The organism is Shewanella sp. SR44-3 (assembly GCF_014163735.1).
Taxonomy (GTDB): Bacteria; Pseudomonadota; Gammaproteobacteria; order Enterobacterales; family Shewanellaceae; genus Shewanella.
Map to the genome: position 1 here is coordinate 1 of NZ_JACJDV010000028.1, position 48,887 is coordinate 48,887.

Here is a 48,887-nt window from a genome sequence, read left to right on the forward strand (position 1 = left end):
GCTGGGAGAGCACCTCCCTTACAAGGAGGGGGTCACTGGTTCGAGCCCAGTAGCGACCACCATAGCTTCATTGATGAAGTTATTTTTATGTTGATTACATCCCAGGTCGCTTAGCTCAGCTGGGAGAGCACCTCCCTTACAAGGAGGGGGTCACTGGTTCGAGCCCAGTAGCGACCACCATGTAATCCAGTAAGTATTGTGTAGAGTCCCAGGTCGCTTAGCTCAGCTGGGAGAGCACCTCCCTTACAAGGAGGGGGTCACTGGTTCGAGCCCAGTAGCGACCACCATTTTCTCATAGAATAGGTGGACTCGAAGGTAAAATATCCCAGGTCGCTTAGCTCAGCTGGGAGAGCACCTCCCTTACAAGGAGGGGGTCACTGGTTCGAGCCCAGTAGCGACCACCATATTTTACTAAGATTTTAAAATAGATTGATATCCCAGGTCGCTTAGCTCAGCTGGGAGAGCACCTCCCTTACAAGGAGGGGGTCACTGGTTCGAGCCCAGTAGCGACCACCATATCTCTGTATTCTGTTAGATTATTCTGCGTTATATCCCAGGTCGCTTAGCTCAGCTGGGAGAGCACCTCCCTTACAAGGAGGGGGTCACTGGTTCGAGCCCAGTAGCGACCACCATTTCTTTGCTTCAAACAATCCCAATCGTTTTTATTCCAGTTAATGTCTTCTTTTTATTATTCTCTGTGAATTATCCCTGTTAAAAACGTCATCATATCTATTCGTTTGAACACTATTTCTCATTGCTATTTTTTCAAACTTTATTGTTATTATTTTAAATAAAGTGGCAATAAAAAAGCCACTCAATGAGTGGCTTAGCTTTGGTGTTTTAGTTTAATGATCCAGTGCCTCTTACCTAAGTAAATAGTTAGTCAACACCGATAAAACCGCCAGTTTGATGAGCCCATAATTGCGCGTATATGCCTTTAGCGTCGATCAACTCTTGATGTGTGCCTTGTTCAACAATCTTACCTTGATCTAACACTATGAGCCTGTCCATTGCCGCTATGGTCGATAATCTGTGGGCGATGGCAATAACGGTTTTGCCTTCCATTAACTCGTAGAGCGACCCTTGGATTGCCGCTTCGACTTCAGAGTCCAGCGCAGAGGTGGCTTCATCAAGTAATAGAATCGGCGCATTTTTAAGTAACACACGGGCGATGGCGATACGCTGTCTTTGGCCACCAGAAAGCTTAACCCCGCGTTCACCCACTTGTGCATCTAAGCCAACATTGCCGTGGGGATCCGTTAAGTGTTCAATGAACTCATGCGCCTGAGCCTGAGTGATGGCGGCCATCAAGCGCGCTTCACTGGCATTGGGGTCGCCATAGAGCACATTCTCTCGAATGGATCTGTGCAGTAATGAGGTATCCTGAGTCACCATGCCGATGTTGGCCCGCAGCGAGTCTTGGGTAATGTCTGTAATGGGCTGTCCATCTATGCATATTTGCCCTTGCTCAACATCATGAAAACGCATCAACAGATTCACTAAGGTGGATTTACCCGCGCCAGAGCGGCCAACAAGCCCCACTTTTTCGCCAGCCTTGATATTAAGATTTAATTCATCAATAACGCCGCTTTGCTCGCCGTAATGAAAACTCACTCGGTTGAAATCTATTTTTCCTTGGCTGACCACTATGTCTTTCGCGTCTGGCTTATCTTCAATAGCGATAGGCTTAGATAAGGTATTCATGCCGTCTGTTACAGTGCCAATATTTTCGAATAATGAACTGATTTCCCACATGATCCACTGGGACATGCCATTCAAGCGCAAGGCCAAACTCACGGCAATGGCGATAGCGCCGACACTAATGGCATTGTCAGCCCACAGCCAGATGGACACAGCTGCGATAACAAAGGCCAGCACATAGTTGATGATTTGCACTGAGACGTTGATCACAGTCACTAAGCGCATCTGTCCATAAACGGTTTTTAGGAAAATCATCATGCTGTCACGGGCATAATCCGCTTCTTGCTTAGTATGGGAGAAGAGTTTTACCGTCGAGATATTGGTATAGCTGTCGACGATGCGTCCTGTCATGGTTGAGCGTGCATCGGCTTGCTCAGTGGAAATAGCCTTTAACTTAGGCACTAATTTCCACTGAATCGCCACATAAGCGGTGAGCCAGACAAGCATAGGTAGCATTAAGCGCAGATCGGCGCTGGCTATCATCACTAACATGGAGGTGAAATACACCAGCACATAGACCAGGACATCGAGTAATTTCATTACGGTTTCACGCACCGCAAGTGAGGTTTGCATCACTTTCGTGGCGATACGGCCGGCAAAATCATCTTGATAAAACGAAATGCTCTGTTTAAGCAGATACCTGTGAGTCTGCCAGCGAATAGCCATGGGATAATTGCCCAGCAAAGATTGGTAGGCAATCGAGGCGTGTAGCCACACCAGCAGTGGGATCACCAGCAAGACGATGACAGACATGGCGATCAAGGTAGTCTTCTCATCTTGCCACAAGGTTTGCGGATCTTTAGTGACAAGCCAATCCACCAGCTGACCCATAAAGCCGAATAAAGACACTTCGAGCATGGCTAAAATAGCGGTTAATACCGACATGGTGATCAGCAAGGCGCCAAAACCTTGAGTGTAATGGCGACAGAACGCATACACGCCAGAAGGGGGCTGGCTTGGTTCTTCTGGGGGCAAAGGTTGGGTTAATGATTCAAAAAATTTAAACATCGAATACTCAGCGCATCATTCAATAAAAACAGATAGCTAGGATAACCCAAAATGGATGGCTGTTAATGGGTAAATTTCATTTCCACTTGCCTAAACGAGTTATTTACCTTATCTGAACATTGAGTTCCGATTTCCGCTAGTGAGCAGCTGTTTATTTCAGTACAGTAGGGCATAGATATGAAATACAGTGGATAGAAGCCAATGGCAACTCGCAATGAAGTTCAAGGGCCACATGAAAATAACTGCGTGATAAGTCCAAGTGTATGCCTGCAAGCTAGACTCAGCCGCGATGCAAGGTTTGACGGTCAGTTTTTTACTGGAGTATTTTCGACGGGTATTTATTGCCGCTCTATTTGCCCAGCGCCGCCCCCACTGGAGAAAAACGTGCGCTATTTTGATTCTGCCATTCAGGCTGCCAATGCCGGGCTGAGGCCTTGCCTGCGTTGTCGCCCCGACAGTGCGCCGCATTCACATGCTTGGCTTGGTACTCAAACCAGCTTAAAACGTGCCATTAGTCTGATAGAACAAGGCTATTTACGTGGTGATAACTCAGGCTCTGTGGAGTCGTTAGCGCTTAAGTTGGGGATTTCGAGCCGTTACTTAGCCAAGCTCTTTAACCAAGGTCTGGGAACATCGCCCAAGCGCTTTGCCTTGTATCAACAGTTGATGTTTGCCAAGCAATTGTTACATCAAACTCAGCTACCCATAACACAAGTTGCAATGGCCGCAGGCTTTAATAGCTTGCGACGCTTTAATGAAGTGTTTCAGCAAGAGTTACAACTGACGCCAACGGCGCTACGCAAAGTGTCAGCCAAGGCCCAAACAAATACTCGAAACAATAAGGATGCAGAGGGGGCAATAACCCAAGAGATTTGCCTGTCGCTGGCATTTCGTCCGCCGCTCAATTGGCACAAAATGTGGGCGTTTTACCAATGTCGTCAAGTGATCAGCATGGAAATTTTAGATGAAGACCAAAGCTATAGCCGCAGCTTTTGCTTCGATGGGGTAAAAGGCGTGTTCAAGGTGCGTCTCAATGAAACTAAGTTGCAGTTCGACACCCAAATTTATTTACTGCACAGCCAAGATGTGAAGCAATTACACCCAGTGGTATTGAGGATAAGGCGTCTGCTCGATTTAGATACTGATATGGCATTGATAGCGCAGACCTTTAGTCCGCTTGTTGCCATGGGAGCAAAGCTTGATGCTGGGTTACGCATTCCTGCGACCGCGAGCGTGTTTGAGGCCGCGTGCCGCGCCATATTGGGTCAACAGGTTAGCGTGCAACAAGCCACTAAATTACTCAATACGCTGGTTGAACATTATGGCGAAACCTTTGATCTTAATGGTCAAGTTTGGCGCTTATTTCCAACGCCAGAAGCTGTGGCTAAAGCGAGCCTTAAAGAATTAAAAATGCCAGGTGCCCGCAAGCTTGCCCTCAATGCCCTTGGCGCTTATGTGCAAGAGCACCCACATTCCACCCCAGATGATTGGCTTGAGGTTAAAGGCATTGGCCCTTGGACTGTGGCCTACGCTAAGATGCGCGGCTTAAGTGAACCCAATGTGTTTTTAAGTTCAGACTTAGTGATTAAGCATAGAGTTTACGGGCTATACGCTAAGGCAGGGGAAATCATTGAAACCCCAAAAGCGTATTTAGCCTTGGCGGCTGACATAGCCAATAAGGTGTCACCTTGGGGCAGTTATCTCACCTTCGGCTTATGGGATGATGAAGCGCTAATGACGAGTAAGAAAGAGTCGAGCAAGAATGTGGTTAGCAAAAAAGTTATTAACAATAAACAACCTAGCCAGAAAGCGTCAAACAAGAAGGAAGCGCTCAAATGAAGCCAAAAAACCAGATTGATAGCAAGATGCCAGCGCCTGTGATTGAGTTCCTTGTGAGTAGCCCTGTGGGGCTGTTATCCCTAAAGGCCAGCGGGCTAGGTTTGACCCATTTGCAAGTAAGCTGTTTGGAGGCGGTAAGTCAAATCCTTGAAGTAAAATCGACCACAGTGTTAGATAGAGATTTAAATCCCCCGATTGATAAAGCATTGGTTGATCAAGGCAGGGCACACCTTGATCTCACCTTAGCTCAACTTACAGAGTATTTTGCCGGAAAGCGCCAACACTTTGAGCTCCCCTTAGCACCTAAAGGCACTGAGTTTCAGCGGCAAGTGTGGCAGGCACTAAGTGAGCTTAACTTTGGCCAAGTGTGCAGTTACTCTGATATTGCCAATCACATTGAACGTCCCAAAGCCGTACGTGCTGTAGGGGCGGCAAATGGCGCCAATCCCATAGCCATTATCGTGCCTTGTCATCGCGTCATAGGTAAAAGCGGCAAGCTTACTGGCTATGCCTACGGCCTAGACATGAAACAATATTTACTTGATTTAGAAGGTATTGTTTAACCTTGTCTTGTAGCGTCAGCATGTTAGATGACTTAACTTCTGTGCCATTAATGGGTTGAGAGTTAAACATTAATATGACTTGCCTAGGGAATGCGGTTAATTAATCTGACTCTCAGATTAAAGTGCGTTAAAATGCGCCCCTGAATTCATTTCTTGAGCGCCTTAAATCAATGACCCCAGCTTTCGCCGCCACATTTGCCGAATTTGGCTTACACAGTGCCTTATTGTCACGTCTTGTCGAATTAGACTATCAAGTGCCAACCCCTATTCAAGCCCAGACCATAGGCAATGTGTTAGCGGGTAAAGACTTGTTAGCTGGGGCGAATACTGGCTCAGGTAAAACCGCGGCGTTTGCTTTGCCCCTATTGCATGCTTTGCTTTCAAAGCCGCTAAAACCTCTTAAGGGTAACGGCGTTCGTGCGTTGGTGTTAGTGCCAACCAGAGAACTTGCTAAGCAAGTGGCGGACAGCTTTAAGTCTTATGCGGTGCACACTAATGGCGCCATTAAAGTTGTCGCAGCGTTTGGCGGTGTTTCTGTCAATACTCAGATGTTAGCCTTACGTGGCGGCGCCGATATTGTGGTGGCAACGCCTGGCCGTTTGCTCGATTTACTCTCTTCTAATGCACTCAAACTTGCCGATGTCAGCACCTTAGTGCTCGATGAAGCGGACAGAATGCTAAGCCTTGGTTTTACTGACGAAATCGGTCAGATCTTGGCGCTGCTGCCCAAAAAGAAGCAAACCTTGTTATTCTCGGCAACTTTTCCTGAAGAAGTGCGCCAGTTAACCCATGCGCTGTTGAATAATCCAATTGAAATCCAATTGCAAAACCCAGAGTCAAGCACGCTAGTGCAGCGTGTGATGACGGTAAACCGCGACAAGAAAACCGCCTTATTAGCTCATTTACTCAATGAACATCAATGGCGACAGGTACTGATTTTTGTTGGCGCTAAAAACAGCTGTAATCATCTGGCGCAAAAATTGGCTAAGCGCGGCATCACCGCTGAAGTGTTCCATGGTGATAAAGCCCAAGGTGCGCGCAGTCGTGTACTTGAAGGCTTTAAAGCCGGCGACATTCAAGTGTTGATCGCAACCGATATCGCAGCCCGTGGCTTAGACATTGAAAAACTGCCGGTAGTCATCAACTTTGATTTACCCAGAAGCCCCGCAGATTATATGCACAGAATTGGCCGCAGCGGCCGTGCGGGGGAAGTGGGCTTAGCATTAAGTTTATTGTCACATGATGAATATCATCATTTTTCAGTAATAGAAAAAAAGAACAAAATTCGGTTGGAGCGTGAGCAAGTGGCGGGTTTTGAAGCCGATGAGCAAATGCCAGAAGCGCTACTCGAGCAGGATAAGCCTATGGCTAAGCCTGAAGGCACGGGAAAGAAAAAGCGCAAAGCTTTGCCGCAAGCCAATGTGAGCATTTGGGCTAAAAAAGCTGACTAGTTTAGCCTGTTCAAGGTTAGTGTTTAGCCCACTGTGTTGTGATGTTAGGCGGCTAATATTACGATAAAAGTTCAACGCCAGAGTAGTAGATGAAATGAATGACATTTTTTGGTTAGTCGATGGAAAAATTGCAGGACGCAGTGGCCCAAATAAAACCCCGTGGGATCTTGCTGACATTAAAGCTGCCGGCATTAAAGCGATAGTGTCGTTGAATGATGCTGCAGAGTGTAATACCAATGCCATGGCTGCGGTGGGAATTGTTCACCGGGTATTTACCTTGCCAGATAGCATCCCGCCCACAGATGCAGATTTAGCCACTTGCACTGAAATATTGCCAAAGGCCTTAGCTTTTATTGACCAATGTGAAGCGGATCACTTGCCTGTGCTTATTCACTGCCGCTCAGGCAAAGACAGGACTGGGCTAATGATGGCCTATTATTTGATGCAGCATGGCGCGGCGCCGCTACATGCTGTTAGTCAGGTGCGTAATGTGCGCGATATTGCTTTTAGTGCCGAAGGCTGGGATCAATTTGTGTTTGATGTGCTCTACGCTTTACAAGATTAACCATAGACTCGAATTCAGATAATCATAAGCCATGAATGACTAAGCCAAATGGTTTAAACGAAATAATTTAAGTTTTGAGCGCCTAAGTCGCTTTGTTGTTTCTGGGTTGTAGGTCGTTTACTCTAGATTGTTGATAGTCCATTGGTTATTGATTTTAATGCCAATGCTGACTTTAATGTTAAGTGTGATTAACCTCAGGTTTTTGGCTCAAGTAGTACGAGTAAAATTACACGAGAGTGTGATTGTTTTTATATTGTTTAACACAAAGGATCAAGGGTATGAAAAGTAAGGCGGGTCAATCTCAAGGATTATTACTTTTTCGTTTGAATTACACTCAGCTTTTTGCTTTAGGTACCTTAAAAATTCGTGAGTTAGTGCCTTATGTGCCACTGGCTAAAATCCCCAAATCTCACCCTCATGTTCTCGGCGCCGCAACTGTTCGCGGTAGTACCATTCCCGTCATCGATATGGCAGCAGCCATAGGCTTTCGGCCAATTGCTGAAGAAGATAAAGCCAATAGCTATATTATTATTACTGATTGTCAGCGAATGTTGATAGGCTTTATGGTGCGCGAAATTGATAAAATCATGGAATGTAACTGGCGTGATATCGAAGCTCCTTCTGGCAATTTAGGCGCGAATGCTTTTTTAACTGGCGTCACGCGTTATGAAAATCAATTAGTGCAATTGATGGACGTTGAATTACTGCTTTCAAAAATATTTCCTGAAGATCCTAATACAAAACGGGCAGCATTGACCGATATACAGCGAGAGAAGCTAAAGCCGCTGAAAATCTTACTGGTTGATGACTCAAAAGTGGCCCGCAAACAATTATCAGATGCGCTCGACTCACTTAATATTAGCTATCAGGTGACGGCTAACGGACAGGAGGCTCTTGATATAATGCAGCAAGCGGCGGCGAATAATAAACCCATTGATTTATTAGTGAGTGATATCGAAATGCCAGGGCTTGATGGTTATGAACTTGCCTTTGCCGTGCGAGATAACCCTCTGCTCGAGCGTGCCTACATTATTTTACACACTTCGCTTTCAAGTGAGATAAGCGTGAGTCAGGCTAAGCAAGTGGGCGCTAATGAAGCATTAACTAAATTTGATGCTCATGAATTAGTCAATGCCATGCTTAGAGGCGCAAATCAAGTGACTGAACCCGCGTAACTCACATCAGACCTCTTTCTAAAAGCGCTGCTATCAATGGGTTGTGATTGATATGCAGGCTTATTTCGGTTAGCTTACTTTGTTCGTATGCTGTTATGGCAGTCGTTAATAAGTTGCTGGGCAACGCTTAGGGGAGTACCAATGGAATTGGTATTGCCCATCACAACAATAATAAAGGTTTTTACATGAGTTCAAATCCATCTATTTTTCAGCGCGTTATCCACGCAAGCTTAGTACTTCAAATTATTGCTGGTATTGTGTTAGCTATGGTGCTGGCGAGCGTGTCCACGTCTGCTGCGATGCAAGTGAGTTTTTTGGGGGACTTTTTCGTTGGTGCACTTAAGGCGATTGCTCCTGTGTTGGTATTTGTTTTGGTCGCATCATCCATTGCTAACCAGAAAAAGAACAGCCACACCAATATGCGACCTATCATAGCGCTGTATTTAATCGGCACCTTTGCCGCAGCACTCACTGCCGTGCTATTAAGTTTCGCTTTTCCCACAAGCTTAGTGTTAGTGACTGGCGTTGAGGGTTCAAACCCACCCCAAGGCATAGCCGAGGTATTAAGTACCTTATTATTTAAATTGGTGGATAATCCCGTCAATGCATTAATGACCGGTAATTATATTGGCATTTTGGCATGGGGTATTGGTTTAGGTGTTGCGCTGCATCACGGCACTGATGCAACCAAAGCAGTGCTTAATGATATCAGCCATGGGGTGTCACAAATTGTGCGCTTTGTTATTCGCTTAGCCCCTCTTGGTATTTTTGGTTTAGTGGCAGGCACTGTTGCCGCAACAGGTTTTGATGCTTTAGCCGGTTACGGGCAATTATTGATGGTGTTAGTGGGCGCTATGCTTATTATTGCTTTAGTGGTTAATCCGCTAATTGTTTACATTAAAATCAAACGCAACCCTTATCCTTTAGTGTTTAAATGCCTTCGTGGTAGCGGCGTAACAGCATTCTTTACTCGCTCAAGCGCGGCTAATATTCCAGTGAATATGGCCTTATGCGAAGAGCTTAAGCTCCATGAAGATACTTACTCAGTGTCCATCCCATTAGGCGCGACCATTAACATGGGCGGCGCTGCTATCACTATTACTGTGCTGACTTTAGCCGCGGCTCACACTTTAGGTGTGCAAGTGGACTTCATCACGGCGCTATTGCTTAGTGTTATGGCCTCGGTTGCGGCATGTGGTGCATCCGGCGTTGCTGGTGGCTCATTACTGCTTATTCCATTGGCGTGTAGCTTGTTTGGTATTTCAAATGACATCGCCATGCAAGTGGTGGCAGTGGGCTTTATTATTGGGGTAGTGCAAGATTCTGCAGAAACCGCCCTTAATAGCTCAACCGATGTATTGTTCACTGCTGCAGCCTGTGAAGCGGCAGAAGCGAAAGCAAATAGTTAAACCAAACTCTAACACGTATGTGAATGCCAAAAGGCAGCCACAAAAAAGCCCATGATGTTTTCATCATGGGCTTTTGCTTTTTAAGCCGATAAATTTAGGTTAACTAGATCAATGACTAGAACGGATGCTGACTAAAAAACTGCATTTCGACTTGCTTGAAAGGGTGTAGCACAGTGAGCGACTGAGCGTGCAGGTTTAGCCTGTGGCTGGCAGCAATGACGGCACTATCACCGTAAAACTCATCTCCAAGAATGGTGTGCCCTAGGGCCTGCATGTGCACCCTAAGTTGATGAGTACGGCCTGTGTGTGGCTTTAATTCGACCAAGCTTGATGATGCTCTGTGCTCAAGTAAATTGAAGTAAGTGAGTGCTGGCTTACCTGAATCACTTACTTGCTGAAATGGTGGCTGTTGCAGATTTGGCCCAAGGGGAAAATTAACTTTCCCTTCATCTTGGCTGAAATAGCCTGTCACTTCTGCGATGTAAACTTTTTTGGCTTGGCGGTTTTGAAACTGAGTTTTGAGATTGGATTCCGCTTTTTTATTGCGGGCAAAAATCATAATGCCCGAAGTATCGCAGTCGAGACGGTGAATTAAAATGGTTTCAGGATACAACCGCTGCAAGCGGGTGATGGCAGTATCATGCGTATCCGGAGAGCGGCCTGGGTTTGACAATAATCCCGAGGGTTTGTTGATGACTATGATGTCTCTATCAAGGTAGCGTATGTCTAGCCAAGGAATACTCGGCGGCTGATAATTAAAGACTTGCATCACGGGGCTATCGCTCATTGTGCTCTCTATCATGGTTACTGGGTGAAGCTATCAGTAGATATCTTCAGGGCGCTAATGATAACAAAGTTTTACTAGCCTGGAAAAGCTGTGGTTTGCGCCGCCAAAGTCTGCCTTGTATATAAGTGCAGGCCAATATAAAAGCCTAGCTTTGTATCTTCAGCCAGGTATAAAAATCTAGCCCTAGGTATATGGGTAACTTTGCTTAAAGGTTAGCCCACCAGAGCCTGAATCTTAAGCCCCATTCAGAACTCGCCCCAGAGGTGACGAAGACGATATTATTTTCACTGTCTAAGATATAAAACGCAGGCACAGCCTGCACACCCCAACTCTGGCTGATGGCGCCATTATCATCATTAATCACATCAAAGTTGTAGGCTTGGTGAGTCATAAATTCATTGATCTGCACATCGGTACCAGATGCCAAGGCAATGGCTATTGTGGGATGCTCGCTAGTGATGGCGTGCACGGCAGGGGAGGTAAAGCGGCACACTGGGCACCAAGTACCAAAAAAGTACACTAGCTTGGCCTTAGGCTCATTTACATGGCCTGACAATGCCATACTGCCCTGAGTGGTGATTAGATCAAGTGCTGGGGCTGTATCTTTAAGCATGTGACGTTGCTGATAGCTTGAAATTGCAAAACCTATGATCATCAGTAGGCTTAAGTCTCGCAGTAAATGAAGCCAAAAACGGCGTTGTTTGAGCTTTATTAAGGAGGTTAAAATACTCACACGCCAAGCCGATGACTTGTCTTTTAAACTCAGCTCTGACTCAGTTGATGGTAATTTTGCCAAGTTGTGTGCTCTCATGTTGGGGCAAGGGTCTTTGACTTCGCCCTGTTTCAATGTCTCAGAGTAAAGTAAACTGCGGCTCGAATAAAGCCAACCAACAGGACTTAAGGCGCGTTGAACAACAATTAAGCGCCGCGATATACCATGATGCAATCACCGCTTACTCGCTATTTAGGTCTTTGTCGCAATGACATTGTTGACGATCCCGCTCAGCACCAAGCCCTTGAGGCATTAGAGACACTTTATCAGCTCTGGGTAAGCCAGCAGGCGAGTCAAACCAGCATTTCCGCTCACTCTAGGACGAACAGGGCTGAGCAGATAAATATCATTAAAGGAGTATACCTTTGGGGGGACGTGGGCCGAGGTAAAACCTTGCTGATGGATATATTTTATCAAGCCGTGAGTGAGGAGCAAGATGCCCCCGTGCTCAGGCTGCATTTTCATCGTTTCATGGCGCTGGTACATAAAAAGCTCAATCAGACCTCAGGCAAGGGAGATCCACTGCTCTATGTTGCCAAAGAACTTGCCGCAGAATATCGATTAATTTGTTTCGATGAGTTTTTTGTCGCAGACATTGGTGATGCCATCTTGCTTGGCCGGCTGTTTGACGCATTGTTTAACGCAGGCGTGGTGCTAGTGGCAACCTCTAATATTCCCATTATTGAACTGTATAAAAATGGCCTGCAGCGAGATAGATTCTTACCTGCGATAACGCTATTACAAGGTTTTAATCATGAAATTCATTTAAGCGGTCAAGTGGATCACCGCCTAGCGCCCTGCAGCAATTTGTCTGCAGTCAGTGACGACACCCAGCGACTGGAATATTTATCTTTACCTTCAAAACATAGCCCTCAGATCCAATTTACCCAGCTTTGCGCGCAATTATCAGTACAAGCAGAAAAGCGACAGCTTTCCTCAATGCTGGATAGCACAGTGCGCATTTGTCAGCGAGATATCCCCATAAAAGCCCAGTGTAATTCTATCGCCTGGTTTGAGTTTCAAGCCTTGTGCCAAGGGCCGCGCTCGGCATTAGATTACATTGAAATTGCCGAGCAGTTTAGCCACATTTTACTCAGTGAAGTGCCGCGTCTTGGCGGTGAATTACGCAGCTGGATAAGAGCGCGGGGCACTGAAGATGGCGCTCTTGCCACCCCAACAGGAGAGCGGCAACTAGCCTACGCCATTGAGGATGATCCCGCGCGGCGCTTTATCAGTTTGGTGGATGAATTGTACGACCAAAAAGTGACGTTAGTGCTGAATAGCCAATGGCCATTGGATGAGCTTTATCAAGACGGGGCGCTCAAGTTTGAGTTTCGCCGTACCTACAGCCGCTTAGTTGAAATGCAGCGCTGGCTGTAACACTTCAGTATTAATAAAGGTTTTGCTGTGCGTCATCGCTGATGTCATTGTCATCGCCTTTTCGGCAACAAAAATATGCAGCTTGATACTGGTGCCCGTTGGGGAGTCAAATGCGCCAGAGCAATGCCGATCCATTGATGCGGTTGCTTATCTATAGGGGCAAAAAATAGCGATGAGCCGCAATCACAGCAAAATCCACGGCGCACTTTGTCTGATGAATGAAGCCATTTTAGGTGCTGTTCACCGTTAATGAACAGTGCCTCCCGTGATACTTCAACATTGGCAAACTGATGCCCAGTCCATTTACGATATTGAGTGCAATGGCACACATCCGTTGCCGCGAGTTTTTCTTTAACAGTAAAATTTACCTTGCCACAAAGGCAGTTTCCTTTGTGCATTTCAATTCCTTCACCTGTTATTTTTAATCGAGTTAATTCAGTTTACTGAATATTAAAAATCGCCGTGCTGAAATCCTAGACTCTTTTTCTGACCTCATCTTTTGTAACATAGGTTTTACATCATGAGTTGGGTTATTTTTTGTCAGCCCATTGGCTAAATCGTCAGTCCCTGTATGTTATGCAAAGATGAATTTAATTCATACTGAGCATTACCACACTAACAACACATAATATTTGTGGTCAGGAGATTGAAATGCAAGATAAATGGAAGTCAGCAACGGTTGCGATTCATGGTGGTCATCAAAGAGAAGCGTTTGGGGCGCTAGTCACTCCTTTGTACCAAAGTGCCACCTTTGCCTTTGAAACCGCTGAGCAAGGTGGTGCTCGGTTTGCAGGGGATGAGCCGGGTTATATTTATACGCGTCTTGGCAATCCCACCACGGCTGAGCTTGAGCGTAAAATGGCCTTGCTTGAAGGCGCTGATGATGCAGCAGCTACGGCATCTGGGATGGCGGCAGTGTCTGCGGCTTTGTTGACTCATCTGGAGCAGGGCGACCACCTTATCGCTTCAAAAGCTGTGTACGGTTGCACCTTTGCATTACTCACTACCCAGCTTGTCCGTTACGGTATTAGTACCAGCTTGGTGGATTTTAGTGATATGCAAGCGGTTGAAGCTGCGATTAAGCCTAATACTCGGGTGCTATTTTGTGAGACCCCCGTTAACCCACATTTACAAGTGTTTGACCTTGAAGCCATGGCGACAGTAGCCAAAAAACACGGGCTTATCAGCATAGTGGATAACACCTTTATGACCCCTTTGCTGCAAAAGCCGTTGGCAATGGGCATAGACATGGTGATCCACAGTGCCACCAAGTATTTAAACGGCCATGGTGATGTTATTGCAGGCATAGTCTGCGGTAAAAAAGATCACATGCATAAGCTTAAATACGAAATTTTAAAAGACTTTGGCGGCGTCATGTCTCCCCATGATGCATGGCTTATTCTGCGCGGGCTTAAAACCTTAGATGTGCGTTTAGCAAGACATTGTGACAACGCTGAAGTACTCGCGAATTACTTGGTTGAACATGACGCCTTTTCTAAGGTGTTTTATCCAGGCTTAACGAGTCATCAGGGGCATGCTTTTATCGGCAAGCAAATGAAGCGTGCAGGCGGGGTGATCGCCTTTGAACTTAAGGGTGATAAACAAGCGGCGATTGATTTTGTTAACCGTCTTAAGCTATTTACCATAGCGGTAAGCTTAGGGGATGCTGAGTCACTCATTCAGCATCCGGCTTCCATGACTCACTCGCCGTATACTTTAGAGGCCAGGATGGATGCTGGGATCACAGATAATTTATTACGGATCTCAGTGGGCCTTGAAGACGTGACTGATTTGATCGCTGATATTGAGCAAGCGTTAGCCTAAACGCGGATTTTTTAGAACTAAAAACGCCAGCAAATGCTGGCGTTTTTATTGGGTTTACTCATGAGTCAAGGTGAGCTGATTACTGAACGTTCTCAGCATCGTCAAATTCACCTTGGAAAAGCACTGAGGATAAATAGCGTTCAGCGGCAGAAGGCAGAATGACCACGATGGTTTTACCTTCAAATTCTGGTAATTCAGCAATACGATTAGCTGCAACCACGGCGGCACCTGAAGAAATGCCGACTAAGATGCCTTCCTCTTTCATCAGGCGTCTTGCCATCTCGATAGCATCTTCATTGCTGACAGCTTCAACTCTATCAATGAGAGATAAATCTAAGTTACCTGGGATAAAACCTGCGCCAATACCTTGAATTTTATGAGGTCCTGGTTGCAGTGGCAATCCTGCTAATGCTTGGGCAATAACCGGTGAGTCAACAGGTTCAACCGCCACAGACGTAATGGCTTTACCTTGTGCTTTAAGGTAACGGCTCACCCCCGTTAAGGTGCCACCGGTGCCGACACCAGCAACAAACACATCTACTTCACCGTCGGTGTCATTCCAAATTTCTGGACCTGTGGTTTTTTCATGTATAGCTGGGTTTGAAGGATTTTCAAACTGTTGCAAAATAAGGTACTTTTCTGGTGCTGATTGACGAATTTCTTCGGCTTTATCGATAGCGCCTTTCATGCCTTTAGCGCCTTCAGTAAGCACTAAATTTGCGCCTAAGGCTTTTAGCAATTTACGACGTTCAAGGCTCATGGAATTAGGCATGGTTAAGGTCAGTTTATAACCACGGGCAGCGGCAACATAGGCCAAGGCTATCCCAGTATTACCCGACGTTGGCTCTATGAGTTCAATATCTTTATTGAGCAAGCCTTTCTTTTCTGCATCCCAAATCATGTTCGCGCCGATACGGCACTTAATGCTGAAACTTGGGTTGCGGGATTCAACTTTAGCCAATACTTTGCCATTGCTGACCTTGTTGAGTCTAACTAAAGGGGTATTACCCATAGTGTATGAATTATCTTCGAAAATCTTGCTCATGATACTTATGCTCCTTTGAGTTCATGCCTTGATCATAATCTGCTTTATCAGTTTGAGAAGTGATTCTTTGTTCTTCGTTATGCTTTTTAGTTATTAATGGAACTATTTATATGCACATAATATTCGCTTTAGGCGATGAAAGCGAACCTAGGACTTAAAGTATCGCGCTCATATACGGCTTTATTTAACGAAGTCATGTTGAACTTAACTTTATTTTTGGTCATTAGTTGGTCTGACCATAGCCAAAATAGAAATTAGTATTAAGGTTATTCAAGTAGATAGTACTAGAATAAGCAACAACAATTTACGGTCAATCTTCATATAACGCCCATGAGATTTTTGTTTTTAGAGTGTCCTATGGTTTGACCGCCTATTCAATTATGTTTGGTAAGAGAATGATGAAAAAGGTAGTAATTTCAGGAACGGGTTTATTTACCCCACCTTATAGCGTGTCTAACCAAGAGTTGGTGACTAGCTATAACGCCTATGTCGATCAATTCAATTTAGCTAATCAAGCTGGAATCGCTGATGAAACCGTGGCTCCATTAGCACATTCATCGAGTGAGTTTATTGAAAAAGCCTCAGGGATCCAGAGCCGCTATGTGATGGTCAAAGACGGTATTTTAGATCCGAACGTGATGATGCCCTTGATTGCAGATGCGCCGTCAGATGCCTTGTCCATGCAGGCATCTATGGGGATTGAAGCGGCTAAGGAGGCGTTAGCTCAAGCTAACCTTAACGCTGAAGATATAGATTTAGTCATAGTGGCTTGTGCCTATACCCAAAGAGCTTACCCTGCTATTTCAATCGAAATTCAGCAAGCTCTTGGCACTAAGGGCTTTGCCTATGACATGCTGGTGGCTTGTTCATCGGCGACGTTTGCCATAGTGAATGCCTTAAATGCCATTCGCGGCGGCACAGCAACAAGAGTGTTGGTGATCAATCCTGAGCTGACATCGCCACAAATTAATTTTAAAGACAGAGACAGCCACTTCATCTTTGGTGATGTTGCGACCGCCTTAGTGGTAGAAGATGCGCAGTTCTGCAAAACAGACGATGCGTTTAGCATTTTGTCCAGCCGCTGCGTCACGGATTACTCTAATAACATTCGCAGTAATTTTGGTTTTGTGAATCGCTGCGATCCGGCTAATGCTCACAATGGCGATAAACTATTCCACCAACAAGGCCGCAAGGTATTCAAAGAATTGTTGCCAATGATTTATCAGCATTTGGACGCACAATTTAATGATGAGCAAATAAAACCTGAAGAATTTAAGCGTTTATGGCTACATCAAGCTAACATCAATATGAATATGTTTGTGGTTAAGAAATTACTGGGCGATGAAGTTGACCCGATCAAAGCGCCCATAGTACTTAATGAATTTGCTAACACAGCTTCTGCTGGCTCCGTTATAGCGTTTCATAAATACAAACAAGACTTTACCAGTGGCGATTTAGGCTTGTTATGCTCATTTGGCGCTGGATACTCCATCGGCAGCATAGTGCTGGAGAAAATCTAGCCACTAAAAAAGCACTGACAACAAAAGAGGTGAGTGGATTGCGAGTTTTGATAGTTGAAGACAGTAACACTGTATCTAAAATTCTGAAGCATTTAATTGTTCAGGAAACGGGTTGCGAAGTCGATATTGCTGAAGACCTCACCTCTGCCATTGCCCTTTTGGAGCAATACAAATATTTTGTGGTGGTCGCAGATCTTATTTTACCCGATGCCCCTAATGGCGAAATCGTTAAATTAGTGCGCTCAGCTTACACAACCCCATGTATTGTGATGACAGGGAGCTTTAATGAAGAGCTTCGTGATGAATTGTTAACCATGGGGATTGTTGACTATATTCTCAAGGAAAATCGCTATAGTTATCAGTATGTTGCTAAGTTGGTTGCTAGGATTAATAGTAATAAAGACGTCAAGGTGTTAATTGCTCAGCATTCAGTTATCAGTCGAAAATTCGTTAAATTGCTCTTAGAGCAGCATCTATTTCAAGTCATAGAGGTCGAAGATGGCGAGCAAGCACTGACCGTACTGGCTGAACAAGAAGATATTCGCTTACTTATTACTGATTATGAAATGCCAAACCTGAATGGCGCCGATCTGGTGATTAAGCTAAGAGAAGAGTTTGAGCGAGAAGATCTCGCCATCATAGGTCTTGCTGATGATGCCAGCTTATCGGCGCGTTTTATCAAGAATGGCGCCAACGACTTTCTGCAAATGCCGTTTGTTCATGAAGAGTTTCATTGCCGAATTAACAACACCTTAGATGCGCTCGATATGATGCAAAGTCTATGGGAAAAGGCTAATCGAGATTACCTCACCCAAGTTTTTACTCGGCGATACTTTTTTAGTGAATACGAAAATGAGCACGAAGAAGAAGGCTGCTTTAGTTTGGCACTCCTTGATATCGATTTTTTCAAAAAGGTGAATGACACCCACGGGCATGATGTGGGAGACGAAGTCTTGGTGACCTTTGCTAATCGTTTAGTGGAAGCATTTGGCCAGCGCTTTACCGTAGCCCGTTTTGGTGGTGAGGAGTTTGTGGTGGCCTTTAAGGGTTTAGATGCAGACAAAACTCTCACCTTGATGGAAGCGTTTAGAGTGAAGAATGAGCACAAAAGTATCAGCACTTCAGCTGGAGATCTCTTGGTGACCTTTAGCTGCGGCATAGCAACCTTTGGTGATGAACAAATCGATCAGGTACTCAACCGTGCTGATGAAGCGCTTTATGCGGCGAAAGAGCAAGGGAGAAATCTCATTCTAGTTCATTAGTTAATCACTATATTTAGTGGTCCACTGATGATTACAGACTGAGTGCGAGTATAGGATTAATAAAAAACGCCAAGGGAAACCTTGGCGTTTTTTATTATGTGTTAGCTAACTGAGCTGAGGTTAGCTAGTCAGCGGCAATCACAGGGTGCTTATAAGCTTCTCTGTACCTGTCGACCCACATAGCTGTTGCGCCGCAAATCGCTACAGGCATCACGATAAAGTTGATGATAGGGATCATGGCAAATAAGGTGACGGCGGCGCCAAAGCTATAACTTGTGCCTCGGGTTTGCCTCAGGGCAAATTTCATGTCCTCAAATGGCACCTTATGATTATCAAACGGGAAATCACAATACTGCACTGCCATCATCCAGGCTGTGAATAAAAACCACAGTACAGGTGCTAAGGTTTGGCCGACGACAGGAACCCAAAACAGAATTAAAAACCCAATAGCTCGCGGTAAATAATATTTAAGCTTTTGCCATTCACGGCCAAAAATTCTTGGCAAATCTTTCACCAAATCTATGGCGCCGCCAGAGTTTAGCGCTTTGCCGGTAAGGTGTTGCTCCACTTTTTCAGCCAACAAGCCGTTAAAAGGAGCTGCAAGCCAGTTCATCACTGAGCTGAAGATAAAAGACATAATAACCAGTAAGCTCAGCACAGCCAAAGGCCAAAGGAAAAACTTAAGCCAAGTTAGGTATTCTGGTAGTTGGCCATTAACCCAGTCAAACAACAGCGCTAATTCACCAATGGCTAGATACATTACAGTGCCAAAGAGCAGGATATTAATCATAAGCGGGATAAATACGAAGCTTCGTAACCCCGGTTGTTTAATTAAACTAAAACCTGCCATAAAGTAGTCAAAGCCACTCTTATTCGTTTTTTTTACATCGCTGGGCATTAAGGCTCTCCTTAAAAGTCTTTTCAGGATTGTGCTTATCTCAAGGTCATAAAACAAGGCGATATCGCTATTTCACTGATAAAAATCGTTACAAAATGCGACCTAATTGTTAAAGTGGGCGCCGTTGATACTTGTCTTAAGCCCAGGAAATGACTCTTTAGCAATATGAGATTAAAACAGATAAAACTTGCTGGATTTAAATCCTTTGTCGACGTGACTAAAATTCCCTTCGAACAGCAACTATCAGCAATTATTGGCCCTAACGGTTGCGGTAAGTCAAACATCATCGACGCGGTGCGCTGGGTGCTTGGAGAGAGCTCGGCCAAGAATCTTCGTGGCGACTCGATGGCTGATGTTATCTTCAATGGCTCAAGTGTACGTCGCCCTGTGTCAGTAGCAGGGGTTGAGCTGGTATTTGATAACAGCTTAGGTCGCCTTGCTGGTCAATATGCCAGTTATCAAGAAATTTCCGTTAAGCGTCAGGTGAGCCGTGATGGCGAGAGTTCGTATTTTCTGAATGGACAAAAATGCCGTCGTAAAGACATCACCGACCTATTCATGGGAACCGGTCTTGGCCCGCGCAGTTATGCCATTATTGAACAAGGGACTATTTCACGTTTAATTGAATCTAGGCCGCAAGATTTGCGGGTATTTATCGAAGAAGCTGCGGGCATTTCTCGTTATAAAGAACGTCGTAAAGAGACTGAAAATCGCATTCGCCATACCCGTGACAACTTAGCGCGCCTAAATGATATTCGTCTTGAGCTAGGCACTCAGCTCGATAAACTGGCGCAGCAGGCTAAATCGGCGTTAGCTTACCGCGAATTTAAGCATAGCGAGCGCCAGTTACAGGCGCAATTACTCGTGGTGCGTTATCAAGAGTTAGCCCTTAATACCCAAAAAATTGAACAAGAAGTTCAGCAGTTTGAACTTGAATTGGCGGCAATTAATTCTGCTGCACAAGCTGCGGAATTGACATTATTGCAATGGCAAACCAGCTTAGCCGAGTTAACGGAGCTTGAGCAGCAGCAAGTTGAGCACTTTTACCAAAGCCGCACTGATATTGCTAAATGTGAACAAGCCCTGCAGCATTGGCAAGCGCAGCACAGCCAGTGGCAGCAGCAAAAACAAGCGTTAACGGCCCAGCTTGAGCAAAATATCCATGGGCAAAACCAAGGGATGCTTGAGCTGCAAAGGTTAGAGGCCGAGCAAGCCCAGCAGCAAGCTGTGTGGCAGGCGAGCCAAGAGGCCCTTGAGATGCTCGAGGAGCAAATCAATGCCCTCGAAGACAGCAGCGATGAACTCAACCAAAAGTTAAGCCGCAGTCAAGAAGCTTTATCCAGCGCAAAAATGACCTATGCATTAGAAAATTCTAAGCTTGAGCATGTTCAACGGGACTTACTGCAAAGCGAGTCAAAACTTATCGAGCTTGCCAATGAGTACGATGGGTTGAAACACAGGGATAATCATGATGCCTGCGAGCAGCTGCGTCTTACATTAACGGATAACCAAGAGGCGCAATTACAACAGGCCCAGCTTAGCGCCGAGCTTGAACAGGCTTTGCATGCTCAAGAGCAGCAGCTTAATGACAGCACAACGCATTATCAGCAATTAATGTCCGCGCAAACGTCAGCCAAATCCCGCTATCAAGTAATAGAAGAGTGGTTAGCCGATGAACAAGGCACTGATGGCTCTGTGCTACTGTGGCAACACATTAAGGTGACTCCAGGTTGGGAACTTGCGGTTGAATTAGCTTTGCAACAAGTGCTGCAGGCAAAAATATTGCAACCTAACACTCTGACTCAAGCAGGCTTTGAGCAAGACTGTCAAAACATAGGGTTTATGCCTTCAGCAACTTCATTTAGCCATAAGGCATTTTCAGCCGAAGTGAATTTGGCCCCTTGGACAGAGCAACTTATTTGGGTTGAAGATTTAGCCTATGCTAAAGCTCATATTAATGAACTCAAGCCACAGCAGTGCTTTGTGAGCCGTGATGGTTATTTACTCGGGCAAGGTTTTTTATTGCAAGCCAAGAGCCAAAAACAGTCAAATCTATTATTGACCCAAGAGCTGAGTCAGCTTTCATTGCATATTGAGGGTTTGAATGTTGACACTGAGCTCGCCCATCAGCAGATGCTTGAGGCAAAGCAAGCGCTGACCCAGATAAAACAGTCAGTGCTTGATACCCAGAAACAAGGCCATGAGTTGCAACTTAAGCTGCAGACATTAACTTCTGAACTTGCTAGGTTACAGCACCAAGATGACACCCGTGCCAAGCATTTAGCAAAACTTGTGGCTGCCCAATCTCAACTTGAGCTGCAGCGGCAAGAAAGCCTGCTGCAACAAGCGGCCTTGCAGGAATGGCTAGACAATCAAGACGATGTATTACAAGGTTTATCCAACACTCAGCAAAAGGTTAATCAAGAGTGGTTGTCGGTTAGTGCTCAACTTAGGCAGGCTAAAGCTGCGCGCATTGAGCAAGAAAAAACCAAGGGACGCCATGAGCAAGTTCGCCAATCTTTGAGCACTCAATTGGCGCTGCAACAACAAGCATTGAAGCAAACGGCCCTTAAACACCAAGAGTTGAGCCATAGCTTAGCGCAACTTGAGCAAGCAAGCCGTCAGCAACAAAGTAGCCAAGAACAAGACCAACATAGCCAACACGAGCGTAAACTCGCCCTGTTGCTGGAGACTCAAGCAATACAGCAGACACAGCTAAATGATACCCGTAGTAAACAAGCTAAGGTTCAAACTGAGCTAGATAATGTACTATTAACGCAAAAACAACAGCTTGGTATCATTGAAGGCTTGACTCAAAAGATAGGCGCGTTAAAGTTACGTCGTGAGGGTTTTAAAGGTCAGGCTGATGCGCAGCAGCAATTGCTCGATGAGCATAAGGTGGATGTGGCTAATGTAATTGCTCAACTAAAGGCGGATGTCAAAACTGGGCAACTCAGCACTGAGCTAGATGCACTAAGGGCAGAAATCGTAAAGCTAGGCGCCATAAACCTTGCTGCCATTGAAGAATATGAAGTGCAACAGCAGCGTAAAAGCTATTTAGATGCGCAAGATGAAGATCTAAACAAAGGCTTATTGATCCTTGAAGATGCGATTCGTAAGATAGACAAGGAAACCCGCAGTCGCTTTAAGGCTACGTTTGAGGCGGTAAATAAAGATTTAGGTTTACTGTTTCCTAAAGTGTTTGGCGGTGGTCAGGCATATTTAGCGTTAACAGAAGATGATTTGCTTGAAACAGGCGTGACCATCATGGCGCAGCCACCAGGGAAAAAGAACAGTAGCATTCACTTATTAAGCGGTGGAGAAAAAGCGCTAACCGCATTATCATTGGTGTTTGCCATCTTTAGGCTGAATCCAGCACCTTTTTGTATGTTAGATGAAGTTGATGCGCCACTCGATGATGCCAACGTCGAACGTTTTTGCCGTTTATTACAAGAAATGTCCCAAAGCGTACAGTTTATATACATTAGCCATAATAAAATAACCATGGAAATGGCAGATCAATTAATTGGCGTTACTATGCATGAACCTGGGGTTTCACGTATAGTTGCTGTGGATATAGAACAAGCGGTCGCCATGGCGGACGCGCTATAAATAGGAATACAGGTAACCAATGGAAGATTTACAACTTGTTTTGTTTGTATTGGGTGCTATCGCTATTATTGCGGTATTGGCACATGGTTTTTGGTCTATTCGCAAACAGCAACCTAAGCCGATAAGAGAAAGAACACGGGCGCAAAATATTAGTGAAGCACAACGTCGTGATAGCCAAGGCTTTGATGCTGATGGCATTGGCGCTGTCCGTGTGCGCAAGCCCGGTGATAAAGAGCAAGCTGGGCATCATAATCACACCAGCGTTCCTGTGATGACGTTACAAAAAACGTCTCAAGCTCAAACTGAGACTACAGCTGCCCGTAGCCTTGAACCGGTAACCGCTGAGCGAGCATCAACAGTAAAAACTATGGCAGAGCCAGCTCAATTTGAGACAGGAAAGCATGAGCCTGAATTATTTTCTGAACCTGTTTCTAGCTCGCAGCCCTTAGCGGCGCAAGCCCAAGCAACTCCAGAGGTGTCGCCCCAGGAGCCAGAAGCGCTGGGTGAGCCTCAAGATGTATTAGTACTGCACGTGGTTGCGCAAGATGGACAAGAAATTCAAGGTGCAGAATTGCTGCCCTGTTTGTTATCTCTGAATTTTAAGTTTGGTGATATGAATATTTTCCATCGTCACAGCGATAATGCTGGTAACGGCAAGGTGTTGTTCTCTTTAGCTAACATGATGAAGCCGGGGGTGTTTGAGCCTGACAATATGGAACAGTTTTGCACCCAAGGGATAGTGATGTTTATGACATTACCTTGCTATGGTGATGCTCAATATAACTTCTCTATCATGCTTAATTCTGCTGAGCAGCTTGCTGATGATTTAGGTGCAGTGGTGTTAGATGAACAGCGTAAAACCTGGACAGAGCACAATAAACAAGATTATTTACGCCGTATAAAAGCCATAGTCTAAGTCTAAGTTTAATATAACAAATAAGGCCGCTTAGCGGCCTTATTTGTTATCTAGTAGGAAGATCAGATGTCAGAGAGTAAAAAGCAAATTGCCGATATAGTTCAAGAGCTTAATCAACACAATATTAAATACTATGTGGATGACGCCCCAAGCGTCACTGATGCCTACTATGACAGACTTATGCAACAGCTATTGGCTTTAGAGGCTGCCTATCCTGAATACATTCAAGCGGATTCACCGAGTCGGCGCGTAGGCGGACATGCATTAGACAAATTCTCCCAAGTGACTCACCTAAAGCCGATGCTCAGCTTAGATAATGCGTTCGAGCAAGCTGATTTTGAGGCGTTCAATAAACGTATTACTGATAAAGTGGCTAGTGTCGATTATGTCTGTGAGCCTAAACTTGACGGTTTAGCTGTGTCTATCACCTATCGTAACGGCCAGTTTGAGCGGGCAGCCACTCGCGGTGATGGCTCAGTGGGCGAAGATATCACACAAAATGTGCGCACCATTAAACCCATCCCCATGAGTCTTCGCGGTGAAGGTTATCCAGAGTTGGTTGAAGTGCGTGGCGAAGTCTTTATGCCCAAAGCGGCGTTTGATGCACTTAATGCTCGCCAGCAAGCCAAAGGCGACAAAGTCTTTGTGAACCCGCGTAATGCCGCAGCGGGCAGTTTACGACAATTGGATTCTAAAATTACCGCTTCACGGGCACTGGGCTTTTATGCCTATGCACTTGGCGTTGTTGAGGGTGAAGTTCAGCCCATGGAGCAAAGCCATTTTGGTCAGTTACAGCAGCTAAAACGCTGGGGCTTACCTGTCAGCCAAGAAGTGAAGCTGTGCGATAGCCTAGAAAAAGTGTATGCCTATTATGCTGACATTCTTAATCGACGCAGTCAGTTAAGCTATGAAATTGATGGGGTTGTGATTAAGGTTAATGCCATTGATAAGCAACTGAGTTTAGGCTTTGTGGCCAAAGCGCCGCGCTGGGCTATTGCTTATAAATTTCCAGCCCAAGAAGAGATGACTTTACTAGAATCCGTGGATTTTCAAGTGGGCCGCACCGGCGCTGTCACTCCTGTGGCCAGGCTTCAAGCGGTATTTGTCGGCGGGGTGACGGTATCAAATGCCACCTTACACAACGCCGATGAAATAGCGCGCCTTGGGGTAAAAGTGGGCGACACTGTGATTATTCGCCGTGCGGGCGATGTGATCCCACAAATTGTTGCCATAGTGCCTGAAAAACGTCCTAATAATGCCCAAGATATTGTCTTTCCAACGCATTGCCCAGTGTGCCAAAGCTTGGTTGAGCGCTTAGAAGGCGAAGCCGTGGCTCGCTGCAGTGGTGGCTTATTCTGTGAAGCCCAGCGAAAAGAGGCCATCAAGCATTTTGCTTCTCGTAAAGCGTTAAATATCGATGGTATGGGCGATAAAATTGTCGAGCAGCTGATTGATAAAGAGTTAGTACAATCACCCGCAGATCTTTTTAGTTTAACCGCATCCATGCTAACCATGTTAGAGCGAATGGCGATGAAGTCGGCTACTAAGTTAGTTGCTGCAATTGCAGCGGCTAAAACCACCACCTTAGCGCGCTTTATATACAGCTTAGGCATTCGTGAAGTCGGTGAAGCCACCGCAGCAAACCTTGCCAACCACTTTAAAACCTTAACCGCAGTGCGTGAGGCCAAGGTTGAACAGTTACTGGAGGTTGATGATGTAGGTGAAATTGTGGCTAAGCATATTGGGCATTTCTTTGCTCAACCTCATAACCTTGAAGTGGTGGATAAACTCTTGGCTGCGGGGATTAATTGGCCTGAAATTACGGTTGTTGCAGCAGCCGATTTGCCGTTAAAAGGCCAGACCTGGGTTCTTACCGGCACTTTAACTCAGCTTAATCGTAATGATGCGAAAGCTCAGCTACAAGCCCTTGGGGCCAAAGTGGCTGGCAGCGTGTCTAAAAATACCGATTGTCTGGTGGCGGGTGAAGCCGCTGGCTCTAAGCTTGCTAAAGCCCAGGAACTGGGTGTAAAAGTGATTGATGAAGCTGAGCTGCTGACCTTCTTAGCCACAGTAGGCTAAGCAGGGGGATGCGTCTTTTATCAAGCAACAGCCTGTCATTAATTGATTGTAATCGTGTCATCTGGAGTCAGTTTGAATTTTAGCAATATTACTTGGCTCGATGAAAAGGGCCAGATTAAACCGCCCATCTTCTTGTATTTGATATTGGTGTTTTTAGCTCGAGGCTGGTGTGTGTTTATTGCCTCTTTGACTCAATTTAGCGATCAAGCAGGCTTAGTGAAGCTGTTTTATCCAGAAAAAAGTGACTTCATTTTGGCACTGATATCAGGTATTGGTGCTGTGATGATTTACGGCTTAGTGATTAGTGAGCGCAAGCGCTCGCCTATTTGGATACAACCCGTGTTTAGGCACTTTATCAGCATGATGTGGCTGTTACTGGTACTGGATGCCATTATTTTAGGCCAGAGGTTAGTGCATGATTATTTCATCTTTAAAATTAGCTACGCCCTAGATGGGCTTATCTTATTCTGGTCAGCCCTCTATTTAGCTAATTCAAAACGGCTTAAGTACTATGCTAAAGATTGGCATAAGGAAGAAGTGCTTGAAACACACAGTGTGCCTGATGAAGTTTCAGTGGATCATGGCACTGACCAATCTTTAGCAAGTATTAGCCCCAAGATATCAAAGCGCACTGCTGCCAATGCACCTTCAGAGCTCGAACAGCTGCAAGCACACGATAAAGACAATAAGAAAAGGCAATAAACTCCTGTAATTAGCCAAGTCAATAAGACTTTTGCTGTAATAATGAGCGTTCGCGCTGATAAAATAAGCAAAAGCTAGCTTATAATCACTTTTTTTTAATAATAATCTATAGTTACTGTTACCTTTAACTCAACATAAATTATTAACGTCTACTTCAGAGGAGGGACAGGGTGGCCAAAGCTGAATTAACAAAAATCCCAGCCTCGCAAATGTTGGTGGGCTTGACGATAAAATTACCCTTGAAGTGGACTCAACATCCTTTTTTTATTAATCGAATTAAACTCAAAAGTCTTGCACAAATAGAGCTTATCCGTGGTTTGGATTTGAGCTTTGTTTATGTACTGTCAGGCCATGAACTTTTGCCTGAAACTATTGATGAAGTCGAAGATGCTTCTGAGGCAGAGGACGCTGCGAAACCTAAAACCAAAGGCAGTGCTCTTGATTCAAAATCAGCAGCCATCAAAGCCATGCGTATTGGGCAGCAGCGCTTTTTAAATAATATTAATGAAAGTCGTAGTGTATTTGCCAAAGTGGGGCTAGACCCAGAAGCGGCTTATCGTGATGCGGCGACATTAGTCGAAGGCTTGGTTGAGCATTTACAAGAGACTGATACACCATATCTGACATTAGTGGGTAGCGGTGAAATGGAAGTCAGTGTAACTCAGCACGGGATCTCAGTGGCTGTGTTGTCCTTGATGATAGGTCATGCATTAGATTTACCTAAGAGCGATATGCGCGATCTGGCTCTGGGTAGCTTGTTCCATGATTTTGGCAAATTAAAGATTCCTGAGAATATTCGCCGTAAGCGTAATGATCTCAGCGAGCCCGAACGTAACTATTTAAAAATGCACCCTAATTTAGGTTTTGATACGCTCAACGCTTGTAGCTTGTACCCTAAAAATGTACTGAATATTGTGCTTCATCATCATGAATACATAGATGGCAGTGGTTACCCTGATCATTTAACTGAAAAAGATATTCCTCAGCTGACTCAGATAGTGTCATTAGTGAATGATTATGAGGACTTATTAGCGCAATTTACCTTCTCGCCTCAATTAGCGCTTGGCACCCTATTTAAGTCTCATGCGAAGCAACATTCACAATCATTAATCGGTATTTTGGTTAAAGTGCTGGGTATTTTTCCCCCTGGGACTTTAGTTAGTTTGTCGGATGGCAGTATAGGGAAAGTGATGATGACCACCAGTGAAGTGAAGCAGCCCCATGTGTGGTCTTGTAATCATGCTGGTGGTGAACCTAATTTACGATTCTTGCTGGAAGAAGATGTGACGGTAAGTTCAGTGCTTAAATTAGAAGAACTCACCGAAGGTGCATTAAAAACCTTGCAGGCCGACAGTCCGATAAGTTTTTATTTCAGCGCCATGCCAGATAGCTAATCAGTGGTTTTAGTGGCTAAATTTATTACTGCCCAGACTCGCGTTCAGCCTTAATCAAATATCAGCCATAAAAAACATCAGGCATTAACTCGTAGACATCAAATAGCATTCCTCCCCGTGAATACGACACAGATGGATTTGACGCTATTAAATACACTCTTTATTTCCCAAAGGATCCTATACCCAAATGAAGCAAATTGGCATTATTGGCTGTGGTTGGTTTGGCTTACCATTAGCCCAAGCCTTCATAAAGCAAGGGCATCAAGTTATTGGCTCTAAACGTAGTCTTGAAGGCTGTAAGCAGCTGGCGAGCCTTGGTGTAACCGCTTATCCACTGGATTTAAATCAAGACTCTTTTGCTGATGAGATAAATGGGGTTCTTGATTGTGAGTTTTTGGTGATTAATATCCCTCCAGGACTCAGAAAAAAGGCTGGTAAACCTGAAAGCCGCTACCTTGAACAGTTGCAAAAACTACTCACACTGATAGGTCCGCGTTACTATCAAAAGCTAGTGTTCATCAGCACCACAGGTGTTTACCCCGCCAAGATGGACTGCAGTGAGCCATTAAGTGAAGCAGATGCCGCGCCCCACAGCGACTCCAGCGAGACCTTGCTTAAAGCAGAAGCTTTATTTGCTCAAATAACGAATAGTTGCATTGTTAGGTTTGCAGGTCTTGTCGGCCCTAATCGCCATCCAGGACGCTTTTTGGCGGGTAAAGCATCTTTAAGTGGCGCAAATGTGGCGGTTAATCTTGTGCATCTTGATGACTGTATCGCCGCTGTGATGCAGATAATTAATGCAGAACACCGCGCTAATAACTGTGTTAATAGCACTACTGAAATCTACAATGTTGTTGCACCAATACACCCAAACAAAGGGGAGTTTTACGCCTTTGCAAGCGCTCATCTAGGTCTTGCTGCGCCAGAGTTTAATCAGCAGCTGATGCCTACCAAAGTCATATCAGGAGCGCTTCTGTGTCAGCAGTTTGGCTTTGTATATCAATATCCTGATCCCTTTAAAATGCTGTATGCCTGTTAAGGGCACTTAGGGTATAATTCGCCACAGAAATGAGCCGCCTCGGTTTAGATTAGCGACCCAAAGGGCAAAAGCGTGAATAATATTCAAGAGTTTCCACTGTTAAGCGGTGATGAGTTTGTAGAACTGTATAAAGTGCTTAAAGTACAAGGTTTAGTTAATGGCGGCGGTGAAGCCAAACATGCGATTACCGAAGGCCAAGTTAACGTTAATGGCGAAGTTGATACTCGAAAACGCAAGAAGTGTGTTGTGGGTGATGTCATTGAATTCAATAATGTATCTATTAAAATAGTTGCCACTAAGTAAGGAATAAACATGCAATTTCCAGATGACGATAATGGTGAAATGCTTAAAGCGATGGCCGATGCAGGTATCGATCTTAGCAAAGCATTAGAAGTGGATTTCTTCTTAGTTTTTGATGAGCAGAGTGATGCAGAATCAGCCCTTGAAGCCTTAAGTCAATCAGACTTAGAAGGTGAGCTAGAGCTTGTTTTTGATGATGAAATTGCAAAGTGGGAGCTGATTGTCGCTATCACTATGGTGCCGGCTTATGATGCGCTTGTGGCTAAAGAAACGGAACTTAACACCTTTGCAGCTGAGTTTGATGGCATGACAGATGGCTGGGGCGTGATGCAGCATCAAGAAGGCGATGATGAGTTTGCCGATGATGGCCATGTCCATGGGCCGGATTGTAAACACTAATTGACGCGCTAACAGACAAGATAAAGCCAGCAAATTGCTGGCTTTATCTTAGATTTTTAATCTTGGTTTATTAATTGTTTTCTTCCAAGATTATGTTTAACAGTTTGCTTTAAAAGTATGATTGAGTCGTACAAGAATTAATTTTGCACAAGGATGGCAAAGCCATGGCACACCTTTTTATCATAGCCGCAAACCTCATCTGGGGCGGTTTACCGATTTTCTTCTTCTTTTTTACTGATACTTCGCCACTGTTTATGCTCACTATGCAGATAGTGTTTACTTGGCTTATTTTGCATCTGGTATTTAATCATACTCCAAGCACAGATAAAGGTTTAAAAAGTTGGCTTAAGTACATTCCCTCAACGTGTTTTATTGGTGCCAATTGGGGTGTTTATGCACTCACAGTTCAAAGCGGGCATGCTCTAGAGGCGAGTTACGCCTATTTAATTACCCCTATTTTATTTGCCATTGTAGATTATTTATTGCCTGCTAATCGGGGCAACCTTACCTTATTATGCCTCATGCTCGCAGCCCTTGGACTTATCGCTGTCGATGCCATGATTGAGCAAGTACTCCCCATTGCAGGTATTTTTATTGGTGCTTGTTTCACCGCTTATATTCTTTGGCATCGTAGCCAATCATTAGCGCCAATTACAGCACTGAAACGTGAGACCAGCTTATTATTACCTGTTGCAATTGTAGTGCTATTTACCCTGTTAGAGCCGGAGCAACATTGGCAAGCATTAAGCCACACTCAATTATGGCTATTGCCATTGATTGGCATATTAACGTGCTTGCCATTAGGGCTATTCATTTTGGGCAGTAAGAAAGTATCGTTTAGCCAGATCTCTTTATATCAATTCATTTCGCCCATCGCTGGGACACTAGTGGCAGTTGAGCTATTTGAAGAAAACTTTAGTCTCTCTAAAATGCTTATTTATGCAGGGCTTATTAGTATTTTATGTTTAAACTTATACTTAACACGCCGTCAATTAGTCGCCAAGAGTGAGTTAGCTCAAGCCGTTTTAGATAGCTAACCTCGCAGTAATACCTGTTGGTGAATTAATACGGCATTCTATTGCTGTAAGTTCCTTGCTAAGCGCTTTGAGTTTTAAGTAAAAACAGGGTCTAATATCAGGCTTAATCAGCTTAATATAAGTCAAAGCATGTTTGAATTAACAGTGGAAATGGCGGCAGTGCTGTTTAGCGTCGCCATCTTAGCGGGATTTATCGACTCTATCGCCGGTGGCGGTGGTTTACTGACCATTCCTGCGCTCTTGTGGGCAGGGCTCCCCCCCGCAGCAGCCCTTGGTACCAATAAGTTGCAATCCTGTGGCGGCAGTTTCTTCGCCAGTTGGTACTTTATTCGTAAAGGTATGGTGGATGTCCGCAAGATAAAATTATCCCTCGCATGTGCATTTGTTGGCGCGTCATTGGGCACTATAGGGGTGCAGATGATCGATGCCAGTGTACTGGAGACCTTGTTGCCCTTTCTTATTCTTGCTATCGGTGGCTACTTCCTATTTTCTAAGAAAATCTCAGAAAACGACCGTAACCAAGTCATCACTCCCACAGTTTTTGCCTTCACTGCAGCCTTAGGTATCGGTTTTTATGACGGTTTTTTTGGCCCAGGTACAGGTAGCTTTTTGGCGCTAGCTTTTGTCTCACTGGCAGGCTTTGGCTTAGCTAAGGCAACCGCCCATGCTAAACTATTGAATTTTTCAACCAATGTGGCCTCACTGATTTTCTTCGCTATTGGTGGTCAGGTGGTGTTGGTACTGGGATTAATTATGTTGGTAGGCCAGGCTATAGGTGCAACTTTAGGCTCTCGTCTTGTGGTGACTAAAGGCGTCGCTATCATTAAGCCTTTGGTGGTTTTTATGTCTTTATTAATGAGCATCAAGCTACTGTTTAGTCAATATTTTTAATCAATGTCTCCAGATGGTGTTTTTATCATCATTTTTAATCCGTTTTTTGTTATTAACATAAGAGCAAGTACATGCGCATTATCCACACATCTGACTGGCACCTTGGGCAAAACTTTTATGGCAAGAGCCGGGCAAGGGAACACAGGGCCTTTATGGACTGGCTGCTGGAGCAAATTGCACTGCATAAAGTAGATGCGCTTATTATTGCCGGTGATGTGTTCGATACGGGTACGCCGCCAAGTTATGCTCGCGCCCTTTATAATCAATTCATAGTGCAGATGCAGCAAAGTGAGTGTCAGCTGATTATTTTGGGCGGCAATCACGACTCAGTCTCCACTTTAAGTGAATCTAAAGAGTTATTAGCTTGTCTTAATGCGCGGGTAATACCAGGGGCTTTTGATAACATCAGTGAGCATGTGTTTGAACTTAACAATCGCCAAGGGGAGGTGGGCGCTATCGTTTGTGCGCTACCTTACTTGCGTCCCCGTGATATTGTGCTCAGCCAGGCAGGCCAATCAGCAGCGGATAAACAGCAACAGTTAGCTAATGCCATTGCCGCGCTTTATCAAGATAGTTTTGTTGTCGCCCAAGGTATTCAAGCTAAACAACAAGCGCCAGTGCCTATTATTGCCACTGGACATTTAACCACGGTGGGAGCATCAACGTCAGAGTCGGTGCGAGAAATTTATATTGGCAGCCTCGATGCCTTTAATGCTAATTTATTTCCTGCTGCCGATTATATTGCCCTTGGGCATATTCATCGGCCGCAGAAAATCGCCAAGACTGAGCACATCCGCTACAGCGGCTCGCCGATCCCGTTGAGTTTTGATGAACTCAATGGTGACAAAAGCGTATTTTTAGTGGAGTTTGATGGCACATCGCCAACCGTCACTGGACTCATCGTGCCAAAGTTTCAGCCCCTTGCCGTAATAAAGGGCGATTTAGCGCATATAGAGACGCAAATTAATCGACTCGCAGCAGAAGCCGCAGCAGATGAAGCCATTGAAGAGAGTGGCAATCAGTTAAACCACAACACTTGGTTAAGTGTGGAGGTGAGTGAGCAAGATTATTTGTCTGACTTACAGACTCGTATAGGCGAGCTTATTGACGGCAAACCCATAGAAGTGCTGCAATTAAAACGTGCTCGCACGGCAAGGAGCGCGCAAATTGAGCGTATCGATAATGAAATTCTTGCTGAATTATCCGTAACCGAAGTCTTTGAGCGGCGCCTTGCACAAGAAGAGTGGTCAACTGATCCACAGCTGCAAACCCGTGGCCGAATTAAAGCTCAGTTTCAGCAAGTATTAGCCAATGTGGAAGAATCGTTAATTCAAGGCGTGGAGGACAAAGCATGAAAATCCTTAGCCTGCGCTTCAAAAACATTAACTCCCTTAAAGATGAATGGAAAATCGATTTCACTCAATCGCCATTCAAAGAGAATGGCCTGTTTGCCATCACGGGCCCTACGGGCAGCGGTAAAACCACCATTTTAGATGCCATCTGTTTAGCCCTGTATCACAGAACGCCAAGACTGAGTGTGATCTCCAAATCCACCAATGAGTTGATGACCCGCGGTACGGGTAGCGCCTTAGCGGAAGTGGAGTTTGAAGTAAAAGGCAAAGCCTACCGCGCCTTTTGGAGTCAGCGTCGCTCGCGAGATCTCCCCGATGGCAATTTGCAAGATGCACAGGTCGAGCTTGCTGAACTTGAGTCTGGGGTGATTCTTGCCAGTCAAATCAAACAAAAAACAGAGTTAGTCGAGTCCATTACCGGGCTTGATTTTGCCCGCTTTACTCGTTCTATGCTGCTCTCTCAAGGGGATTTCGCCGCGTTTTTAAACGCCAACGCCAACGAGCGGGCTGAATTACTTGAAGAGCTCACAGGCACAGAAATTTACAGTTTGATTTCTGAGCGCGTACATCTTGAGTTTGGCGAACAAAAACATGCGCTTAATCTGCTAAAAATGCAGTTAGATAGCGTTAAGTTACTCAGCGCAGAGGCGCGTGATGAAAAGCTTGCCAATGCCTTGGCCTTAAAAGAGAGCCTGGCACAAAAACAGCAGCAGTTACTCGCCTTAGTTGATTGCCTTAAATGGTGCGATGCCATGCAGGCGAAAACGTTGGAAACTGAGCAAAGCCTGCTAAGGCTTCAAGACGCAGAACAGGCCATCAGGGATGAGCAATATCAGTTACAACGCTTAGCAGACAGTGAACCTGCGCAGCTGTTAGTGCCATTGTTTGAGCGTAAACAGCAACTGGAACAGCAGCATCAAATCCTTGATAAGCAAGTTGCTGAGCTTGGGCTGCAATTAGTGGGCGCGCAGCAAACCCTAAAAGAGCTGAGTGAGCAACAAAGCGCGGCCGCCGCTGCGCTTAATATTGAAAAACAGGCGCAGCAAGCGCTCAACCACTTAATCGACACTCAGGTTCAACCGTTAGATCAAAAACTAACCCAGAGCCGATTTCAATTAACTCAGTGTCAGCAAGCCTTGGATAAATCTCGCGTCATTGAGCATGAGTTAAATAATGAGCTATCTGCGATTCAAGTTCACAAGCAGGATTTAACCCTTGAAAACCAAGCACTTTCATCATTACTGAGTCAATATCCTCAAGGGCAGGCTCTCAGTGAGCAGTTAAGCGGTTGGAAGACACAAATTGCGCAGTTAATTGAATTTGAACAACAGCGAGGTGAATTTGAGATTCAACATAGGCAGTTGCAGCAATCCTCTGTGCGGTGCACACAAAACCTTGAGGTTAACCAGCAGCAATTGACCTTGGCGCAGCAGGTTAAAATAACGGCCAGTCATTTGCTGGCAGCAACGACTGCGCAGATAACTGAATTACTCAGTGGTCGTGAGAGACATCAGCTACAACAAGAGTATCAACAGGGCCTTGACAGCCAGAATGGTCGCAATGAGCTGCTAAAGACATTCGAACAATACCGTCAGCTGTATGAGATTTGGCATGAGCTAACCCAAAAAAAGGCTGATAATGCTGAGCAAACCATAGTGTTAGCCAATGAGCTTGCTAAGGTGCGGCTGCAATGGCGTGATAAAAATCAACAATTAAAAGATGTTACTGGGCTTTTGTCTCAGGAGAAGCACATTAGCTCTCTCGCCGCTGAGCGGACTAAGTTGCAACCCGGTGAACCTTGCGCCCTGTGTGGCTCAGTTGAACACCCTTTGGTCAGTGAATATCAAGGCATCAATGTTTCTGACACTGAGCTGCGCCAGCAAAAACTCCAACAAGAATTAGAGCAATTAAAACTTGCAGGAGAGGGGCTTAATTTAACGCTATCAAAGCTTGAGCTGTCAGAGCAGCACACGCAGCAGCAATTAACTCACAGCATAGGTGAGCAACATCAGTTACTCAGTCATTGGCAGTTTTTGTTAGAACAACTAGGGCTTTCTGCTACAGAGTTTGCCTTACCGGCAGCTTGGAATAGGGCAAATGATGGTAAATCAAGCATTGTGGTGGGGGGCAATGAAACGCCCTATTTAGATGCCCTTGATAGCCGGTTACGGATTTTTATTGCCAAAGCCGCAGGAGAGCAGCAAAGGCTCAGTGAATGCGTGACTCAGCTTTCAGGACTGCAAAATAAGGAAGCGACTGAGCTTAAAGCGCTGCAGCAAGCTGAGTCTCATGCTCAAGGGCTGGCCTCTGCGGGTGAAATATTAAGCGCAGAGCTGCGCAATATCACTCAGAGCATCGAGGAACAAACCCGCCGGATTAACCGGCTTGATGAGCAACAACAAGCGCTGAGTCAACACCTTATAAGCGAATGCGACCAGTTTGGCGTTAATTTACCGACTATAAAGAGCAGCGCATCTGAATATCTGCAGTGGTTAAGTGAGCTCAGTGCTAATTTACAGCAGTGGCGTTTGGCACAGCAACAATTAACCCAAAAGCTGCAGCAATTAGAAGTTTTACAGCAAAGTAGCAGTAATATTTCCCAGCAGTTAACTAAAAACCACACTCAAATTGAGGCTGACAAACAGCAGTTGATGGCGATAGAAGCGGAACTTAAGGCGCTTAATAAGACAAGGTTTGACTGCTTTGGTGACAAAGATATAGAGCATGAAAAAACCCAAGCAGAAATTAACAAACAGCAAGCCGAAAACGTAAATGCAGCGCTTGTCAGCAAGCAGCTGGAAGCCAGTACGTTAGAAAACACCATCAAGACGCGTTTAGATAGCTTAAATGAACAGTTCACTCACCTTGTGACAAGCTTAACTGAGCATCAACAACATTGGCATAATGCCTTAGATGCTAGCCCGTTTAGTGATGAAACAAGCTTTAGCGCCGCCTGTTTAACTCAGGCAGACAGGCAAGCTCTGCAGGCACTAAAAAGTGAGCTTGATACTCGCTTGCATCAACAGCAAGCGCTGGCACAACAAGCCAAGCTCGGGTTAGAAAAACTTCAACAACAGGGGCAACTTGCTGGATATCAGCTGCGATTGGCGCCAAAGCTTCGTATAGAGCACAGTGAGCTTGAGCAATTACAGCAGCAATTGACACAGGAGTTGTGGCAGATAGAGCGAGTATTAGCGGAGGACGGCGAGCAACAAGCGACCCAAGGCTCCTTGGTGAGTCAGCTTGAGGCTGCGAAACAGTCTTTCGATGATATGGCGTATTTGCATGCCCTTATTGGCTCGCAAAAGGGCGATAAATTCCGTAAATTTGCTCAAGGTTTAACCCTTGATCATCTTGTCGCGCTAGCTAATCGGCAATTAGGGCGTTTACATGGGCGCTATTTACTAGAACGTAAAGGCAGTGATGCCTTAGAGTTACAAGTGCTTGATACTTGGCAAGGAGATGCGGTGCGTGATACTCGCACGCTTTCCGGAGGGGAGAGCTTTTTGGTGAGTTTAGCCTTGGCCTTAGCGTTATCAGATCTGGTCAGTCATAAAACCAGTATTGACTCACTCTTTTTAGATGAAGGCTTTGGTACCTTAGATAGTGAGACCTTAGACACGGCCCTTGATGCCTTAGATAACCTCAATGCCTCAGGTAAGATGATTGGCGTGATAAGCCATATCGAAGCCATGAAAGAACGCATCAGTGTACAGATAAAAGTAAATAAAATGAATGGGCTAGGTGTCAGTCGATTACAAAGTCAATATCAATATCAAGGCTTGCCTGATTGATAATGACCTAAAAAGTAACAAAATGTGAACTAGCACAGGCTAGATTAAGATAAATTTAGTTTGTGTTAAGGCTTTTTTTTGATATAAAAGAGCAGGAAATTTTTTTATGTAGTGCAAATGTACTAACAATATCATCAATAAAAAAAATAATAGGTGGATTAGACATTGCTAACAGAGAGACTTATGGCGCTAAACTTGCCAAGAGCAAGTTTGCAAAACTTGCCGAATTTTCACAAAAAAGTATTAATGGCCAGCGTTTTCTTCATGGGTGCAGCCCTGCTATGGCCATCTGAACAAGCCTTTTCACCTGAACGTATTCCTGTTGCATTAGACATTGAATCTTTGTTGCCTGAACTCAGCAGCGGTCCAGTTATTAAAGCAACCGCTAATCGCCAGCCTTTATTTGAACACATCATTGAGCGCGGTGATACTTTAAGCAAATTGTTTGAACAAGCGGGCATAGATCAAAAAACCATGTATAAGGTATTAGAAGCGGATTACAGCGTACTTGCCTTTGATACTTTATTACCCGGTAACCGTATTCAATTTTGGCAAGATAAAAACGCTGAATTGACAAAACTAGAGTTATATTTTAATCCAGCTCATCAAGTAGTATTCACTCGTTTTGAAGATGGCAGCTTTAATGCTGAGGAAGTGATCCGCGAAGGTGTGTGGCAAAATCGTGTGGTTAGCGGTGAGATCAATGGCTCATTTTACCTATCAGCCAAGCGCGTTGGTTTAAGTGCTGCTGAAATCCAAAAGGTTGAATCGTTACTGCAAAATAAATTGAATTTTTCTCGAGATTTACGCGCTGGAGATACCTTCTCTTTATTGATCAATGATCAATTTGTTCAAGGCGAAGCCACTGGCAGTAGCCGTTTAGAAGGCATTGAAATTAACAATGGTCGCCGCAATATCACCGCATTTCAGCATGTGGATGGTAATTATTATGATGAAGAAGGCTCAGGCTTAGCCAAGGCATTTCAGCGCATTCCTCTGACTAAAAAGGTGCGCCTAACATCACGCTTTAACCCTAAACGTAAAAACCCTGTGACCGGCAGAGTATCGCCACATAATGGTACCGACTTTGCGACACCAATAGGCACAAAGGTCGTCGCTCCTGGTGATGGAGTGGTGACTTTAGTCACTAAGCACAGATATGCGGGCAACTACATAGTCATAGAGCACGATAACAAGGTGCGTACCCGTTATTTACATCTTTCAAAATTTTTAGTGCGTAAGGGCCAACGAGTCACTCGGGGTCAAGTTATTGCATTGTCTGGTAATACGGGACGTTCAACCGGACCGCACCTTCATTATGAATTCCACGTCAATGGCCGCCCTGTTGATGTGATGAAAGTGGATATTCCAGAAGCATCAACTTTGCCAAACAAGTCTTTAGAGCAATTTAGAGCCTTGGTTAAGAGCCGCAAAATGATGATGCAATTAGGTTAGTTTGCCGCTTACTCACCATTGAGTGAAACGGCTTTAAACATAATATCCCTTAGTGGTTTACGCCGCTAAGGGATTTTTTATGGTCAATCTTTACATACTATTTAATTGATAATGGTTCTCATTATTGGTTGTGATCTTTATAATGCCGACTTCTTTTGATGTAGTGCCCAAGCCTTGGACTGAAGATCCGGCTTATGGTTTGGCGCTAAAGACGGTCAGTGTCAGCACTGATGTGGCGTAATATAAGGACCAGCTATATGAGTCAACAGGTTATTCCCTTCAACCATAAACATAAGTTAAGTACTGTCAGCCTTGCATTGGCGTGTATCTTTGCCAGCGCGCCTTACCAAGCATTCGCAACTGATGTCCTCGGTGTCCCCAAAGTGACAGGCATTGAAGTTATTGAGGTTAATGGTGTTCAGCATCGCCGTCCTGTGGCAATCGTGACTGCCGGAGAAGCCCTAATTACCATGAGTCAGCTTGAGGAAATGCAGGCGACCAGTTTTGCTGAAGTGATTGATGATATGGCGGGGGCACATATTGATGGCGGTAGCCGCAGTGGTGGCGAGCGGATAAACATTTGGGGCTTTGGCGAGACAGAAGACTTAAATGTCTATGTGGATAATGCGCCCGTGGGCTTTGAGCAATATCGCTACGGTTCATTCTTTATCGACCCTGATTTACTCAAGCAAGTGGAAGTGATTAAAGGGGCTCACGATGTGCGCTCGGGTAACGGCGGCTTTGGTGGCGCAATTTACGCGGCCACTAAGTCAGCTGATGATTTTCTCAAACACGACCAAAGCTTTGGTGCCAGAGTCAAAGCCACTTATGCCAGCAATAATCAGACAAAAGGTTACACCGCTACTAGCTACGCTAAAATTAGCCCTGAGCTATCGGCTTTAGTGCATATCACGGGGAAAGACGCCGGTAATGCTGAACTTGCAACTGGTGAGGCTTACGCTTATTCAGGTTTTGAGCAGCAAAACTATCTCGGGAAATTAGATTTCGAGCAGGGCGACCATCAACTGGCATTAAGTTTTACTCACTACCTTGATGAAGGCCGTAAACCTTGGGCTAATCGTCGTGGCGCTATGCCGGCAATTTCAGATTACAACATTAAGAAATACGGCTCTTACGAGCAAGCCCTATACGCCACCACATCTGATAATACCTATAAAGAAAACACTTGGTCAGCCAACTATCGCTATTCTCCCAGTAACCCGCTGATTGATACTCAAGTGGCTGTTTCTCATTCGAGCAATGACCGTCATTGGGTCCGCCCTGATATTGCATGGGAAAAAATGTTTGTCTCAGTGGGCAGTTTTGGCCATGAATCTTGGCTGGAATATAAACGTGACTTTGTCGATATCAATAACCTGAGTCGTTTTGGCAATCACGAGCTAACCACAGGGCTACAGTACCGCAGTCTAGATCGTAACTCTTTAGTGTTTAATAAAAGTTATGAGAAAAAGGCAGAGAAAAACTTTGGCTTATACACGCCTTATTATCAGCCAAGTGGTCGCCAAGATACTTATGCCGCGTATATCCAAGATAGGATAAGCCTCACCGATGAGCTGACCATCAAACCTTCGCTGAGGTACGATTATATCTACAGTGTGGGCCGAGAAAATTTAGCATCAGATTATAACGATCTCGCCGCTGGCCATGATTACAGTGCGACTCACCACAGTGGCTGGTCACCGCGATTTGGACTTGAATATCGGTTATCGACAAACCATCAACTTAGTTTTGATTATGCCTACAGTTTAATGGCGCCAGTCGTGGATGAAATCTATGCCGTCCAATACGCCAAGGCCAGTATTACAGCAACCAGTCCAGAAGTAGAGCTTGAACGGCTACATGCTTATAAACTGGGATTAACATCATCATTTAGTGACCTTTTCGCCGCCCAAGATCGACTGGCGACCCAAGTTACCCTATTTGCTAATCACGGCGAAAATGATATTGCTCAGCGACGAGGAGAAAATTCAGATAAATCACTGCCATTGCAGTCAAATTATACCAATCTGGATGGATATAAAATGCACGGTGTGGACATTGAGGCCCAGTATCGTGTTGCACGTTTCTTTAGCGATCTGGCCGCATCTTGGCAAGAAGGCACTCATAATGGCAGCTTGAGAGACAGCCAAGGTGATGATGAGTATTTAGCCAATATTGCGCCGCTTGATATCAAATTACGCTTAGGTTATTACCTGACTGACGAATTGTCATTGGCATGGCAAGGGGCTTGGTATGATGCGCAAGATAAGGTGCCTAGCGAGGACTTATTTAATAGTGAATTACCCAGTGATAATTATTTCTTGCAGCACGCTACGCTGGCGTATGAGCCGCAAGGCTCTTTGAGTGGATTGACACTGAGATTGATGCTTAAAAACATCACCAATGTACAAGTGACGCCTTTCTTGTCTGATGGCATTCCTGCTGCAGGTCGCGATGTGCGCTTAAGCGCGGCCTATAGCTTTTAGGGGCAGCGAGAGTGAGCTCAATGCCGTGTTATGATTATCACGGCATTGTCATCCCGAGCGAGATAACAAGCTTGCTTAGTCGTTAATGGATTTCAGGCGTTAACTGGATTTAGCCAGCCACTTTTCATATTCATCAATATCTCCCTTAGAGGCATGCGTCTCTAAGGGATTTTTTTATGTTATTCCATCAAGATGCCCGTGGCCGATGCCATTACATTTTGTTACTAGAGACTTTTTGTTGATGTTAAATTATTGTTATAACCTGCAGGTGGCGATTGTAAGTCATTGAACTTAATATCGTCTTTACGGCTCAATAAGCGGTATGGCTTACCTCTGATGATATTAAGGATGAAACATGTTTAAGAAAACGCTTAAATGGATTGGCGCAGGTACGCTGGGGCTTGCGTCTGTCACAGCGGGGTTTGCAGCCCATGAATGGTATGCGGAAAAACCTTTTATGTTTAGGGCTTATTTAGACAGGGAAATGGTTAAAATGGCTTTTAGCGATCCAGAAACCCTGACTTCACTGGGCTTTTTAGAGTCGGTCGGTATAACAGGCCATAATGCCCATCTTGATGATGAAGCACCTGAGCGAACCGAAGAGATGTTTGCTCATTTAAAGCAGATCCGTGAAGGTCTTGAACAGTACAGTGATGCAAGCCTATCTCAAGAGCAATTGATGACTAAAAATGTCGCCATGTATCTGCTGAATATGGCTGAGAAGGCCGAGGTGTTCCAATACCATACGTATCCTGCCAATCAACTTTTTGGTATTCAGAATCAATTTCCAAGCTTTATGGAATCCTCACACCAAGTGCACAGTGTTGAGGATGCCGAAAACTATTTGTCTCGCTTAGGCGAACTTGAGCGTAAATTCACCCAGCAGCTCGTTGGCCTTAAACTGCGGGAGGAGAAAGGCATTATTCCTCCGTTATTTGTAATTGAACGTGTGCTAGATGAGATGCGCGCCTTTGTGGCCACCCCGCCACTTGAGAATATTCTCTATGCTTCATTGGATAAAAAACTTAATGAGTCTGAAGGTATAAACCAAGCACAGCGCCAAAGCTTGTTGTCGCAAACTGAAATCGCCATTAATGAGCAAATTTACCCAGCCTACGGCCTGCTGATTGACTATTTTGATGACCTTAAAACTAAGGCGGGAACTGATGATGGCTACTGGCGCCTACCTCAAGGGGCAGAGGCTTATAAATTTGCCTTAAAACTCTTTACCACCACAGATTACAGCCCTGAATACATACATAATTTAGGCTTACTGGAGGTGGACCGCATCCAAGCTGAAATGCTGACTATTTTTAAGCAGCAGGGTGTCGATATTGACTCTGGCTATTTGGCAGCTATGGAGACTTTTTCGGCTAAACCTGAGTTTTATTATGAGGATTCAGATGCCGGGCGTGCGCAAATTCTTATTGATTATCAAACTATTTTAGATGAAATCGATAAAGGTCTAACAAGTGCTTTCAATATACGTCCAGAAGCGGGCATGGAAGTGGTGCGTATTCCTGAGTTTAAAGAAAAAACCTCACCGGGTGCTTATTATCAACCGCCAGCCCTTGATGGCAGTCGTCCAGGACGTTTTTTTGCCAATCTTTATGATGTGAAAACCACCCCCAAATTTGGCATGCGCACCTTGGCTTATCATGAAGGGATCCCAGGGCATCACTTCCAAGTCGCCATCGCCATGGAGCTTGAGGGGATGCCACTCATTCGCCGCTTCGCACCATTTACAGCGTACAGTGAAGGCTGGGCGCTCTATGCCGAACAAGTGGCCTTTGAGCAAGGTTTTCAGTCAAAACCTGAAGATAATATTGGCAGACTGAGTGCAGAACTCTTTCGTGCGGTGCGGTTAGTGGTTGATACCGGCATACATCACAAACGCTGGACACGGGAAGAAGCCATAGAGTATATGGCGAGCCATACCGGTATGCCTGAGCGAGACGTGGTGGCTGAAATTGAGCGTTATATTGTGATGCCAGGTCAAGCCACAGCTTATAAAGTCGGCATGCTTAAAATTTTAGCATTACGCCAAAAAGCCATGGATAAACTGGGGGATAAATTTGATATTGGCGAGTTTCATGATGCTGTGCTTAAAAATGGTGCCATGCCCTTAGATTTACTTGAGCAAGTCATCGACAGCTACATTGCTAATACAAACACAGAAGCTTCAGGTTCAGAAGTGGCCTTAAAAGAGACCAGCAATCTGTAATACTAATACATTAGATCAAAGTTGGCTGGCAAACACTGTTAGCCAACGATCGACTTAATGATGCTATGCACAAACAATTCATGGAATTTATAGAAGTAGAACTGTAACAGATTGGGCTGATAGCGGTTTACGCTAAAGTAACTTGGGCTAAAGTGGCAGTGAGCTCAGTTCGCATAGGGATGGTCCGATGCGTAGTATGCTGCCTTGTTCATACCAATCGCCGACCACCAGTCGTTGTTTGTTGTTGGCAAGCTGATGAATCGCAGGTCTATGGGTGTGGCCGTGGATCATTCGGGTTGATTGAGTTTGCTCAAGCAGTGCATCGACCGCTTGTGGCTCAACGTCCATGATTTCAGTACTCTTATACTGGTTATCTTGTTTGCTCTTGTTGCGGATGTTTTGCGCGATTTTTAAGCGTTGGGGTTTAGGCAAATGGGTGTACAGCCAGCGAACCAGTTTAATAGAGCGAAAACGGCGAAACTTTTGATAGGCTTCATCTAAGGTACACAGGCTATCACCGTGCAGAATAACAGTACTAATTCCATAAAGTGTTGTGCGGTGGACATCAGCTAAGGGGGTCATGCCTGCTAGTTGGCAAAAATGCTTGCCTAGGAGAAAATCACGGTTACCTTGGGTGAAATACACGGGCATTCGCTGGGATACTTGTTGCAGTGCACGTGCTATCTCTAAACTGAAGGGCTCTGCAATATCATCGCCCATCCAAACTTCAAACAAGTCACCAAGGACGTACAGCGCCTCGACATTATCTAGACCATGGTTAAGAAAATCTAAAAAAGCGTGGCTGATATCGGGGCGATCGGCACTTAAATGCAGATCGCCCACAAAGGCAGTGTGCTGCTCTATCGATGAATTAATAGCCTGAGTCATCACTGCCTGTGTCAAAGACTTATGCCTTAACGCTGACGCTATTGATAACGATAGCTTCTAATGGCACATCTTGGTGCATGCCGCGGTTACCGGTAGCAACAGATTTGATTTGCTCAACAACATCAAGGCCTTCAATCACTTCACCAAATACGCAATAACCCCAACCTTGGCTGTTCTCAGCTTTAAAGTCTAAGAAAGTGTTATCACCGACATTGATGAAGAACTGGGCTGTGGCTGAATGTGGATCTGAGGTTCTTGCCATAGCCACTGTCCCTTTACGGTTAGATAAACCGTTATTAGCTTCATTTTTAATTGCAGCACCTGGGGTTTTTTGGGTCATGTCTTCAGTGAACCCGCCACCTTGGATCATGAAACCATCGATAACGCGGTGAAAAATGGTGCCATCAAAGAAACCCTCTTCAACGTATTTAGTGAAGTTAGCCGCAGTGTTTGGGGCTTTTTCGTTGTTAAGTTGTAGAGTGATGTCGCCAGCGCTAGTGTGTAAAGTGATCATGAGTAATAACCTAAATAATAACTGAGAGTAATTTCTGTGGCGCGATTCTAACTTATCTTAACTGTGGCTTAAAGTGCGGTGTTCAAAACGGCGTACATCATGCTAGACTCAGCAAAAAGTGTGCCTTTAAATTTTAGCGTAAAGAGAACTATCAATGTTGAAGATTTACAATAGCATGAGCCGCGAGAAGCAAGAGTTTAAACCTATCAATGCCGGAAAAATCGGTATGTATGTCTGTGGCGTGACTATTTATGACCTGTGTCATATCGGCCATGGCCGTACCTTCGTCTCCTTTGACATGATAGTGCGTTATTTACGTTATATCGGCTACGAAGTGAATTTTCAGCGCAATATTACTGATGTAGATGACAAGATCATTAAGCGCGCCGCTGAAAACAATGAATCCTGCGATAGCCTAACTGAGCGTTTAATTGGTGATATGCATCAAGATTTTGATGCGCTGAACATGATCCGTCCAGATTTTGAACCCAGAGCCACACTGCATATCGAAGAGATTATCGAAATCGTACAGCGCTTGATTGACCGTGAACACGCCTATGTGGCGCCTAATGGCGATGTATTATTTAGCGTGTCATCTTATCCAGAATATGGTCGTTTATCGGGACAAAATGTCGAGCAGTTAAAAGCCGGTGCTCGAGTTGAAGTGGATAACAGCAAGCGCGATCCGATGGATTTTGTGCTGTGGAAAATGTCAAAACCTGGCGAGCCAACGTGGGAGTCACCATGGGGACCGGGTCGTCCTGGTTGGCACATTGAATGTTCAGCGATGAACAGTAAGCACTTAGGCACCCATTTTGACATTCATGGCGGCGGCTCTGATTTACAGTTTCCCCACCATGAAAATGAAATCGCTCAGTCTTGCTGCGCCCATGACACCCCTTATGTGAATTACTGGATGCACACCGGTATGGTGATGGTTGACCGTGAAAAAATGTCTAAGTCGTTAGATAATTTCTTCACCATCAGAGATGTGCTTAAGCATTATGATGCGCAAACTGTGCGTTACTTCTTGTTATCTGGGCATTATCGCAGTCAGCTTAACTACTCTGAAGAGAACTTAAAGCAGGCACGCTCAGCGCTTGAGCGTTTGTACACAGCATTTAAAGATTTAGATTTAACTGTAACTGCAGCGCCAGCCGATGAGTATGTGGCTAAGTTTAAATCTGCCATGAATGATGATTTTAATACCCCAGAAGCCTATTCAGTGTTGTTTGATATGGTGCGTGAAATTAACCGCTTAAAGACCACTGACATGGCCGCAGCATCTGCCCTTGGAGTGAGCATGAAGCAGCTTGCCGATGTACTGGGAATTGTTAGCCAAGATATCGATACTTTCTTTAAAGGCAGCGGTAGCGATGATGAAGTGGCTGAGATTGAAGCGCTGATTGTTGAGCGTAACCGTGCTCGCACCGACAAAGACTGGGCGGCGGCCGATGTGGCGCGAGATCGCCTAAATCAATTAGGTGTAGTGCTTGAAGATGGTGAAAATGGCACCACCTGGAAAAAGAAGTAGACTTTAAGACCTAATAAAAATGCCTGCAACTTTGCAGGCATTTTTATATTTATTGTCTACATACAACAACTAAGTTAAAAACTCTAAAATGAGTTAGTTCACATCGTGATAAGTTTCAGCGGCATATAAAGTATTTTCAAGTAAACAGGCAATCGTCATAGGACCGACACCGCCAGGGACTGGGGTAATAAAGCCTGCGTGCCGTGACGCTGCATCAAACTCCACATCACCCACTAAACGGCCATTCTCGAGGCGGTTAATACCTACATCAATCACGATGGCGCCAGGTTTTATCCATTCACCGGGAATAAACCCAGGTTTACCTACAGCCACAACCAGTAAATCTGCTTGGCGAACTTTTTGCTCGAGATTTTTGGTGAATCGGTGACAAGTCGTTGTGGTGCATCCTGCCAGTAATAGCTCTAAGGTCATAGGGCGGCCAACAATGTTTGAGGCGCCAACAATCGTGGCATCTAAGCCGTAGGTATCAATTCCGGTGGATTTGATTAAGGTCATGATGCCAAGGGGAGTGCAAGGACGTAGCACGGGAATGCGCTGGGCTAAGCGGCCAACATTATAAGGATGAAAACCATCAACATCTTTATCGGGGCGAATACGCTCAATGACCTTTGAATCATCGATATGTTCAGGTAATGGCAGCTGGACTAGAATACCGTCTATGCTTGAGTCTTGGTTACATTGATCAATAAGGGCAAGTAAATCGGCTTCGCTGGTATTGATGTCTAAATCGAAAGAACGTGATTCAAAACCGACTTCCTCACAGGCACGGCGTTTACTGCCAACATAAATTTGCGAGGCAGGGTCCACGCCAACTAAAATAACCGCAAGGCCAGGTGCACGCTTACCCGCTTCAATGCGTGCGGCGACTTTTTGTTTTAATGTAGAGCGGATAGTTTGCGCTATCGCTTTGCCATCAATGAGTTGTGCTGTCATGGCTTTGGATCCTTAAAAATGGCGAGAAAAAGGCAGCTGACACCTATGAGTACCCAAGTTTACTTGTAAGGTATTAGCGGCATCAGTGCATTTCCCTATTTGAACAGGGAAATCAAGCATAGTGAAATCGGGCGACATTCTAACAGGGGCGCGGTGGGCTGTCATGGTAGATAGTGCGAATATTCTATTTGCGTCAGAGTGATAATCAGGGGGGAACAGTGGCGGTTGCTGTATAAATAGTCATATAGAACTAATCCTTTAAAAAAACCATTGACGATAGCGGGGTGACTCGTTAATATGCGCTCCGTTCTCAAGGCGCTAATGCTTATGCAGTATTAACACTTTAAGAAAAAATTTATGTGATTAGCGCAGTTTGCTAGCGTATCACAGCCCTTTGAAAGGGTGGAGCAGGGGGTTACCCTCGCATTGCTTAAAATACTAAACAAGATTTGTGTAAGAAATTCCGGTGATTAGCGCAGCCCGGTAGCGCATCTGCTTTGGGAGCAGAGGGTCAGAGGTTCGAATCCTCTATCACCGACCAAATTTAACATTGTTGCTTGTAAATCAAGTGATAAATGTGCAAGATTCAAGGTCATTAATTAGATTATTATGACAGAACAAGTTAGCACTTGTTCAATGCTAGGCAGGATTTATAAAATTTGTTCCATGCGCCCGTAGCTCAGTTGGATAGAGCACGAATGACCCCCTAAATAGTTACCTTTTAGGTGAGTGAGTGAGTGAGCAAGGCCTGGAGCGTAGGTAATGTTACCTAATACTAAATAATAGTTACTTTCGGCAGGTAACTATTAGATAAAATATATTATGACCCATTAGCTCAGCCGGATAGAGCAACGGCCTTTAAGCTTGACGTATATCGTCATGAATGAGGAGCTTCATTTTCGAAAGATTATGAATGTAAGATGTCAAATTCGGGGAAACCTTTCAGGTAATGCTGATGGCAATCCCGAGCCAAGCCTTAAGGAATTAAGGAAGGTGTAGAGACTAGACGGCATCCACCTAAAGCGAATGCAATGGTGAAGGGATAGTCCAGACCACAAAACTTTAAAGTGACAGTGAGAACTGTATTTGAAGTGGCAGTGAAAACTGTAGTGGTAAGCTAAGCCGTAGGTCGAAGGTTCGAATCCTTCATGGGTCACCACTTTCTTATTGCCGCCCTTAATCGGGCGAATATATATCCAGTTGTTTTCATTGTAGTTCGGTTGAATTGTGTTTGACTAAAGTTAATGCTTATTCGTTTTTTACATCATCAAGCGAGCTACTTTTGAGATAAACGATAGAATTTGCAATCTCTACTTAGTACTTAAGTGGCCAAGAATAACAATGACAGTACACATCATTAGAGTAAACATGTTGCTCAAAAGTAAAATAATCAACGATATTCATCATCTTGCGTAATAAGTCTGTGTAGAGCTCATTGTTAGACGAGCACACCATGCCCCACGCTTCGCGCATAATTCTTTGACTTGAAAGTAGTAAATACTTTCCGATACCAGTCTCTTTTGCTTGTCGATTACCCGCTATGATACAACCATCGTTATTACTCAACACAACGATGGGTTTACCACGCCAGTCTGGACGAAAGACCTGTTCAGCGCTGCAATAGAAGCTATTGGCATCAACCAGGGCAAACATTTATTTCACTACCAATAACGGGCTTGGTCGATGACAACGGATAGAGCGGGTAACAACTCCCTCTATACTAAAATCATCATATTCATGAATGGTGACTGGATGAAACTTTTGATTAGATGACAGTAGCAGACGGTGATGAATGTCTAAAATTTTGCAGACAAACTCACCATTGAAATTGGCAACAATGACATCGCCATGACGGGCTGTTTCATAGCGATCTACGATAATCATATCGCCATCAAAAATACCGACATCCTGCATCGATTCGCCTTGGGCAATACCAAGAAAAGTTGAACTTGAGGGCGTTCGAAATTCTGTGTCAGGTTAAGTTTAAATTTCTAGCACGCTGTCTAAACGTCCTTCAAAATAAATCGCTAACTGAGATAGACAAAGGCTCCAATTGTGAATGGGCATTGTCCATTTATTCGAGGCGTTCAATATGCCAGCATAAAGTAGCTTCAACAA

At 44.8% G+C, this 48,887-nt stretch carries 36 protein-coding genes, 6 tRNA genes and 1 pseudogene; 32 read left to right on the plus strand and 11 right to left on the minus strand.

Going from position 1 to position 48,887, the window contains the following annotated elements:
• Window positions 1–104 precede the first annotated feature (104 nt).
• The 5 genes from H5073_RS13170 to H5073_RS13190 all read left to right on the plus strand — a co-directional run bounded on the left by H5073_RS13170 (window position 105) and on the right by H5073_RS13190 (window position 632).
• Window positions 105–180 (plus strand) — tRNA-Val (locus tag H5073_RS13170).
• 31 nt (window positions 181–211) lie between these two features.
• A tRNA-Val gene (locus H5073_RS13175) sits at window positions 212–287 on the plus strand.
• A 41-nt stretch (window positions 288–328) separates the two neighbouring features.
• Window positions 329–404 (plus strand) — tRNA-Val (locus H5073_RS13180).
• A 36-nt stretch (window positions 405–440) separates the two neighbouring features.
• Window positions 441–516, plus strand: a tRNA-Val gene (locus H5073_RS13185).
• Between the two features lie 40 nt (window positions 517–556).
• A tRNA-Val gene (locus H5073_RS13190) sits at window positions 557–632 on the plus strand.
• 247 nt (window positions 633–879) lie between these two features.
• Here H5073_RS13190 and H5073_RS13195 read toward each other — a convergent pair.
• A complete protein-coding gene (locus H5073_RS13195) occupies window positions 880–2,709 on the minus strand; it encodes an ABC transporter ATP-binding protein (RefSeq protein WP_182680032.1) in 1,830 nt (609 codons plus the stop codon).
• 201 nt (window positions 2,710–2,910) lie between these two features.
• On the opposite strand from H5073_RS13195, the gene H5073_RS13200 reads away from it, so the two are divergent.
• The 6 genes from H5073_RS13200 (at window position 2,911) to sstT (ending at window position 9,711) form a co-directional block, all read left to right on the plus strand.
• On the plus strand, window positions 2,911–4,548 hold the full coding sequence (locus H5073_RS13200) for an AlkA N-terminal domain-containing protein (RefSeq protein ID WP_182680033.1): 1,638 nt from the start codon (window positions 2,911–2,913) through the stop codon (window positions 4,546–4,548).
• Window positions 4,545–5,111 (plus strand): methylated-DNA--[protein]-cysteine S-methyltransferase, encoded by a 567-nt coding sequence (locus H5073_RS13205; RefSeq protein WP_182680034.1) that lies wholly within the window; start codon window positions 4,545–4,547, stop codon window positions 5,109–5,111. The genes H5073_RS13200 and H5073_RS13205 overlap by 4 nt, the downstream gene beginning before the upstream one ends.
• 170 nt (window positions 5,112–5,281) lie before the next feature.
• Entirely contained in the window at window positions 5,282–6,562 is a 1,281-nt protein-coding gene (locus H5073_RS13210; protein WP_182680035.1) for a DEAD/DEAH box helicase, read from the plus strand.
• Window positions 6,563–6,656: 94 nt separating this feature from the next.
• Window positions 6,657–7,127 carry a dual specificity protein phosphatase family protein gene (locus H5073_RS13215; RefSeq protein WP_182680036.1) on the plus strand — a complete coding sequence of 157 codons (471 nt, stop codon included), beginning with the start codon at window positions 6,657–6,659 and terminating at the stop codon, window positions 7,125–7,127.
• A gap of 278 nt (window positions 7,128–7,405) precedes the next feature.
• The gene (locus H5073_RS13220; protein WP_182680037.1) at window positions 7,406–8,302 is read left to right on the plus strand and encodes a chemotaxis protein CheV; all 897 of its coding nucleotides are present in this window, start codon (window positions 7,406–7,408) and stop codon (window positions 8,300–8,302) included.
• A 185-nt stretch (window positions 8,303–8,487) separates the two neighbouring features.
• Window positions 8,488–9,711 carry a serine/threonine transporter SstT gene (gene sstT, locus H5073_RS13225; RefSeq protein WP_182680038.1) on the plus strand — a complete coding sequence of 408 codons (1,224 nt, stop codon included), beginning with the start codon at window positions 8,488–8,490 and terminating at the stop codon, window positions 9,709–9,711.
• Between the two features lie 115 nt (window positions 9,712–9,826).
• On the opposite strand, the gene H5073_RS13230 is transcribed toward sstT, so the two are convergent.
• Both H5073_RS13230 and H5073_RS13235 read right to left on the minus strand, forming a co-directional pair.
• Window positions 9,827–10,480 (minus strand): RluA family pseudouridine synthase, encoded by a 654-nt coding sequence (locus H5073_RS13230; RefSeq protein WP_182680066.1) that lies wholly within the window; start codon window positions 10,478–10,480, stop codon window positions 9,827–9,829.
• A 223-nt stretch (window positions 10,481–10,703) separates the two neighbouring features.
• Complete coding sequence (locus H5073_RS13235) at window positions 10,704–11,294, minus strand: protein disulfide oxidoreductase (protein WP_259394900.1); 591 nt, start codon at window positions 11,292–11,294, stop codon at window positions 10,704–10,706.
• A 141-nt stretch (window positions 11,295–11,435) separates the two neighbouring features.
• On the opposite strand from H5073_RS13235, the gene zapE reads away from it, so the two are divergent.
• Window positions 11,436–12,650, plus strand: coding sequence for a cell division protein ZapE (gene zapE, locus H5073_RS13240; protein WP_182680040.1), 1,215 nt, complete (start codon window positions 11,436–11,438; stop codon window positions 12,648–12,650).
• A 50-nt stretch (window positions 12,651–12,700) separates the two neighbouring features.
• Here zapE and H5073_RS13245 read toward each other — a convergent pair whose 3' ends face one another.
• The gene (locus tag H5073_RS13245; protein WP_220488063.1) at window positions 12,701–13,048 is read right to left on the minus strand and encodes a GFA family protein; all 348 of its coding nucleotides are present in this window, start codon (window positions 13,046–13,048) and stop codon (window positions 12,701–12,703) included.
• 253 nt (window positions 13,049–13,301) lie between these two features.
• Between H5073_RS13245 and megL the strand changes: the two genes are divergently transcribed.
• On the plus strand, window positions 13,302–14,474 hold the full coding sequence (gene megL / locus H5073_RS13250; RefSeq protein ID WP_182680041.1) for a methionine gamma-lyase: 1,173 nt from the start codon (window positions 13,302–13,304) through the stop codon (window positions 14,472–14,474).
• 79 nt (window positions 14,475–14,553) lie between these two features.
• Here megL and cysK read toward each other — a convergent pair whose 3' ends face one another.
• Window positions 14,554–15,519 (minus strand): cysteine synthase A, encoded by a 966-nt coding sequence (gene cysK / locus H5073_RS13255; RefSeq protein ID WP_182680042.1) that lies wholly within the window; start codon window positions 15,517–15,519, stop codon window positions 14,554–14,556.
• A gap of 398 nt (window positions 15,520–15,917) precedes the next feature.
• On the opposite strand from cysK, the gene H5073_RS13260 reads away from it, so the two are divergent.
• Together H5073_RS13260 and H5073_RS13265 are read left to right on the plus strand one after the other, a co-directional pair.
• Window positions 15,918–17,039, plus strand: coding sequence for a beta-ketoacyl-ACP synthase III (locus H5073_RS13260; protein WP_182680043.1), 1,122 nt, complete (start codon window positions 15,918–15,920; stop codon window positions 17,037–17,039).
• Window positions 17,040–17,077: 38 nt separating this feature from the next.
• Entirely contained in the window at window positions 17,078–18,301 is a 1,224-nt protein-coding gene (locus H5073_RS13265; RefSeq protein ID WP_182680044.1) for a response regulator, read from the plus strand.
• Between the two features lie 124 nt (window positions 18,302–18,425).
• On the opposite strand, the gene cysZ is transcribed toward H5073_RS13265, so the two are convergent.
• On the minus strand, window positions 18,426–19,199 hold the full coding sequence (cysZ, locus tag H5073_RS13270) for a sulfate transporter CysZ (RefSeq protein ID WP_182680045.1): 774 nt from the start codon (window positions 19,197–19,199) through the stop codon (window positions 18,426–18,428).
• A 165-nt stretch (window positions 19,200–19,364) separates the two neighbouring features.
• On the opposite strand from cysZ, the gene smc reads away from it, so the two are divergent.
• From smc to H5073_RS13345, 15 genes are all read left to right on the plus strand, one after another.
• Window positions 19,365–22,811 (plus strand): chromosome segregation protein SMC, encoded by a 3,447-nt coding sequence (gene smc / locus H5073_RS13275; protein WP_182680046.1) that lies wholly within the window; start codon window positions 19,365–19,367, stop codon window positions 22,809–22,811.
• 19 nt (window positions 22,812–22,830) lie between these two features.
• Window positions 22,831–23,727, plus strand: coding sequence for a cell division protein ZipA (zipA, locus tag H5073_RS13280; protein ID WP_182680047.1), 897 nt, complete (start codon window positions 22,831–22,833; stop codon window positions 23,725–23,727).
• A gap of 66 nt (window positions 23,728–23,793) precedes the next feature.
• A complete protein-coding gene (gene ligA / locus H5073_RS13285) occupies window positions 23,794–25,806 on the plus strand; it encodes an NAD-dependent DNA ligase LigA (RefSeq protein ID WP_182680048.1) in 2,013 nt (670 codons plus the stop codon).
• 72 nt (window positions 25,807–25,878) lie between these two features.
• Window positions 25,879–26,508, plus strand: coding sequence for a DUF2919 domain-containing protein (locus tag H5073_RS13290; protein ID WP_182680049.1), 630 nt, complete (start codon window positions 25,879–25,881; stop codon window positions 26,506–26,508).
• 170 nt (window positions 26,509–26,678) lie between these two features.
• On the plus strand, window positions 26,679–27,902 hold the full coding sequence (locus H5073_RS13295; protein WP_182680050.1) for an HD domain-containing phosphohydrolase: 1,224 nt from the start codon (window positions 26,679–26,681) through the stop codon (window positions 27,900–27,902).
• A gap of 187 nt (window positions 27,903–28,089) precedes the next feature.
• Window positions 28,090–28,941: an NAD(P)-binding domain-containing protein gene (locus H5073_RS13300; protein WP_182680051.1), complete on the plus strand. Its 852-nt coding sequence runs from the start codon at window positions 28,090–28,092 to the stop codon at window positions 28,939–28,941.
• A 72-nt stretch (window positions 28,942–29,013) separates the two neighbouring features.
• Window positions 29,014–29,244 carry an RNA-binding S4 domain-containing protein gene (locus tag H5073_RS13305; protein WP_182680052.1) on the plus strand — a complete coding sequence of 77 codons (231 nt, stop codon included), beginning with the start codon at window positions 29,014–29,016 and terminating at the stop codon, window positions 29,242–29,244.
• 9 nt (window positions 29,245–29,253) lie between these two features.
• Window positions 29,254–29,640 carry a ribonuclease E inhibitor RraB gene (locus H5073_RS13310; RefSeq protein WP_182680053.1) on the plus strand — a complete coding sequence of 129 codons (387 nt, stop codon included), beginning with the start codon at window positions 29,254–29,256 and terminating at the stop codon, window positions 29,638–29,640.
• A 164-nt stretch (window positions 29,641–29,804) separates the two neighbouring features.
• A complete protein-coding gene (locus H5073_RS13315; RefSeq protein WP_182680054.1) occupies window positions 29,805–30,677 on the plus strand; it encodes a hypothetical protein in 873 nt (290 codons plus the stop codon).
• 129 nt (window positions 30,678–30,806) lie between these two features.
• The gene (locus tag H5073_RS13320) at window positions 30,807–31,568 is read left to right on the plus strand and encodes a TSUP family transporter (protein WP_182680055.1); all 762 of its coding nucleotides are present in this window, start codon (window positions 30,807–30,809) and stop codon (window positions 31,566–31,568) included.
• Window positions 31,569–31,639: 71 nt separating this feature from the next.
• Window positions 31,640–32,923: an exonuclease subunit SbcD gene (sbcD, locus tag H5073_RS13325; RefSeq protein WP_182680056.1), complete on the plus strand. Its 1,284-nt coding sequence runs from the start codon at window positions 31,640–31,642 to the stop codon at window positions 32,921–32,923.
• Window positions 32,920–36,714 (plus strand): AAA family ATPase, encoded by a 3,795-nt coding sequence (locus H5073_RS13330; protein ID WP_182680057.1) that lies wholly within the window; start codon window positions 32,920–32,922, stop codon window positions 36,712–36,714. Before sbcD ends, H5073_RS13330 begins: the two co-directional genes overlap by 4 nt.
• Window positions 36,715–36,879: 165 nt before the next feature.
• Window positions 36,880–38,169 (plus strand): peptidoglycan DD-metalloendopeptidase family protein, encoded by a 1,290-nt coding sequence (locus H5073_RS13335; RefSeq protein ID WP_404948400.1) that lies wholly within the window; start codon window positions 36,880–36,882, stop codon window positions 38,167–38,169.
• A 257-nt stretch (window positions 38,170–38,426) separates the two neighbouring features.
• Entirely contained in the window at window positions 38,427–40,655 is a 2,229-nt protein-coding gene (locus tag H5073_RS13340) for a TonB-dependent receptor domain-containing protein (protein WP_182680059.1), read from the plus strand.
• Window positions 40,656–41,010: 355 nt separating this feature from the next.
• On the plus strand, window positions 41,011–42,879 hold the full coding sequence (locus H5073_RS13345; RefSeq protein WP_182680060.1) for a DUF885 family protein: 1,869 nt from the start codon (window positions 41,011–41,013) through the stop codon (window positions 42,877–42,879).
• A 147-nt stretch (window positions 42,880–43,026) separates the two neighbouring features.
• On the opposite strand, the gene H5073_RS13350 is transcribed toward H5073_RS13345, so the two are convergent.
• Together H5073_RS13350 and H5073_RS13355 are read right to left on the minus strand one after the other, a co-directional pair.
• The gene (locus tag H5073_RS13350; RefSeq protein WP_182680067.1) at window positions 43,027–43,767 is read right to left on the minus strand and encodes a UDP-2,3-diacylglucosamine diphosphatase; all 741 of its coding nucleotides are present in this window, start codon (window positions 43,765–43,767) and stop codon (window positions 43,027–43,029) included.
• Between the two features lie 19 nt (window positions 43,768–43,786).
• Window positions 43,787–44,281, minus strand: coding sequence for a peptidylprolyl isomerase (locus tag H5073_RS13355; RefSeq protein ID WP_182680061.1), 495 nt, complete (start codon window positions 44,279–44,281; stop codon window positions 43,787–43,789).
• 154 nt (window positions 44,282–44,435) lie between these two features.
• Here H5073_RS13355 and cysS point away from each other — a divergent pair, with 154 nt between their 5' ends.
• Entirely contained in the window at window positions 44,436–45,815 is a 1,380-nt protein-coding gene (gene cysS, locus H5073_RS13360; RefSeq protein WP_182680062.1) for a cysteine--tRNA ligase, read from the plus strand.
• Window positions 45,816–45,908: 93 nt separating this feature from the next.
• On the opposite strand, the gene folD is transcribed toward cysS, so the two are convergent.
• Window positions 45,909–46,769 (minus strand): bifunctional methylenetetrahydrofolate dehydrogenase/methenyltetrahydrofolate cyclohydrolase FolD, encoded by an 861-nt coding sequence (gene folD / locus H5073_RS13365; protein ID WP_182680063.1) that lies wholly within the window; start codon window positions 46,767–46,769, stop codon window positions 45,909–45,911.
• Window positions 46,770–47,233: 464 nt separating this feature from the next.
• On the opposite strand from folD, the gene H5073_RS13370 reads away from it, so the two are divergent.
• Window positions 47,234–47,310 (plus strand) — tRNA-Pro (locus tag H5073_RS13370).
• Between the two features lie 773 nt (window positions 47,311–48,083).
• On the opposite strand, the gene H5073_RS13375 is transcribed toward H5073_RS13370, so the two are convergent.
• Window positions 48,084–48,422, minus strand: a complete 339-nt coding sequence (locus H5073_RS13375) for a hypothetical protein (RefSeq protein ID WP_182680064.1) — start codon at window positions 48,420–48,422, stop codon at window positions 48,084–48,086.
• A pseudogene (locus tag H5073_RS13380) lies at window positions 48,423–48,719 on the minus strand (LexA family protein); the annotation flags it as partial. It abuts the gene before it with no gap.
• Window positions 48,720–48,887: the final 168 nt, after the last annotated feature.

What these genes read in the sequence shown, in the direction of transcription:
- H5073_RS13195 (WP_182680032.1), bottom strand. Translation starts at nt 2,709, where the DNA reads ATGTTTAAATTTTTTGAATCATTAACCCAACCTTTGCCCCCAGAAGAA.
- H5073_RS13200 (WP_182680033.1), top strand. Translation starts at nt 2,911, where the DNA reads ATGGCAACTCGCAATGAAGTTCAAGGGCCACATGAAAATAACTGCGTG.
- H5073_RS13205 (WP_182680034.1), top strand. Translation starts at nt 4,545, where the DNA reads ATGAAGCCAAAAAACCAGATTGATAGCAAGATGCCAGCGCCTGTGATT.
- H5073_RS13210 (WP_182680035.1), top strand. Translation starts at nt 5,282, where the DNA reads ATGACCCCAGCTTTCGCCGCCACATTTGCCGAATTTGGCTTACACAGT.
- H5073_RS13215 (WP_182680036.1), top strand. Translation starts at nt 6,657, where the DNA reads ATGAATGACATTTTTTGGTTAGTCGATGGAAAAATTGCAGGACGCAGT.
- H5073_RS13220 (WP_182680037.1), top strand. Translation starts at nt 7,406, where the DNA reads ATGAAAAGTAAGGCGGGTCAATCTCAAGGATTATTACTTTTTCGTTTG.
- sstT (WP_182680038.1), top strand. Translation starts at nt 8,488, where the DNA reads ATGAGTTCAAATCCATCTATTTTTCAGCGCGTTATCCACGCAAGCTTA.
- H5073_RS13230 (WP_182680066.1), bottom strand. Translation starts at nt 10,480, where the DNA reads ATGCAAGTCTTTAATTATCAGCCGCCGAGTATTCCTTGGCTAGACATA.
- zapE (WP_182680040.1), top strand. Translation starts at nt 11,436, where the DNA reads ATGATGCAATCACCGCTTACTCGCTATTTAGGTCTTTGTCGCAATGAC.
- H5073_RS13245 (WP_220488063.1), bottom strand. Translation starts at nt 13,048, where the DNA reads ATGCACAAAGGAAACTGCCTTTGTGGCAAGGTAAATTTTACTGTTAAA.
- megL (WP_182680041.1), top strand. Translation starts at nt 13,302, where the DNA reads ATGCAAGATAAATGGAAGTCAGCAACGGTTGCGATTCATGGTGGTCAT.
- cysK (WP_182680042.1), bottom strand. Translation starts at nt 15,519, where the DNA reads ATGAGCAAGATTTTCGAAGATAATTCATACACTATGGGTAATACCCCT.
- H5073_RS13260 (WP_182680043.1), top strand. Translation starts at nt 15,918, where the DNA reads ATGAAAAAGGTAGTAATTTCAGGAACGGGTTTATTTACCCCACCTTAT.
- cysZ (WP_182680045.1), bottom strand. Translation starts at nt 19,199, where the DNA reads ATGCCCAGCGATGTAAAAAAAACGAATAAGAGTGGCTTTGACTACTTT.
- smc (WP_182680046.1), top strand. Translation starts at nt 19,365, where the DNA reads ATGAGATTAAAACAGATAAAACTTGCTGGATTTAAATCCTTTGTCGAC.
- zipA (WP_182680047.1), top strand. Translation starts at nt 22,831, where the DNA reads ATGGAAGATTTACAACTTGTTTTGTTTGTATTGGGTGCTATCGCTATT.
- ligA (WP_182680048.1), top strand. Translation starts at nt 23,794, where the DNA reads ATGTCAGAGAGTAAAAAGCAAATTGCCGATATAGTTCAAGAGCTTAAT.
- H5073_RS13300 (WP_182680051.1), top strand. Translation starts at nt 28,090, where the DNA reads ATGAAGCAAATTGGCATTATTGGCTGTGGTTGGTTTGGCTTACCATTA.
- H5073_RS13310 (WP_182680053.1), top strand. Translation starts at nt 29,254, where the DNA reads ATGCAATTTCCAGATGACGATAATGGTGAAATGCTTAAAGCGATGGCC.
- H5073_RS13315 (WP_182680054.1), top strand. Translation starts at nt 29,805, where the DNA reads ATGGCACACCTTTTTATCATAGCCGCAAACCTCATCTGGGGCGGTTTA.
- H5073_RS13320 (WP_182680055.1), top strand. Translation starts at nt 30,807, where the DNA reads ATGTTTGAATTAACAGTGGAAATGGCGGCAGTGCTGTTTAGCGTCGCC.
- sbcD (WP_182680056.1), top strand. Translation starts at nt 31,640, where the DNA reads ATGCGCATTATCCACACATCTGACTGGCACCTTGGGCAAAACTTTTAT.
- H5073_RS13330 (WP_182680057.1), top strand. Translation starts at nt 32,920, where the DNA reads ATGAAAATCCTTAGCCTGCGCTTCAAAAACATTAACTCCCTTAAAGAT.
- H5073_RS13340 (WP_182680059.1), top strand. Translation starts at nt 38,427, where the DNA reads ATGAGTCAACAGGTTATTCCCTTCAACCATAAACATAAGTTAAGTACT.
- H5073_RS13345 (WP_182680060.1), top strand. Translation starts at nt 41,011, where the DNA reads ATGTTTAAGAAAACGCTTAAATGGATTGGCGCAGGTACGCTGGGGCTT.
- H5073_RS13350 (WP_182680067.1), bottom strand. Translation starts at nt 43,767, where the DNA reads ATGACTCAGGCTATTAATTCATCGATAGAGCAGCACACTGCCTTTGTG.
- H5073_RS13355 (WP_182680061.1), bottom strand. Translation starts at nt 44,281, where the DNA reads ATGATCACTTTACACACTAGCGCTGGCGACATCACTCTACAACTTAAC.
- cysS (WP_182680062.1), top strand. Translation starts at nt 44,436, where the DNA reads ATGTTGAAGATTTACAATAGCATGAGCCGCGAGAAGCAAGAGTTTAAA.
- folD (WP_182680063.1), bottom strand. Translation starts at nt 46,769, where the DNA reads ATGACAGCACAACTCATTGATGGCAAAGCGATAGCGCAAACTATCCGC.
- H5073_RS13375 (WP_182680064.1), bottom strand. Translation starts at nt 48,422, where the DNA reads ATGTTTGCCCTGGTTGATGCCAATAGCTTCTATTGCAGCGCTGAACAG.